This window comes from Bifidobacterium sp. VU/mBH4 (B4), assembly GCF_058199535.1.
Window position 1 is genome coordinate 343873 of sequence record NZ_JBVPQJ010000001.1, and the last position, 57198, is coordinate 401070.

Genomic DNA, 57198 nt, shown 5'->3' on the forward strand with positions numbered 1-57198 from the left:
AAGGGCGGCCGCATCCTTATAGATCACTGTCGGTTTGCCGACTGGGTCGGATGCTGGCGTAATGCCGCAGGCAGTCTGACACGGCTCTGAGCTTCGATGCTGAGCAAATAAAAGACCGTCCAATGCAGAAGGCGATGCGATGGCCAGCACCGGGTCGCCCCCTGCATTGTACGGGTTCATACCCCCCGCGTTCCTAGGGAATGCTCCTGTGGAACACGTTCTATAATATCACTGCCTGAACCTTTAACGCCACCCGCAAAGTTTCGTGAAATCTGCAGTAAGAGATGGTTAGTTTAGTGTGTTTGACGATCGATCTTCATCATGAATCAGGTTTTGCGCACGCATTGGCAGGGTTTGCTCGCATATACGGATGAGGAGACCTGAGAGTGTGATCAGAGCAGCCTGCTGCTGGAGGATCCGTCCCAGACGTCAGCGCTTTGGTGCCTGCAGCAGGGCTGACGAAGTGGCCGGGTAGCCGAGGTTCATGGCCATGGACAAGTGGGCTACGATCATGTCGACCAGGGCCGATGTGGCCTCTTGGCGGCTTTTCGCGTTCTGGCTGGCGTCAGTTCGTATGGTGCCTGAGGAGCCGTTCAACTTCCTCCCAACAGCCAGAAGGGCCCGGGCCGTATCCATCTCGATCAGGGCAGGGGTAGGGGCCTGTATGCCGTTGGCGGGATCGGTGCACTCGTCGGGGTGCGCCAGCAGATCAGTGGTGGGATAGACCCCCTGCCTGGGATCGTGCTTGGTCTGGCCGACCAGGATCTGCGCAGCTGCAGTGTGCGCATCGGCTAGGGTCAGCATCCATGCAGCATCCGTCTTGCGGGCCGCAAGGACCGAGAGTTCGAATCCGGAACGGTCTTCGCCGGTGATGGCCTGATCAGCTAATTCGGCGGGCAGCGCCTTGGCCAGCGGATCCAGCCGCTGTGCAGCCTGGACCAGCCTCAACGTAGCTGTTCGACGATCAGCCTGCCCGCTCTGGGAAGTCGCCAAAGCCTGGGCTGCGTGTACCGTAGCTTCGTCCAGGCGAGCAGGGCACTCGCGAGCCGCTTGAACCCAAGCTTGGGCTCGGCTATCAGGCTGATCCTTTTGAAGCCGTTCCGACTGCCGGGCCCGCGTCCATGCCTGTTCGCAGGCGGTGGGGCGGAGGTTGTCGGGGTCGTGCTGGCTAATTTGCACCGCCGAGGGTGCGCATCCTGAGATGGTGACGGCCAGCAGAAGTACTGCGATGCCGGTCCTCATCCGTCGTGCCAGGATCGCCGGCCGACGACTCGCCCACCCGTGGTATTCAGGAACCGGCTGTGTCTGCATGAAAGGCTAGAATAGTAGGCATTGCAGACTAAAAGAAGCACAGTCTGAATAACTTCATAGGAGGTCTTGACATGGAACTGGACCTGGCTGAAATTCATCAGCTGGCACACGAACAAGGGATTGATGCCGAGACCTTGGATCAAGCACTGAGCGAGGCCCTTCTTCTGGCCTACCAGAAGTCGCCTCACGCAGCCAAGCACGCACGGGTGGAGCTGGACGAACGTGCGGGGACTTTTACCATTTGGGCACAGGACGAGATTGCTCGCGAACCCACGCCAGAAGAGCCTGAACCGGGCTATGATCTGGGCGAGGAATACGACGACACACCGAAGGACTTCGATCGGCTGGCAGCCTCCACGGCCCGCCAGGTCATCCGCCAGCTTTTCCGTCAGGCAGATGACGAGCGTGTCTTCGGAGCTTTCTCGGGCCAGAAAGGCCATCTGATCACTGGAGTCGTGCAGCAGGATGCCAGCGATCCCGGCAATGTGCATGTGGCCGTGGACAATGTCGAGGCCATTCTGCCCCGCCGCGAGCAGGTGCCTGGAGAACATTATCGGCACGGCCAGCGGATCCGCGTTTACGTGGTCAATGTCTCCCGCGGGCTTAAGGGGCCGGAAATCATCGTGTCACGTTCCCACCCGGAGCTGGTTCGCCGCCTCTTTGAGCGGGAGGTGCCTGAGCTGGTCTCCGGCGCAGTCTCCATCATGGCCATTGCTCGTGAGGCCGGGGCCAGAACCAAGATCGCGGTCCGAGCCAACACCAAGGGGGTCAATCCCAAGGGTGCGCTGATCGGTCCGGGCGGCGCGCGCGTGCGTGCCGTCATGGAGAATCTGGGACCTGAGAAGATCGACATTGTGGACTGGTCCAAGGATCCTGCCGAGTTTGTGGCGGCGGCCCTGTCCCCGGCCGTGGTCCGCCAGGTGCAGATCGTCAGCGAGTCCAACCGCACAGCCATTGCCTTTATCAAGGACGCCCAGCTCTCCCTGGCCATCGGCAAAGAGGGACAGAATGCCCGTCTGGCCGCCAAGCTGACTGGATGGAAGATCGGCATCGAGTCCGAGGAGGCCCACCAGCAAAAATTGCGTGAGCTGCAGGCGCAATCGGCTTCGGCTGCTGGTGAAGACGACTGAGAGCAAACATCCGACGACACGAGTATGCTGGATCCGGTATCCCGAGTCCGGTGGTTCATGCCGTCGGCCCCGGCACAGAGACGAGGTAACACGATCATGGTCGCACGATGAGACAGGATATGTTCGCCGTCATCAAAGAGTGATCGCGCCGGTCATATGCGCGGTCCGGTAAGGAGAAAGTAAGTGCCCAAAGCACGCGTGTATGAGCTGGCCAAGGAATTTGGCGTAGACAGCAAGACTGTTCTGGCGAAATTGAAGGACATGGGCGAGTTCGTCAAGTCCGCATCCTCCACTGTCGAGGCCCCTGTGGTTCGTCGACTCAAGAACGCTTTCCCTCAGAAGGGACAGGGCGACGCTGGCCAGGCCGCTGCACGAAATGCACGCCCCGGCAGCCCTAATCATGGAAGCGGCCAGGGGCAACGCAGCCGCTCGCAGTCCGGCGGCACCCAACAGCATTCGACGCCTGGGCCCAAGCCCGGACAGGGCCATCGGCCCTCGGCCGGCGGCGACGCGCCACGGGGTCAGCAGCGTCCCGGTGGCCACTTCCCCAAGCCCGGTGCCCCCCAAGGCAACCACAATGAGCACGAGCAGCGCAACCAGTCCCGTGGGCCCAAGCCCTCAGCCATGGGCAGGCCCGGCCCCCAGGGGTCGCACAACAACGGCCGCCCTGGCGGATCCAACGCTGCGGCAGCGCGTCATGGCGCACGGCCGGGATCATCCACGCCTCGTCCAGGCAACAATCCTTTCAGCCGCAAGCAGGGGATGAAGGCCCCCATGCCTTCAGACATCCCCAGGCCACACCCCATGGCCAGGCCCACCGTCAACGACTCCCGCAGGGGCCGGGGCGGATTCCGCAACGGCCGTGGCGGTCGCTCCGGGCAGGGCGCCCGTCCAGGACAGTGGGGCCATAGCCGCCCCGGCCAGCAGACGCATCAGGGCGGCAGCCGTTTCGGCGGCGCTTCGTCGGCACCCTCAGGCGGCTTCCGCGGCGGTTCAGGTCGCGGCGGTCGTGGTCGCGGCGGCGCTGCCGGAGCCTTTGGCCGCCAGGGAGGCAAGTCCTCCAAGGCCCGCAAGAACCGGATGGCCAAGAGGCATGAATTCCAGGAGATGAAGGCACCCGTCATCGGCGGCGTGCGCATCCCCGCAGGCAATGGACGTACCGTCAAGCTGCGTCAGGGCGCCACCCTGGCCGACCTGGCTGACAAGATCAACGTCAACCCCGCTGCCCTGGTCACGGTGCTCTTCCACCTGGGCGAGATGGCCACAGCCACCCAGTCCCTGGATGAGGCAACCTTCCAGATTCTGGGCGACGAGATCGGATGGAAGATTCGCATCGTCTCCGCCGAGGAGGAGGACAAGGAGCTCCTTCAGCAGTTCGACATCAACCTGGACGAAGAACGCGAGGACCAGGATGACAAGAACCTGCAGCCCAGGCCTCCGGTGGTTACGGTCATGGGCCATGTCGACCACGGCAAGACCCGGTTGCTGGACACCATCCGCAAGACCAACACGACCACCCAGGAGGCTGGCGGCATCACCCAGCGCATCGGAGCCTACCAGGCCACGGTCACCCTGGACGGGGAGGATCGCAAGATCACCTTCCTGGACACCCCTGGTCACGAGGCCTTTACGGCCATGCGTGCCCGTGGTGCCGAGCTGACGGATGTGGCTGTCCTGGTGGTGGCCGCGGACGACGGCGTCATGCCGCAGACCGTGGAGGCCATCAACCACGCCCAGGCCGCCCATGTGCCCATCGTGGTGGCTGTCAACAAGATCGACGTCGAGGGAGCCAATCCTCAGAAGGTGCGCGGTCAGCTGACCGAGTTCGGCCTGGTATCCGAAGAGTATGGCGGCGACACCATGTTCGTCGACATCTCCGCCAAGCTGGGCACCAACGTGGACAAGCTCCTGGAGGCCGTCCTGCTGACTGCCGACGCCGATCTTGACCTTCGGGCCAACCCCGACATGGACGCTCGCGGCGCCACGATCGAGGCCCGCTTGGACAAGGGTCGCGGAGCTGTGGCCACTGTGCTGGTCCAGCAGGGAACCCTGCATGTGGGCGATGCCATTGTGGCCGGATCGGCCTATGGCCGTGTGCGCGCCATGCTGGACGAGAACGGTCGGCAGATGGATGCCGCTGGCCCGTCTACCCCCGTACAGGTGCTGGGTCTTACCTCGGTGCCCACCGCTGGCGACCTCTTCCTGGTTGCGCCTGACGATCGCACCGCTCGACAGATCGCCGAGAAGCGCGAGGCTTCGGCCCGTGCCGCTCAGCTGGCCAAGCGCCGCAAGGTGGTCTCCCTGGAGAGCCTGAAGGAGCAGTTCGCCAAGTCCGAGGTCGACATGCTCAACATCGTCATCAAGGGCGATTCCTCCGGCTCGGTCGAGGCACTGGAAGACTCCCTGATGAAGATCGAGGTCTCCGACGAGGTCGGGATCCAGGTCATCCACCGGGGCGTGGGCGCCATTACCCAGAACGACGTCAACCTGGCCACGGTCGACAAGGCCGTTATCATCGGCTTCAACGTCCGGCCCAACCGGCAGGTCCAGGATCTGGCCGACCGCGAGGGTGTGGAGATCAAGTACTACTCGGTCATCTACAACGCCATCGAGGACATCGAGGCTGCGCTCAAGGGCATGCTCAAGCCGGAGTACGAGGAGGTCACCACCTCCCACTCCGAGATCCGCGAGATCTTCCGTTCCTCCAAGTTCGGCAACATCGCGGGTGTCATGGTCCAGGACGGCACCGTCAAGCGGGGCACCAAGGCGCGCATCGCCCGCAACGGGGTGGTCACCATCAACGACCTGGAGATATCCTCCCTGCGCCGGTTCAAGGACGACGTCAACGAGGTGTCTGAAGGTTACGAGGCTGGCATCAACCTGGGCTCCTTCAACGACATCGAGGTGGGCGACATCATCGAGACCTACGAGATGCAGGAAGTGGAACGCAAGTAGGGCCTGTCGACCATCCGACCACATGTCGGAGGATCTGTGGCGATCCGCCCCGGTCTGGGTACTCCCTGGCCGGGGCGGATGTCCATGAATGCGACGATGAGTCATAGACGCTTCGAGAAAGGAATCATGATGGCTGGAAATCCCCGCGCTGTACGCATAGCGGCCCTGATACAACGGGTCGTGGCTTCTGCGCTGGAGTCCCAGATGCACGATAAGCGCCTGGCAGGGGTCACTGTCACTGAGGTTCGGGTCACCAACGACCTGCAGATAGCCAAGATCTACTGGACCCAGCTGGGTCGGTCCGGTCATGAGGCCGGGGAACGCAAGCGTGCCCAGCAAGCCCTGCGGCAGGCCTCCGGCAGGCTGCGCACCCTGGTCGGCGCCAGGGCCGGTCTGCGGCTGACGCCTACGCTGCGCTTCATCTACGATGAGGTGCCTGCCGAGGCGACCGAGATTGAGGATGTGCTGACTGCGGCCCGTCACCGGGACGAGGCCATGGCCAAGGCTCGGGTCAATGCCAGCTATGCTGGCGACCCCGATCCATACCGGCATGACGACGAGGAAGAGGACGATGGTTCGGACTCTGCCCCTAATGAGCCTGCTGCAGAGGATGCGAATGAAGCCGACCGCTGAGTCGTCGGATGGTGTGGAGTCCGGCACCGCTGAACCGACCTCGGGCATCATCCTCGTTGACAAGCCGAGCGGTGTGACCAGCCATGACGTGGTGGCTGCCGTCCGCTCTGGCCTCGGCATGCGCCGCGTGGGCCATGCCGGGACCCTGGATCCCATGGCCACCGGTCTGCTGGTCGTAGGGTTCGGGCAGGCTACGCGCTTGCTGACGGTCATCGTCGGCCATGACAAAACCTACCGGGCCACCATGCGCCTGGGGCTGGCCACCACCACGGACGATGCGGACGGGGATTTGTTGCCGGTGCGTCCTGGAGCCGCGCAGAGGGTGGACGAGCTGACAGCCCAGGGTCTGCAGGATCTGATTGATCGCTGCTTCACCGGCTGGATCGACCAGGTGCCCGATGCCTTCTCCGCCATCAAGGTCAAGGGCAGGCGGGCCTATGACCTGGCTCGCGCAGGCCAGGAGGTCAAGCTGGAACCCAGACGCATACGGATTGCATCCTTCCGTTTGCTCGACTTTCGCCCTGTGGATCTGCCCGGCCAGGTCACCAGGGCGGTCGATGCGGATGTGGAGGTGACCTGCTCCAGCGGCACCTACATCCGTGCTCTGGCTCGCGATCTGGGCGAGCAGCTGGATCTGGGCGGCTACTTGACTGCCTTGAGACGGATTCGCGTGGGCCCCTTTGACTTGGAGAATCCCGGCCTGGTGTCTAAGGCTGTGGGCGGCCAGGTAGTCCCTCACACCTACCGGAACCGACAAGGTGAGACGGTTGTCCGCAGTCGTATGGTCCTGAACCGCGACCGGCAGGCGATCTTGGATGGCTCGCTTGACCTGGCGCAGGCAGCACGCATGACCATGCCCGCTCTGAACCTGGATGCCGGCCAGGCTGCCAGAGTGGCCAATGGCGGATTCTTGGATCTGCCGGTTGCTGGGCCCACGGCCGCCCTGGCCGGACCTGAGGGCAGGCAGCGTCTGGCTGCTATCCTAGTGCCCAGTACACGAGGCGGGGCCAAACCGGATGTGGTTTTCCATCCAGAGGCCTGAGTGTGCAGGCTCGGGTTGAGCCCCAGGGTCTTGCCAGGGTGCGACGGTGGGCATACAGTGCTTAAGGAATTTTCGGCGCCCGGGTTCGGGGGCCGCCATGACTAAGTGATGGGAAGCGGATGAAGGTCAGCCAGGTCAGCCCGGATGAGTCGGGCATTGTCAGTTGGCCGGGAACCTTGGGGGCCCGGTCCAGTGTGGTCACCATCGGTGTCTTCGATGGCATGCATCGGGGTCATCAGGCCCTCCTGCGCCGGGTGGTCGAGCTCGCGGCCAAGGGCCAGAATCGGCCCATGGCCCTGGTCTTCGACCCCAGTCCCAAACTGATCCACAGCTACGCCGACAGCCATGACATGGTTGAACCGCCCTCGGATCTGATTCGCCTTGACCCTGATCAGATCATGCCAATGGAGGAGCGCTTGCGGCTCATGGCCCAGCTGGGGCTGGAACAGGTTGTGGTGGTGCGATACACACTGGCCTTTGCGGCCAAATCCTATCGGTTCTTCCTCAAGCAGCTTACCGAACGGCTGGCCATGCGAACCCTGGTCTTGGGCCGTGATGCGCGCATGGGCGCAGGGCGAAGCGGCGACATCGGAGCCATCGGCGCCCTGGCAGACACCGGACTGTTCAACCTGGAAGTCGTGGACGACCAGGGCCCCGGTGACTGCACGCTGCCTGACGCTGACGGCCTGGAGCGACATCAGGTCAGGGCTTGGAGCAGTACCCACCTTCGGCAACTGATCCAGGACGGTGACGTGGATACGGCCCTGGATATTCTGGGCCGGCCTCACATGGTTCAAGGTATGGTGATCCATGGGGAGCAGCGGGGACGCCGCTTGGGATTTCCGACTGCCAATCTTGCACCCGACAGCCAGGGGATGATGCCCGCAGATGGGGTCTATGCGGGCTGGCTGGTTGACCTGGGTCTGCCTACGGATCCCATGGCCACGCCGGAGGGCCGTGAGGGTCGGCTGGCTCAGGGATCGCCCTGGCGGATGCCTGCCGCTATCTCCATCGGCACCAAGGAGACTTTCCTGGCCCCGGGTGAGCATATGCCACAAGTCCTGGAGGCCAACGCCGTGCGGCCGGATTGGGTGGATCTGTACGGACACCGGGTCCGCGTGGAGTTTCTCAGCCGTCTGCGCGGTCAGAAGCGGTATGCGGGCGAGGAGCCCCTCAAACAACAGCTGGCCTTGGACGCCGATCGCACCCTGGAGCTGACCAAGGCGGCAGAAAGAGCGTTTTCCGTCAACTGAATACTGTAGGAACCTGGGAACTCACAGCCCTCTGAAATGGCTGAAGAACTCCCTGGTGCGCGGATTCTCGGACTCGTCCATGACCTCTTGGGGCGTCCCGTTCTCGGCGATGACACCGTCCAGCAGCAGGACCACCCGGTTGGCGGCATGATGGGCAAAACTCATTTCGTGGGTGGCCATGAGGATGGTGGTGCCACCAGCGGTCAGCTCCGAGACCATGGCCAGGACCTCGCCCACCAGCATGGGATCCAGGGCTGAGGTGATCTCATCCAGCAGGAGCAGTTCCGGGTCGGTCATCAGCGCTCGGGCGATGGCCACCCGTTGCTGTTGACCGCCGGAGAGCTGGTCGGGGTATGCTCCGGCCTTCTTCCTCATGCCGATGCGGTCCAGCAGTTCCAGGGCCCGCTCCCTGGCTTCTTCCTTGGGCATGCCATGAACCTTGATGGCCCCCAGAGTCACGTTTTTCAGGACGTTCATGTGGGGGAAGAGGTTGAACTGCTGGAAGACCACGCCGATTCTGGCTCGGCAGGCATCCTGGTTGATCCGCGGATCGGTGATGTCGGTGCCGCCCAGCCAGATCCTGCCGTCGTTGACGGTCTCCAGCAGGTTGATGCATTTCATCAGGGTGGACTTGCCCGAGCCGGATGGGCCCAGCAGAGCCACGGTCTCATGGGGCATGATGGTCATGGAGATGCCGCGCAGGACCTGGTTGCCCCCAGGGTAGGTCTTGCGCACATCCTCCAGACGGAGCACCGGTTGGTCCTGATTGGCGCCTGCCTGTTCGCTCATACCATGCCTCCGCTCTGTTCGCGCTTGCGCAACCGGTTGGCATACCAGTCGTTGAGAAGAATGAAGGGGACCGAGGTGGCGATGAAGAGCACTGAGGCCACCACGTAGGGGGTGAAGTTGTATGAGGTGGCCACGATGATCTGGGCCGCTCGGACCGCGTCGACAGCTCCCAGAACCGAAATCAGCCCCACGTCCTTCTGCATGGAGATGAAGTCGTTCATCAGTGCCGGCGCCACCTTGCGCAGGGCCTGGGGGATGACGACCAGACGCATGGTTTGCCCCGAGGTCAGGCCCAGTGAGCGGGCCGACGCCCTCTGGGAGGGGCCGACGTCCTGGAAGCCGGCCCTCAGTACCTCGGCGATGTAGGCCGAATAGGAGAAGATGATCGCCACGGTGCCCAGCAGGGCTGCCGGAATCCGATTGAAGATGGCCAGCCCGGGAATGCCGAAGCCGATCAGGTAGAGGACCACAATCATAGGGATGCCCCTCATGATCGTGGTATAGACCTGGGCCAGCACCCGCAGGGGAAAGAGCAGCGGGTTCCGGCTGGTGCGGATCATGGCCAGCAGGGTGCCCAGCAGGGCTACGCCGATGACTGCGAAGAAGAGCACCTCCAGGTTGAGCCAGAGCCCCTGGAGGACCTTGGGGAAGGCTTGGGCGAAGTAGGCGCCGGAGAAAAACGACTGCTTGACTCGGGGCCAGCCAGGTGAGGCGTGCAGCCCCAGGGCAATCAGCAGGGCCAGTACAAGCGTGCTGGCGATGCTGATCGCCACGGAACGCAGATTCTGTCGACGGCCGTAGCGTTCCCGTTCCCGTTGGATATCGCTGACCGCGTCCTGTGCCGAGGGGGCCATGAACGACAAGGTTTCCTTTCTTCTCTCAGCCCAGGGTAGGCAGGGAGGTGTAGACGTGCAGCCACTGCTTCTGCAGCTTGTCCAAGGTTCCATCCTTCTTCAGGGCGGTGACAGCCTTGGAAGCGGCCGGGGTCAGCTTGGAGCCCTTGGGCAGGACTATGCCCATGCCCTCCGGGTCCTGCGAGCCCTTGATCTGCCCGAGGATCTTGGCGTCCTTGACCTGCTTGGAATCGACCATGGTCACGGCTGAGGGGGTGTCCACGACCAGCGCGTCGATCTGGTTGGCATCCAAGGCTTGGGACGAGGCCACGTCGTCGTTGAAGGTATCGATGTCAGGCTTGACCAGCTTGTGGGCCATCTCGTAGGAGGTGGAGCCGACCATGGCCCCTATCTTGGCGTCCTTGATCTGGGCAAGGGAGGTGGCGGAAGCATATGGAGAGTTTTTTCTGACCACCAGCGACTGGGTGGAGTTGTAATAGCTGGGCGTGAAGTCCACAGCCTGTCGACGTTCCGGGGTGATGGAGAACTGCTGGATGTTCAGATCGTAGTCCTTGCTTCCTGGGGCGATGGCGGCATCAAAGGTGGTCCTGGTCCAAGTGACGTGCGCCTTGTCGAAGCCCATTTTCTCCGCTACGGCATAGGCCACGGCCGCCTCGTAGCCCTTGCCGGATTCGGGCTTGTTGCCCACCACGTAGGGGGCATAAGCCGGGTCTCCAGTGGCAATGGTCAGGGTGCCGGGATGGATGGTCTGCTGGCTGGTGTCCTGCTTGGCTGTTGACTGCCCGCTGTCGTTTGATGAGGAGCCACAGGCCGCGCCGGCCATGAGGGTGACTGTCGTGAGTGCGGCCGCCGTCAGCCTGCGTATGGTTTTCCTGGTGAAGATGGTCATGCTGATCTGCTCCTCGCGATGGTGATGGGTGTCGGTCTTCCGGCGACTCCATCCTAGTCCGGCAGGTTAACGAGTCGGCAGGTGAGCGCCATAGGGTGCGATAGGGGACCAGCGGCCACTGGTTCAGACCAGTCCCAGAGCCTCCAGGGCCTCGGCCAGATAGGTGACCTCGATCACTTCCAGTCCCTGGATGGGCTTGCGGCCTCCTGAATGCCGATCGGGCGGGACCAGCGCTCGCCTAAATCCCAGCCGAGCGGCCTCCTGCAGCCGGTGGTTGAGTTGAGGCACAGGCCTGACCTGTCCGGTCAGCGAAATCTCGCCCATGGCACAGGTCGTGCGCTGGATGGGCCGGGACTTGGCAGCACTGGCCAGGGCGGCCACGATGGCCAGGTCGCATCCGGGTTCCTTGGCCAGCCCGCCGGCGATGGTGGACACATACAGGTCCCTTGTCAGCAGGTTGACCCGGCCGTGACGGTAGAGCACCGCAGCCAGCATGGCCAGGCGGTTGGCATCGATCCCGTTGGTGTTGCGTCTGGGCGTGGGCAGAACCGAGGAGGTGACCAGTGCCTGGATTTCGATGGGCAGGCTGCGGTGGCCGTCCAGGGTGAAGGTCACACAGGTGCCCTCCACCTCCTGCCCGGCCGTGGACAGGAAGAGCCCGGTGGGATCGCTGACCTCCTCGATGCCCTGCTCGCTCATGTCGAAGCAGCCCACCTCGTCGGTGGGGCCGAACCGGTTCTTGACGGCCCTCAGCAGGCGCAGGGCGGTCTGGGAGTCACCCTCGAACTGGCAGACCACATCGACCAGATGCTCCAGGGTCCGCGGTCCGGCTATGGAGCCGTCCTTGGTCACGTGGCCGACCAGGAGGATGGGGATGTCGTGCGACTTGGCCATGTCGATCAGGCTGATGGCCACCTCACGCACCTGTGTGGAGCCTCCGGAAATGCCGTCGACCTGGTTGGAGACGATGGTTTGGGCCGAGTCCACAATGGCCAGCGCCGGCTTCTCACGCTCGATCAGCCCCAGCACTGTGGCCAGGTCGGTTGTGGAAGCCAGGAGCAGCGAGTCCTTGAGGGCCCCCACCCGACTAGCCCGCATCCGTACCTGGGCCTGGGACTCCTCACCCGACAGGTAGAGCACCTTGCCTCCCTGGCCGTCCCGGTCGGCTACGCGGCCGGCGGTCTCCAGCAGGAGAGTGGACTTGCCTATGCCCGGCTCGCCGGCAAGGAGGATGACCGATCCGGGTACGATGCCCCCGCCCAGGACCCGGTCGAACTCCTCGAATCCTGTAGGGATGCGCCTGACCTGGTCCGTGCCCACCCTGGTGATGGGCCGGGCCAGGCCGGTCTTTGGAGGTGTGGGCGCCGTATGGCTGCCTCCTGAGGAGGACAAGCCCCCTCCTGCGCCCACGCGGGCTTCGTGAAACTCCTCGATGGTTCCCCACTGGCCGCATTCCGGGCAGCGTCCGAACCACTTGCCGCCGGTCCATCCGCACTCCGTGCACACGTATTGCGTCGTCGTCTTGGCCATACCTGCACGCTATCGGGATTCAGGGACGAGGACCCGGGCTTTCACGCCATCTTCGCAGTGCCGACACCCTGCCCATGAGAGAATGGAGGCATGGCTGACAATCCTTCTGCACCCCTGTCCTCTTCGCCCGATTCCTCTGTGCATGCCCAGCAACGCCGTCGACGTATAGGCTTGGTCATCGCCTTGGCTGCGGTAGTGGTTCTGGTGCTCCTGTCGGCTTTCGTATGGCCGCACTGGGCGGTGCGCAGCCAACAACCAGACGCACAGGCTCAGACCTCCGCTTCTTCCCGTCCCTCCCAGGCCAGTCCAAAGGCCACGGCGGCGCCCCTGCCGGACTCGGCCTCGGAACTGCTCAAGGCCATGCCTGACACAGTGGGCGGCTTCGCCCGAGTCAAGGCTGATTCCGACAGCGAGTGGAGCACCCGTACGCCTATAGAGGAGTACAGCCTGGTCTACTCCACCGGCAGATCGGGCGGGGACGTGACCCTCCACCTGGCCCAGTGGTCCAGGAGCGAGGATGCCAAGGCCCTCTACGACAGCCAGTCCACAGGCATGTCCGGCAAGGAGCTGGCCTCGGGCAAGGTTCGCAGCGGCGGCACGGTCACCGGATCCTATCTGGAGAAGGCGGATGGTGACGACGAGCACAAGGCACTGGTCATCTGGCAGAACGACACGGTGGTCTTCCGTGCCCAGGGTCAGCGGACAGCGCTGGAGGCTTTCTACAAGGCCTTTCCGCTCTGATCGTCCCCCAAGCGGTGTACGATAAGCAAGTTGGACACTTCCAGGTAACTAAGGATCGGAGGCTCGGATGGGTTCTGTCATCAAGAAGCGCCGCAAGCGGATGAGCAAGAAGAAGCACCGCAAACTGCTGCGCAAGACTCGTCACCAGCGCAAGTAGCTCTTTATGGCTTATGGCCCGCTAGGGCCGACGAAGCCCCCCGCATCGATTGGACGCGGGGGGCTTCATGTATATATCCGTCTATCCTCACTTGTTGGCGTTGGTCATGACCCGGGGACCATTGGGGTCGCCCACGATGACTGTGTCAACCATGTTGAGGAAGAGACCGTGTTCCACGACGCCCACAGTGGTGATCAGGTCCTGGGCCAGATCCTGCGGGTGCTCAATCCGCTCCAGATGCAGGTCGATGATGTGGTTGTGCTCGTCGGTCAGAACCGGCTGCCCCTGGCCGTCCATCCGCAGGACCGGGTTATAGCCGCGCTCCTTGAAGCGGTCCAGGACATGGCGCTCGCCAAAGGGGATGACCTCCACTGGCAGGGGGAAGCGGCCGATGGTGTCGACCACCTTGGACTCGTCCACGATCCAGACGATCTTTCGAGAGTTGGTGGCTACGATCTTCTCCCAGAGCAGGGCTGCGCCGCCGCCCTTGATGCCGTTGAAGTTCTTGTCGACCTCGTCGGCACCGTCGATGGTGACGTCGATGTGGTCCACCTGGTCGATGTCGACGATACGGATTCCGTAGCCTTCAGCCTGTTCCTTGGTACGCCGAGAGGTGGTCACGCCGGTGAACTCCAGGCCCTCTTCCTTGACGCGCCGTCCAAGCTCATCCACGAAGAACCGAACCGTGGATCCGGTGCCCAGCCCGGCGGTCATGCCGTTCTCGACCAGCTTGGCTGCCTCGATGCCGGCGGCCTTCTTCAGTCTGTCCTGCTCGGTCTTGTCCATAGACGCTCCTTCATGCCCGCCATGCTTTTAACAGCTGATATCCGCGGGTCTTGTTCGTTCAGGTTCACTCCAGTGTAGACGATGGCCCTTGACGGTCCATGAACAGCTCAATCCTTGACTTCGATGGCATGCAGACGGAATGGGGCCTCCTGGATGTTCACGTAGCCGTCAGGGTCGATGGCGGCGTCCAGATCAATGCTGCCGACTATATGCAGGTCCTGTCCGGTGAACATGCTGCTGCCAGACGGAGGAGGCGTGATGCGGATCCGGCCGCTGGCTCTCAGCCCTCGAGCGCCGGAATTCTTGGTCTCTTGATCAACCGTGTCAGTGTCCGAAGTATCGTTTAAAGCCGGCGAGGGGTTGTCTTTTTGATCATCGGCTATGTCAGAAGCGGGCGTGTCATTGATGGCTTTAGACGGCACGTCGTCCCGCTCATCTGCTGCTGCGGCCGGCGACCCTGAGAATGTTGCGGCTACGGACTCGGCTTGCTCGGCATCCACGGCCTCGGATTCGACGGCGGTTTCAGCCAGGTCTTTCTGCTCTTCCTGATCCAGGCGAACCTTCTTGCGGCCAAGATCGTCCAGAACCTGGGGTCCTCCGTCCAGCTCCTCCTTGACTGCGGACGGCACCTGCGTGCCCTTGGCATAGGGGGAGGCCAGCAGTGATCGCCAGCCCTCAACGGGCAGACAGCCTTCCCGATCGCCTTTGCCTGCAGCTGTGGCGTAGCCGCGGGCCAGCGTGTCCACTTTCTCGTTGAAGGTGTCGCCGGCGTGGCCCTTGACCCAGACAAACCTGACTGATCCCGGCCGTGCCTGGATCTCCCGATCGATAGCCTCGATCAGAGGACGGTTCTTGACCGGCTTACCCTGGGAGTTCTTCCAGCCCTTCTTCTTCCACCCGGGCACCCAGGTGGTGGAGCAGTTGATGGCGTATTGGGAGTCGGTTTCGATGATCAGCGGGCGCTCGCCTGGGTGGGCGCGCAGCGCCTGCAGCACGGCGCATAGCTCGCCGATCTGATTGGTGCCGTTGCTTGCGCCGCCTGCATCCGCGTCGCCGCCCTCATGATCGGCCCAGGCCCAGCCCATGGGGCCGTTGGGATTGCTCAGTGCGCTGCCGTCGGTGGAGACGACCAGATTCTTGTCGTTGGTCATGATTCCAGTCTAGACAGGGAAACAAAGAACCCTCGTGCCAGCGATGGTCTTGTCTGCAGTTCAGCCCAGGGCCTTGGCTACTACCTGGTCGGCATCGTCCAGAACCTGATCCAGGGCCTCGGGGGAAACGAAGGATTCGGCGTAGACCTTGTAGATGTTCTCGGTGCCGGAGGGGCGGGCGGCGAACCAGTTGTTCCGGGTGGTTACCTTGATGCCGCCGATTTTGGCCCCGTTGCCCGGCGCTTCGGTCAGCTTGGCAGTGATGGGCTCGCCGGCCAGGGTGGAGGCCGTCACATCGTCGCCGTTCAGCCGGGCGAACTTCTGCTTCTGCTCCAATGTGGTCGGGGTGTCCACCCGCTTGTACCAGCTTTGGCCGAAGCGCTCCACCTGCTCCTGGTGGAGCTGGGCCGGGTTCTTTCCGGTCTTGGCTGTGATCTCGGCAGCCAGGAGGTCGGGGATCAGCCCGTCCTTGTCGGTCGTCCAGACGCGGCTGTCCCGACGCAGGAAGCTCATCCCGGAGCTCTCCTCGCCGCCGAAGGCCACCTCTCCCTTGAAGAGGGGGTCGACGAACCACTTGAAGCCCACAGGCACCTCGATCAACCTGGCACCGATGGAGGCAGCCACACGGTCGATCAGGGAGGAGGAGACCAGGGTCTTGCCGATGCCGGCGCCCTGGGGCCATCCGGGACGGTTGCCGGAGAAGAGGTATTCCACGCAGACGGCGATGTAGTGGTTGGGATTCATGACCCCGGTTCCAGGGCAGACAATGCCATGTCTGTCGGCATCCGGATCAGTGCCGCCCACCAGGTCGTAGGAGTCCCAAGCCCCTGCATTCAGGCGATCCACCAGGCCCTTCATGGCATAGGGGGAGCTGGGATCCATGCGGATCTTCCCGTCGTGGTCGATGGTCATGAACCGCCAGGTAGGATCCACCTCGGGGTTGACGACGCCGATGTTCAGCCCGTACTTTTCGTTGATCAGCGGCCAGTAGTTGACCGAGGCCCCGCCTAGCGGATCAATGCCCAGGCGGACCCCAGAGGATCTGATCAGGTCGAAGTCGATGACATTGCCCAGGTCGGCCACGTAATGTTCCCGGTAGTCGAAGCGCTCCACCAAGTCGGATTTGATGGCATCTTCAAAGGGGATCCGCTTGACCTGCCTGTAGTCGCCCAGGAGCTCGTTGGCCCGTTGCGCTATGGCGTTGGTGGTTTCGGCCGGGGCCGGGCCGCCTGTGGGCGGGTCATACTTGAACCCGCCGTCGGTGGGCGGGTTGTGGGAGGGAGTGACCACGATGCCATCGGCCAGGTCCTTGCCGGAGAAGCGCTGGGTGCCGTCGGCCGCCCGGTTGTGTGTCAGGATGGCCTGAGAGACGGTGGGGGTAGGAGTGTAGTCATCATTGGCGTCAATGCGCACTCGTACGTCGTTGGCTGTCAGAACCTCGATAGCGGTCTTCCAGGCGGGCAGGGAGAGGGCGTGGGTATCGCGGCCCAGATAGAGCGGTCCGGTGACTCCATCCTTGGCTCGCTGTTCGGCTATGGCCTGGCTGATGGCCACGATGTGGGCCTCGTTGAAGGAGGTGGTCAGGGCGGAGCCGCGATGCCCGGAGGTGCCGAAGGACACCCGCTGGGAGGGCGTGGAGGGGTCGGGGATGAGATCGTAGTACCTGCCGATCAGATCGTCGACGTTGATCAGATCTTCCGGGCTGGCAGGCTTGCCCGCGTTCTGTGCTGTCATGCCTCCCATCATGCCACCCCGGCATGAGAAAGCATGCAGATGGGGAACAGACTCCTTCGGTCTCAGTCGGACTGGGGGACCCGCACGTTCAGAGCCCGGTGCTCAACACTGAGTGCCAGGTGACAGGTCTCGCCCAGAATGTCGCCGTCCACCTGAGCCAGGGCGGGCTTTTCCAGGCGGATTTCTGCCTTGGTTCCCTGCAGCTGGACGATGGTGGAGTTGGTCGACAGGGGGCTCTGGCTGGCCTTTCGGGTGATGGTCTGATGCATGACGTCTCCGAAGAGGTTGGCCCAGCCGATCAGGCCAGCGGAGGTGTCGATGATCTCGAAGTCCAGGATGCCGTCCTCGTAGGAGGCGTCGGGCATCAGGGAGAATCCTGGGATCTCCCCACAGTTGCCGGCCATGAAGGTGCGGAAGGTCACCGAGGTGTTGGTCTGTGTGACCTGGTCGGGCCGGGTAATGGTGATGTCGGCCGTGTATTTGGGGGCGAACAGATGTTTGGCGCCGCTGATGAAGTAGGCCAGCCAGCTGACCGTCTTCTTCAGATTGGGATCGGTGTCATCAATCATCAGGGCGTCGAAGCCGATGCCTGCGATGATCAGGAAGGCATGACCACGGCCTTGTTCCTGATCATCCTGGTCCAGCAGAGCCATGCGGCCCACGTCGACCTGGGTGGATCCGTACGAGGTGGCCACGGCCAGGGCGGCGTCCAGATCGCCAACGGGAATGCCCATGTTCCTTGCGAAGAGATTCCCGGTTCCTATAGGGATGATGCCCATGACATGGTCGCTGGATGCCATGGCGCTGGCTACGGTGCGTACGGTTCCGTCCCCGCCCACGGCAACGACTACGTTGGCTCCACGCTCCAGTGCCATGCGGGCGCAGGCCTTTCCGTCCCGATCCAGCTGGGTTTCGATGAAGCTGAATTCGCGGATGCCCTTGTCCCGGCAGTATTGCTGGATGCGCTCGCGGGCAGCGGCGGCCTGGGGCTTGGAGGGGTTGATGACGAAAGCGTAGCTGAGCTGGTCGTCATCCCGGGCCAGGATCTGCATGGCGAACCTATGCCGTCTTTGGGCGCGGATGATCAACACCACAGCTGTGACGACAATGGCCGCCACCGCCAGGATGCCGAGGATGACGACCGCTGGAATTGGCATGATTCTATTGTGCGCGCGGTGTCGACCCGAATCCCCCTGGGTGTGTCCGACGTGAACGAACCCTCTACAGCAATCACGCTGACAGTATCAGTTGATTGAGTTATGAAAACCGGAAAGTTATGATGTCATTCGGTCCATGTGGTCCCTTCGGTCTGGAGCTGCAACGGCTTCGTGCGCTGGAAGTCTGGGAAAGCCCGGGGGTATGGGAAGAGGAGGCAGGCATGGATAAGTACAAGAGCGTGTTCGACATCATAGGACCCATCATGATCGGACCCTCCAGCTCGCACACAGCTGGGGCCGTGGCCATCGGTCGGGTTGGCCACATCCTTGCAGGCGGTGTTCCGAGTCGTGCCGACATTCATTATTATGATTCCTTCGCTCGCACGCACAGCGGTCACGGTACCGACTATGCCATCATCAGCGGCCTGTTGGGTTTTGCGCCGGATGACTCCCGGGTGCCCGATGCCATCGGCATCGCCCGCAGGCAGGGCATGGATTTGACCTTCCACGAGGAGGATGAACCCAGTCCCATCGACCACCCGAACACCGCCGTCCTGGACTTGCGGGGCCCAGCCGGCCGGGTGATCTACGCGGCTTGCTCCATCGGGGGCGGAACCATTGAAGTGCGGCGTATCAACTTGGACGGCTGCCTGATCACTCCTCCAGGGCTTTTGCCCATCCTGCTGGTGGAACTGGATGAATCCGACAAGGGCTCCAGTCGTCGGTTGGAGCGCATACGCGATCTGCTCCGGGAAGAGGGCGTGACCAAGCAGACCAGGTATGAGCCCGCGGGTCCGGCCGGCACGGCAGTGTACGAGTTCGATTTGGACAATCCGCTGTCCACGCAGCGGCAGCAGCAGATTGCCGGTCACTCGTCCCGGATGATTTATATCGACTAGGAGGCATGGCGCATGTTCACTTCGATCGCTGAACTCGTGAGTATGGCTCAAGAGCGTGGCTCGTCGATATCGGAAGTGGCCATCGAGGAGGAGGTGCGGCGTTCGCACCAGACGCGCGAGCAGATCTGGGCAAGAATGGCCAAGAACCTGCAGGTCATGCAGGCTGCCGTGGCCAGGGGGTCCCAGGGCAATGGCGTGTTTTCCAAGACCGGGCTGAGCGGAGGACAGGCCGCTCTGCTGGATCATTACCGGAAGACACGAACCAGCCTGAGCGGCGATGCCATGCTGCAGGCTGTCGAGGCCGCCATGGCCACCAATGAGGTCAATGCGGCCATGGGCATCATCTGCGCGACGCCTACGGCCGGTTCCTCCGGGACCCTGCCCGGAGTACTCACCGTGCTCAAGAACCGACTGGGGCTGGATGACGATGGGCTGATCCGCTGCCTGTTCACGGCAGGGGCTTTCGGACTGGTCACGGCCAACAAGGCGATGATTTCCGGAGCTACAGGCGGTTGCCAGGCCGAGGTGGGCAGCGCATCCGGCATGGCTGCCGCTGCTGCGGTTGAGGGTGCAGGGGGCGATCCCGATGCCTGCGCCCAGGCCTTCGCCATAGCCATCAGCAATCTGCTGGGACTGGTCTGCGATCCCGTGGCCGGACTGGTGGAGGTGCCCTGCGTCAATCGCAACGCCATCGGTACCGCCAACGCTTTGATCGCTGCTGACATCGCCTTGTCGGGTGGTGTCAGCAGGATCCCGCCCGATGAGGTCATCGCAGCCATGAAGTCCATCGGCGAAAGCATGCCCTCGTCACTGAGAGAGACCGGCATCGGCGGACTGGCGGGTACCCCCACCGGCAAACGGTTCCGCAAGACTGTATTCGGCCAGTGATGCGTGGCAGACGCGTATAAGGGACGGCTGGTTCGCGTCTGCCTTCCCGCCGCGGCCGGGCCGGTTGCAGCAGAGGCCATGGGACTCGGAAAGAGGTGTGCGGGGCCGGTTTCCGTGTCCTTTGAAAGTCATACAATTCAGATATGTTAGATATCAGGTTCATTCAGGAACATCCGGATGTTGTCCGTGAATCACAGCGCAAACGCGGCGAATCGGTCGAACTCGTCGACGAAGTGCTGAAGGCGGACAGCGAGCGCAGGGCTGCACTCCAGGATTACGAGAGCTGCAGGGCCGAGCAGAAGTCGCTCGGCAAGCGCATGGGTTCGGCGTCTCCTGATGAGAAAGCCGACCTTCTGGCCCGGACCAAGAGCCTGTCCGAGAAGGTGAATGCCTGCAAGTCAGCCTCCGACGAGGCCAATGCCAAGTACACCGATCTCATGTGGAAGTTCAGCAACGTAGTGGAGCCCGAGGCGCCCGAGGGCGGCGAGGACGACTACGTGGTGGTCAAGAAGGTCGGTACCCCGCGCGACTTCACCAAGGAGGGCTTCGAACCCAAGAACCACCTGGACTTGGGCGTGGGTGTGGCTGGCATCGACATGCGCAGGGGCGTCAAGATTTCCGGTTCCCGCTTCTACTTCCTGCGCGGTGACGTGGCCCGGTTGGAGATCGCCATGCTGACCATGGCCGTGGACCAGGCCATGGAGCACGGATTCATTCCCACCATTACACCCACCTTGGTCCGGCCCGAGGTCATGGCCGGCACCGGCTTCCTGAATGCCCATGCCGACGAGATCTACCGTCTGCGTGAGCCTGACGATCAGTATCTGGTGGGCACCTCCGAGGTCTCCCTGGCCGGCATGCACGAGGATGAGATTCTGGATCTGAGCCAAGGCCCGTTGCGCTACTGTGGCTGGTCCAGCTGCTACCGGCGGGAGGCTGGCTCTGCTGGCAAGGACACCATGGGCATCATCCGCGTCCACCAGTTCGACAAGGTGGAGATGTTCGTCTACTGCAAGCAGGAGGACTCCCGTGACCAGCACCAGCAGTTGCTGGCCATGGAGCAGGAGATGCTGGCCAAGGTGGACGTGCCCTACCGGATTATCGACACCGCTGCAGGAGACCTGGGGTCCTCAGCCGCGCGCAAGTTCGACTGCGAGGCCTGGGTGCCCACCCAGGGTCGCTACCGTGAGCTGACGTCAACCTCTAACTGCACCGAGTACCAGGCCCGCCGCCTCAACGAACGCGAGCGGTTGGAGGACGGCTCCACGCGTCCTGTCAGCACCCTGAACGGGACCCTGGCCACCACCCGCTGGCTGGTCGCCATCCTGGAGAATCACCAGAACGCCGACGGTTCCATCGTCATCCCTGAGGCTATGCGCTCCTATGTGGGCGGCAAGGAGGTCATCGAGCCCAAGACCTGGGAGGCCTGAACCGCCTCTGCCGAGGTTGGTCGACATTCCGTTGGTGGTTGGACCAACCTTGATGTCGTATGATGAGTGACGTGCCTGATCGGCACGTCTTATGGACAGGTGTCTGAGCGGCCGAAAGAGACGGTCTTGAAAACCGTTGTGGCGCAAGCCACCGCGGGTTCGAATCCCGCCCTGTCCGCCTGGTGGATGCCCCGGAGCTCATTCCGGGGCATTCTTGTATTCGCTTAAAATCCCGTGTCCGCAGAGCGGTTTGGGCTGGCACCTGGTGCCTACAATGATGGATGGTAGCCATGCGTAATCACGCGAGCCGACCCTTGGGCGCCGACTCTGCAAGGGAAAGGTCGGGTCGTGGAACAATTCATCGCCATTGTCTCTCTGATCGGGGATTGGTTGCTTTTCACATTCCCTCTCTTCCAGGGGCTGATGGAGCTGCAGGAATATCAGGAGCTCCTGGACGACTTTGATCAGCTCAGCAAGAATTGGGATGAGGTCTCGCCCTGGTGGTGGCTGGTGCCCATCGTCAAGATCCGGCTGGAACGTAAACGCGGGCACGAAATTCTCCGTCAGGCTACCAGGACCAGATCAGAACGTCGACGGGCGCTGAGCTTCCTTGACCAGGCAACTGCCTGGTACTTCGTGTCGGTCGCAGGCTGGCTGAAGATGATCTCCTCCTCTTATGAATTGCTTGAGACATACGATGCCGAAGAGAACATATGGCTGCTGGTTCTTCTTGTCTTCCTGCTGACCTCCGGCGGTCTCTTCAACGCATACTATCGCATAGACAGGAAGCGGATAGGCCAGAAGGAGAAGGAGCTGAAGCCCGATTCGGAGGTGGCCAACGACTGACGAGATGACCTTGAGACCAGGCAATGACAGCACTGAATCTGCAGCAGCGGATCTTGGCGTCCTGGACGATATGGGAAAGAATTCGATGGGCTCGGGGAACAGGATGGTTCCCTTGTCCGTGCGAGAGCATTTGGACGGCTTGGGGACGAATTGGCGCCTCGTCCAGCATCCGCCCTTGGACACCATCGATCAGGGCATGGAGCTGGGCATTGCTGACCTGCTGGGGCTCTCTGTGAAAAACCTGTCCAAGTCCCTGCTGCTGGAGGACGCTGGAGGTCTGCTGATACTTCTGGTGGCCCAGGGCATAAGGCGTCCTGATTTGCGCCAGGTGCGGGAAGTGGTCGGATGCCGAAGGCTGCACATGGCCCCGGCTGCCACCCTCCGCCAGTGTCTGGATACGGTGCCGGGGCGGGTCTCGCTGCTGGATCTTGTGGACTATCGCGGCCAGGTGGATACCGTTGTCCTGGACGGTAATCTTGTGGCAACTGATCAACAGACAGCACTACCGCTGGGCTCCGATGAGGTGTCCGTCTGTCTGCCTGGCTCCTGCCTGCCGGATCTTGCACGGAAGCTGGTATCCCAGGTGCTCATACTGCCGGAGAGTTGAAGCCGTCGACTCAGCCATTGCTCCTGGTCTCTGCCCTGAGAGAAGCTGGAAACCGTTGTGCGCGAAGGAGGGAAGGAGCAGACCGGTGAGGCTGAATCCGTCTAGAGGAAAGCCGTCGGCAGATGAGATGGATCAGACCCATCGTTCCGACCAGCTGCAGGCGACCAGATCGGGTCGAGCAAGCCGGTGGCTGGTGGCGTTCAGGGCCGCCTGTTGCGGACTGTTGGTGGGAGTGCTGGTGGTGCTCTACCGGCAGGGCATCGGCTACGGCACACAGTTCGCTCGATGGGCCTACGCACAGATGCGTGACCGGCCCCTGATGATTCTTCCTTGGCTGCTGGCCGCCCTGCTGGTGGGCCTGGCCCTGGCCTGGATGGTCGGCCGTGTTCCCATGGCCTCCGGCTCCGGCATCCCGCAGGTGGAGGGTGTGGTCATCCACGGCATGCGCATGCCTGCCCTGCCTGTGCTGGGCGTACGATTCCTGGGCGGTCTGGCCTGCGGCATGTTCGGCCTGTCTTTGGGGCGCGAGGGGCCTTCGGTGCAGATCGGCGCGGCCGGTTCCCAGCTGGTTTCCCGAGGATTGCGCCGAGACCGTGTGGAGGAGACCTGCCTGGTGACCTCCGGCGCGGCTGCCGGCCTGTCTGCAGCATTCAACGCGCCCTTGTCGGGGATGGTCTTCGCCCTGGAGGAGATCCACCGGTCCTTTTCTCCTATGATTCTTCTGTCAGCAGCCATGGCCTGCCTGAGTGCTGATTTCATTGCCAAAAACCGTTTCGGCCTGCGTCCGGTCCTGGACTTCACAGCTATGCCACAGCTGACCATCGCCCAGTATCTGCTGATGATCCCCCTTGGGCTGGTGGCCGGCCTTGTGGGAGCTGCCATGAACCGTCTGCTGCTGGGAGCGCAGAGCCTTTACAGCCATCTGCCCTCGAAGCTGGGACCGGTGATCTCCCTCTTCCTGGCCCTGCCGGTCGGGTTGTTGCTGCCTGCTGTCCTGGGTGGCGGCGAGGACCTGATTGGCAAGGCGGAAGGTGTTCGTGAGGTGGCTTGGTCGGTGGCCATCAACCTGCTGGTTCTGCTTCTGGTCAAGATGCTCTTTACGGCTACCTCCTTCGGCAGCGGTGCCCCCGGGGGCATCTTCATGCCCATCCTGGCAGTTGGCACGCTGACCGGATCACTGTGCGGGATGGGTGCGGCCGCCCTGGGAATGCCTGTTCGGATCATTCCGGTCTGCGCGGTCTGTGCCATGGCAGGCACCCTGACGGCCTCGGTCAAGGCCCCCATAACCTCCATCCTGCTGACGGTGGAGATGTCCGGCTCTCTGGTCCATATGCTCCCCGTGGCCCTGTGCGCCTTCACAGCCCTGATGGTGTCTGATCTGCTAGGCGTCGAGCCCATTTACGAGGCTCTGTTGGAGCGTTACCGCCAAGGGCATGCTCCCGATGCCCAGGCCCCTGACAGGGTGACTGTCGAGTTCCCCATAGAGCATGGCAGCCCGGCGGCTGGTCGTCTGTTGGGGCAGGTCCCCTGGCCGAACGGATGCGCCGTAGTCGGTCTTCGCCGGGGCGAGCATCGGCTGATTCCCGCAGGAGATTTGCGGCTGCTTGCTGGAGACGGTGTCATCCTGCTCTGTCCGGGCGATCGTCTGGACCAGGCCCGTCAGGTCATGGAAAGCCTCTGCCGCTGACTGGTGGTGTTCTAAAGGATGGTCAGGCACTGCCCGCGTACTGCCACGGCCTGGGTGTTGCTGATGGCCACCATTGGCCCCTCGTCACCGTAGCGGTCCAGAATTTTCCTGGTCACCTCGGCGAAAGGCTCGGAATCAAGGTGGGGGAGGAGACGGAAGTCCACCAGACCCAGCCCGGCGGTGGAGTCCAGATCCGGGGCGGCCGAGCGCGGATCCATGGCATCCAGAAAACCGATATCGGGACCGGTCACCACAGCGCCGGCCGATTCGCCGATATAGGGTTTGCCTTGATCCACCTGCTGCCTGATCAGATCAGCAGCCCCTGAGCGGCACAGCTCCTGCAACAGGAAGAAGGTGTTGCCGCCGGACAGGTAGATCAGGTCGTCCTCCTCCAGGCTGCGACGTATGGTCTCCGGATCGGCTGTTGAGACTTCCAGGTCGTCGATCCGGCAGCCCATGTCGGTGAAAGCCCTGCGAGCCTCCTGGACATAACCATCCGAACGCTGTGGAAGGTTGGCCGTGGGGATGAAAGCCACCGTATGATTCTTGGGCGAGCCTTCCAGAAAGGCGGGCAACCTGTCAGCGGTAGCGGAGAATGAGGATGTAAGCAGCAGCCGACGCATGACGGCTCCTTTCGTACTTGTCGGGACTTCCGCCCCGGGCAGTTTGCAAAACGTAAGATCCGACCATTGCTGGCTTCAATATATCCATTCGGTGGCCTTCACCTAGTGATTGACCACCTTGTAGGCTCAGATGCCTAGTCTGGGGGGCATGGCAAGGCAGCATCAGGAGTTCCAGCAGGGATCAAGCCAAGGCGTATCGGGCGACCTGCCAAGTGAGGATATATTCAGCGATGACCGCCCCGATCCAGCGGCCCCAGGCGGCAGTATCCTCTTCGCCTTGCCCGGAACCCTGGTGGATTGGGACCCGCGCAGAGCCCTGGTCGGGCAGTACCCTGACGGGGTGGTCGATATGGTGCTGGATTCGAATGACCCTTGGGGCTTTGGCTGTGTCAGCAGACAGATCAATCTGGGCGTGGATCCACAGCAGGCACTGGCCGACTATGAAACCACTCACGGGCCTGCGGTCGCCTGGGTGGTCCGCGTCTGTCTGGAAAACTACACCCTGGCGGTGAAGGGCCTGCTTCCCGGAGCATCGGAGCTGCTGGAAGATCTGCAGCGGGCTGGCCTGACCCTTTGGGGCCTGGCGGCAACGACCCGTCAGCTGACCGAGGCGGCATCCGAGGCCCTTTCGCCGCTGTCTGTCCTGGAGGATGTCCTGATCTCGTCAGAGGAGCATCTGGATCTTTCCGATCCGCTCTTCTATCGTCTGGCCTTGCGTCGTTTCGCCATCAGCCCCGGGCATACGATCTTCGTTGATGCAGATCCTGAGCATGTGGCAATTGCTGACAGGCTGGGCATGAAGGGGGTTGTCGTTCATGACATCAGCAGTCTGCGCCAGCTCCTTCATCAGCGCAGACTTGCCTGTTGAGCGGACTATCAGACGATGCGGCGGTCAGCGGCCCAGCGGGTCAGTTCGGTTCGGTTGGATAGCTGGAGTTTGCGCAGAACGTTGGAGACGTGGGTTTCAACAGTTTTGATGGAGATGAACAGCTCGGAGGCCACCTCGCGGTAGGTGTAACCACGGGCGATCAGGCGCATGACCTCCTGCTCGCGTGCGGAGAGCCGATCCAGTTCGTCGTCTTCTGCCAGACCGGCATCTGCAGCCTCGTCCTCCTGGAAGGCGGAGAGCACGAATCCGGCCAGCTTGGGGGAGAAGACCGCGTACCCCTCGTGAACCTGGCGGATTGAGGAGACCAGGTCCTTGGCGGAGATGGTTTTGGTCACGTAACCACGGGCTCCGGCGCGGATGACCGAGCCCACGTCCCTGGGCGAGTCGGATACGGAAAGAGCCAGAAAGACCGACCGGGGGGAGAGGGGATGCGAGCGGCTCAGGATTTCAGCACCTCCACCGCCTTGGCCACCGGGCACGTGCACATCCAGCAAAACCACATCGGGACGTGTCTGCCTGACCATGAGGATGGAGGACTCCACGTCTGCCGCCTGACCCACGACGTGGAAATGCGGCTGCAGGGTGGTGATGACGCCAGTACGAAACATCTCATGGTCGTCGACGACGGCCACGCGGATGTTTGCGGACCCATCCTTGGCTTGATGGGGTTCTGCTGCAGTCGTGGTCATGGGCGTGGTTCAGCCCGCCTTTCCCGACGCGGGTCCTCAAGTGTGGGTGGGATCGGACCGGCATGCGTCTGTGAATGAATGGTTCATCATGCATCCTATCATTGCTGGGCCTCAGTCCCCTTTTCAGTCTGACTAACCTTGCCCTCCTGGTGTTGGCTGGCTTCGGACAGAGGCATATGCATCCTGACCTCGGTGCCCCAACCAGGGCGGGAGACGATCTCGACCCTGCCGCCGCGCCGCCGAATCCGGCCGATGATGGACTCGCGGATTCCCAGACGGTCAGCTGGAATTTCATTCATATCAAAGCCCGAACCGTGGTCGCGCACGTAGACCTCAACCTGATTCCTGCGGGCCTCACAATAGACGGAGATGGGTTCACCGCCGTGGGTTACGGCATTGACCAGGGCCTGTCGGGCCGCGTTGAGCAGGGCATCGGTCTGGGCGCAGGGCATGGCGTCGCCCACGGTGACCACCTCGATCGGCTTGCCGGAATCGTCCTCTACTTGTGCGGCTATCTGGCTCAGCCCAGTGCTGACTGACCGGTCTGAGGGGGTGCGTTCCTGGTAGAGCCAGTTGCGCAGATCACGCTCCTGGGATCGGGCCAGGGTGAAGACGGTATGCGGATCGTCGGCATGCAGCTGGATCAGCGCCAGGGTCTGCAGGACGCCATCGTGCAGGTGGGCTGCCATGTCGGCCCGCTCCTCCTCGCGTTCCTTCATGGCTCGTTCGTCGCCCAGCTGGCTGAGGATCGAGCCTACCCAGGGCACGACCACTGCGGTTACGCCTATAAGAAGTAGGCCGGCCAGGACTATCAGGGTCAGGGCCCAATGCAATTCCTGGGTGGAGAGCAGGAAGATCACCGCAGCAGACAGGATCAGGGCCAGGCTGCCTATCAGGGTCGGCAGGTGGTAGCCGGTTCCTTGGTTTTCCGGCCTCAGCCAGGCCAGAACCAGTCCTGCGCAGAAAAGCAGGCAGGGGACGACAAAGGCGGGGCGCATACCGCTGTTGAGCAGAAAGACCGCAGTCAGCAGGAGAATGATGCCCAGGCCTGCCAGCAGTCTGGTTATCCGCCCGGGACTGATGCTGTGATCCTCCTTCTGATCTGGCTGTTCAGTAAGGATGCTGGGTGCCAGCGGGGCTGACTTCGGGTCATTCGGTTGGACTGCCTGCGTGGGGTCGCCCTGGGGAAGTGTCAGCCAAAGAAAGCAGTAGATTACACAGGTGATCAATTTGGGGGCCATAAGCACCATGACCAGGCGGATCCAGAAGACGGGAATGCCCAGGTGTAGGCTGACGCCCTTGCAGACTCCGCACAGGATCCTGCCCTTGTGTGGCCTCATCAGGGGCATGCGCGCAGGGTGCAGAGGAGGTGGTTCCCTCAACGTTTGTTCTTCCTGCATGGCTGCGTTCATGTCTCCATTATCGGTTTCGGATCGTGCCGATAGGGCAATAAGGGGAAGAAATCAGGGTCGAATCAGGGTGTTCCCCCATGAGATTTGCGCTCGCAGGGTGTTGTAATGAAGATATGAGTAGCGACATGAACGGCAATGGCCCCGATAACGGCTGGCAGTGGAAGTTCGACAGGTTCTTCCGCGCCTGCAGGGAGTCCTATCTGATCCGTGACCAGGGATGGGTAGGCGGTGTTTGCGTAGCCTTGGCCCGTCGCCTGGGTTGGAGCGTGACCCTGGTCAGAGCCTTGATGATTCTGGCGGTCTTTTTCTTCGGCGCCGGTGCCGCCTTCTACGGCTTTGCCTGGTTCGTCCTGCCGGACCGGCGTGGGGTCATTATCGCCCAGGAGTTGATCCACGGGATTTGGCATGCTTCCATGGTGGGCATCATCATTTACTGGCTGCTGGCCATCCTGATTCCTGGAGTCGGAATCTTTTCACTGGCCTTCGGTGCTCTGGTCCTGTATCTGTTCATCCGGTGGAGCCGCAACAAGGCCCTGGAGTACCAAAGAGGGTACTGGACTGGGCCGGATGCCGGCAGACCGGTTTCGGGCGATCCCTGGGTGATGGGACCGCAGTATTCGGAACGGCCGAGTGGTGCAGGCTCGCAATGGTATCCGAATCAGCCTGACTACCCAAGCTTTTCGGGGTATGAGGGGTACCAGGATTACACAGGGACGCGAAGCAATACGCAGACAGACGGCAATGCGAGCACAGAAGGATACAGGAACCAGCCAGGGGATTCCGATTCGTATGGAACTCGGGAACAACAAGGGGATGCGACTGCTTCCGGACATATTTTTGAGACAGCGGATTCGGCAAACGCTGCCAGCGATTCGAACAATACGCAAGGCTTTGAGAATCCTGTCGCTGGTGCAGCTCCCGGAGGTTGGACGGGGGCAGAAGGCCCTGCAGAACCTGTTGGGAACATGAATCAGTCATATGGATTCAGTGACTGGACGGACTATGGCACAGCCGGGTCATTCTCGACAGGGCCGGGAATAGCCCGTAAGACTCCGTCGGTTCCGCCCCGGATACGGCGTCGTCCCGCCGGACCTGCGCTGGTCAGTCTTCTGTCAGGACTGATCCTGGTCTCCGGCGCAGGGGTCTGGTGGATGGCCACGAACCCCTATCGCGGATTGAATGTGGCCTTGACTTTCGCTCTGATCTGGGCTGGAGGCGTTACGCTGATACTTGGCGTGGTCATACTGATCCTGGGCTTGATGGGCCGCAGGTCTGGAGGACTGACCCCCATTGCCCTGTTGGCCTGCTTGGTTGTCCTGATGCTGGCTTCTGGTTCGGCCATACCAGGCATTGAGCAAACCCAGAACCGCAGGATCCTGGCCGAATACGCCACAGTTCAAGTTAACGGCAACAACCATGGACGCTTGTTGGGGGCGGACAGTGCAGACATGAGGCGTTACCGCCGTGGCATCGCGCTGGTCGGAGACCCGCAGGATCAGGGAAGTGCCGTCATTGACCTGACTGGTTATGAGCAGAAACACGGCACTCATCGCGTTCAGATTATGGATGATGCGGAGAGTACAGTCTCAGGCTGCCCGACGGGCACTGTCCGCCTGGCTGTGGCCTATGCTGACGTTCGCCTGCTCATTCCTAAGGGATGCAGTCTGTCCTATAGGGAACACACCGACCTCTATAGGGTCTTGGGATCAGGCGCGGCTGACTGGATAACCGAGACGGAACAGGGAAACCGGATGTGGTGGGGCAATACGTCGCCATCAGCTGAACGACGCAATTGGGAGGAGGCCCTGCGAGCGTCCAAGGAGGATCAGTGGCATATGCCCGACGATCCCGAATTGATCGTCGATGCCAATCTCATGGCCGGTGCGCGGGTCACCGTGCAAGCCCAGGGGAGCGCTACCCAGCCGAAGCGGGCGCAGCTCTACAGCGGATCGATCAATGAATATTGGGATTATAGCTACAATCCATGGCAGTTTGGGGAGGATCAGGAAGATGACTGATATGCAGCAACCAGAAGGAGGCCAGCCGCTGGATCGCCAGGAGCGCACCACCAAGGTCATGCCGGTTGAATCACAGGCACCCCCGATATACCAGGTTCGGATGCAGCCGCCGGAGCCGATCCGTCCTAGCGGCCCCAGCATGCCTACCATCATTTTTGGCATCCTGGTTGGACTTTTGGCTCTGACCATGTTGGCTTTAGGATTGGTCTTTCTGCGTTACGGTACGGATCTGACCCTAGTCATACCCTGGCAGCGGATTATTCCATTGATTTTTGCCGGCCTGGGCGTGGTGCTGATTGTCGCTGCTATATCAACTTGGCTGGCATCAACAAAGCGCACTCGTCATGACTCAAAAGACCAAGATATTCCAGAAGATCAGGCTGCCAAGGATGGCCAGTGACCCCAACAAGGTCAGAGTCAGGGTCAGCCAGTGGCCCGCCCCGGCAACAGCTGGTTTGCCGTCAGGCCGGCTGAAGATGGATGTCAGGGTGCTCGCCAAGAGCAGGATGAGGATTAGGCAGAGACCTGACAGTAGGAACCAGGAGAATGTCATCATCGGGGACAGATGGACCAGGCCGAAGGCCTGGCGGACCACAGTGAGGGCATAGGCCAGCAGGGCCGCTATCAGTCCTGTGGCCAACAGGCCCAATGCCCAAAGCCGTCCGGCCAGACCTTTGCTGAATCCGGACCGTCGCTTGTCATTGCCTCGAGCCCGCAGATGTGAGTTCAAGGCTCCTATCAGGGCAGTTATGAGGGCGGCAGCCAGCAGAATGGGGCCAGTGGCCATCAAGGTCAGCAGGGCGGTCAGCGAGGAAACCAATCCGGAATCAGTGCGATCAGGTACTCGATTGAGCTGGTGGGGCTGGCTGCCGGCAATCATGGGAGTGGACCATTGATCGGCCTGGGTGCCCAAGGCTACAGCGTTGATCCAGTCTTCCAGATTATGGGTATAGCGGGGTTCCAGAGGCAACCCGTCCTTGGCCAGCCGGCTGCCGGTGCGTATCTGATGATTGGTGGGGTAGTAGCGCAGGGTAACATTGTCGTTGCCGCCAGCGTGGGCTCTGCGGATGATCTCTTGTGCCCCCTGTTCGACCGGCATGGAGAAGTCCATGGTGCCGAAGTTGATCATGACCGGCATGCGCAGCTGGTCCAGATAGGGCAGAGAGGGGAAGTCGGCGTACTCCAGGCCCAGCAGGGACAGGTCCATGCCGATGAACCGGGGTATAACGTTGCGAATTCCTTTGGGTGCGCCAATCAGATCCAGGTAGTTGGTGGCTGCCATGGCCATCTGCCGTCGTCCCGGATAGGCGGGGGGAGAGGTCATGATGGAGAAGGCGATTTTGGGATCCTTGGCGGTCATGATGGTCGATATCCAGGTGCCCTCGGACTCGGCGTAGAGCCCGACCTTGGCCGGATTCACGCCTGGCCAGGAGCGTAGTTGGTCAAGCGAGTGCCCGTAGTCGGCGGCTAAGGAATGATAGTCGCGGTGGAAGGCGGTGTAGTTATCCAAACGCTTGTCAGGCACCAGGGTGGTGATGCCGGCCGAGGCCATGGCTGAGGCCAGATCGCCATACACTTCTGAGGATTTGCCGGTTCCGGCGCCGTGGATGAACAAACAGGCTGGCCCCGTGCCCTCTCGATCGCGCGGCTCTCTGACGATGGCCTGGATGCGGACTCCGCTATCCAGAGCAATGCTGATTTTCCGTTCTTTGACCTTATAAGTACCTTCAGGAGTGGTAGTTCCAAGGCGCGAGGCGATGGCTGTGGACCGGGTCGGAACCTGGATGTGGTTTCGATAGGGTTCCACCTGCCAGTCCGGTGTCATGGCTTGGCCCAAAAGGAGCATGACCAGCAGAATGACCACGAAGGAGGCGGCAGTGAAGCCCGCCCGTTTCAGCTTTTGCACCCGTCAACTCTACCTGACCGCTCGACAAGCTGAAAAGACTGAAACTCCTGATTGTGGTTCAGGAGCTCAGTTTTGGGCCTGTTCGGCTTCGTCCAGGGTCTCAAATCCGTTCATTTGCACTGTGGCCAGGATTGTTTCCTCGGTAAGGTTGCCGCCCCGGGCCTCGATCTGGTCCACCATGGACTGGTAAAGATCCAGGGTCCGGGCCGAATAGGTGCCCAGTTCGCCACGCAGATAAGTCTCGAAGGAGGTGGCCTCCGGCGTGTCCTCGCAGGTGCGCAGGACCCGCATCTCCTGGCCTAGACGGGGGTAGCGCTCGCGGAAGTCCTTGGCCCAGGCCACTTGCATGTCGATGATGCACTCCTGCTGCTCCTGGCGTGCCAGACCCAGCCTGGGCAGGTATGGGGCGATGCTGCTGTGGTACTGGTCTGGGGCTGTGGACTCCATCATCCGCCCATACTTCTCGGTCAACAGGTTGCGCCCCTGTTTGTCGGCCTGATCCAGGTCGTCCGCATAGCTGGTCAGCAGGGGATGCGGCCAGGTCAAAAACTGGCTCAGGCGCATCTGGTGGAACATGGGCCAGTTGCCCTGACAGTTGGCCGGACCGCCCTCATTGTTGACCTGTTGGAACTGTTCCCATTCGTGGCGGACGATCCGCTCGCGCAGGGATTCCTCATCCTGACATTGCTCGTCGTTTGCCATCTTTGGCTCCTTTCAGATGCTGTGCAGAACCGGATCGTCGCTGGAAATGTGAGCCTCAACGTAGGGGCGCTGCCATTCCAGGAAGGTTTCCGGGCTGTTGGTCAGGCCTTCTGCTTGCAACTCTTCTACGATTCTTGCGCAGATGGACTCCACAAGTTTGGTGACGCGTTCGGTAGCCGGCCGGGCTCCCTTGCCGCCCTCGCCAAAGCCTTGCCCCCCGTAACAGGCAGCCGAAGCCAGGCGCAGGATGTCCTCCAGCTGCTCGGTCAGGTCGGCCAGCCTGGTGGCCACTCGTCCGCTCAGCCGCCGCAGGGCCGCGAAGGTCCACTTGTAATAGGGCAGATACCCGACGGTCAACGGATTGTTGATCAGGAAGATCAGGGAGGCGCAGGCTTTGATGAACTCGTTGATTGACAGCATGGCTGCAGCCCCGTCGCCCCGCTGCAGACTCCGCGGCAGATTGTATTGGCCCGCCTGGGCGATCATGCCCAGCCGGCGGGAGATCAGGCAGAAGCGCACATCGTCGGGCATGGCCTTGAACCCCTGCCGTGTGGCCAGCATCTGCCCCAGAGGATCCGCGAAAATCTTGCCATTGGTGGCTGCAGCCAGCGTAGCCTCATCCAAGAGTAGCCACTCGTGGGGGTGATCTTCCGGGGGCGCCTGCCGGTAGCCGGTCAGGGATTCGAAGAAGCCGCCGATCTCAAAGACGCCTACACGTCGGTTAGCCCCCCTAGCTCTGACGCTGTCGGTTCGTGAGCCGAACCCCATGAATTCGGTGGGCAGGGCCTCGTAGTCCTTCTGCAGCTGGTCGCCGATGGCCTGGTAATCCTTGCTGGTCAGCCACAGGCAGAAGCCGGGGCCGAAATCATGATCCCGGGAGGTGGCGTCATCAAAGCCGTAGCAGTCCGAGCCATGGCCCATCAATCCCACGGCGATCCGGCTGCGGTACTGGGGGTAGCGTTCCTCCAGCATGGGACGGCCCACTTGCTCCCAGTAAGCCTTGGCCAGGTCCAGTCCTTGAATATCCGTGCGGGGGCCATGCCGACCGCGGTCATCGTTCTGATTCCTGGTCTTCGGTTGGCTGGATGCTGCTTGCTTAGCCTGGTCGGATTGGTCCTTGTCCCCGTTTTTATCAGCAGCGGCCTGGGCCTGGTCCAGATTGGCCTTGGTGATCTGGTAGTAGTCGCTGCCCTTACCGTATCGATCCTCAATGATGGCCAAGGCCTTGCGATAGGTGTCTGCCGATTGACTGAAGCGACCGGTCATATAGCAGACTTGAGCAAAGCCGGCTAAGGCTGAGGCATAGTGTGCGCTGTTTTCCAGGTGGCCGGTTCGATAGATATCCAGGGCTATGCGAGCTTGGTCCCAGGCCTCTTGCAGAGCCTGCGGACTGTCGCTGCGCTGCATGAGCAGAAGGGCCAGATTGGTGTGGGTGGTGGCCAGATCCAGATCCTGGGAAGGATCAGTGCTGGAATTCTCCAGGATGTCCATGGCTTGGCGCAGCTCCTGCTCGGCCTGGTCGGGTCGGTCAGTCTCGCTGTAGAGCATGGACAGGTTGTTGTGCAGGGCCGCCAGGCGCCGATCCTTGGGCCCAAGGGTTTTGGCTGCGGAGGCAAGCGCCTGCCGGTAGAGGTCTTCTGCCTGGTCGTACTTCTTGGCTGCCCGCAGTCCTGTGGCTGCATTGATCAGGGTGGTTGTCCAGGCCTCGGACCCCTCAATGCGCATGCGTGTGGCCAGCTCGATGGCGCGCTGGATCATCCACATATTCTCCTGGTGGCGACCCTGGGACCGGTAGAAGCCCATGATTTCGTTCAGCACGGTCAGCAGTCCGGCATCATTACCCGCATTCTCCGCATCCACCAGCGCCTGCTGCAGATAGGGTTCAGCTTCGTCGCGGGCCTTTCCGGCGCTGAAGATGGCGTCCAGACCGTCCAGGAAGACTTGGGTGTCGAAGCTGCCGTCCGGTTGCAGGTAGGACTGTTGATGCTCTTCCTGCTTGTTGTCTGGGATCGGTGTCTGGTCCTGGCTCATTTGGCTCCCTTGCTGTCAGGGTATCTGTAGGTGCGGGTCCCTCATGGAGCCCTAGCGCCCTGGTCGCTTCTATCTATCAGTCTAGGCTGATGGTCTTTGATGGACTTCAGTCGGCTATGTCGCCTAGGTCACACCTGCCCGGTGCAGCTGTCTGAATGGGTAACGAGGAGCTCGGCCAAACATCGCTCATGGTTTTGGAAGTGATGGTTTCTTCGATACAACTCGATGACACGACAGAGCTCATCCGCGTCGTTCCAATATTGGTGCAAGAAAGCATACTGCTTGATCTTGTGCAGCCCCAGTTTCTCCTTGCAGAATTCGCTGGGTTTCATGTTATTGACGTGCGTCCAGTCCCTATAGGCCCCCTCTTTGATGATGGCCAGGATCTCGATCTCAGGACGAGTAGTCAGTGTAAGTACACGGGCTTTAGACTGGTACAGAGGCGACAAGTGAAAGCGTTCATTTGGTGAGTCAATAATACGGACGATATTCACGCACGAAGAACCATAGGTCACGGAAAGGAACCGTTCCTCGATTTCCCTATCTTTACGGCAGCGGGTATAAAACCGACCAGTCTGCGGATCTTCAATAAGGGAATCTTTAGGGATGATCAGTTTTCCTTCTGTCAGTAGGAGTTCAAAGATGACGCTTTCGGCAGACCCTTCGCAGATAACCAAGGTAGGTTCATTATAAATCGCTTGACTATCCATGAACCGTTTCCTTGACGTAGCTCCGCAAGGCACTGATGGAAGCGGCTGAGGGCGCGGTTCCTTGCAGGGCACCCGACATGAACTGGACGCTCTTCTTCAGTTCACCGCGGGTGACCAGCTTGTTATACCGGATCAGTTGGAATCCAGCGTTCTCATGCCTGACAGCGAACCAAATGTTGTCCTTTCTGGTGAAATGGTCCAGCAGTTCTGGATAGTGCGTAGAAAAAACGAGTACCGCCCCATGCGGGTTAGTAGCAGGAGAGGAGAACAAGTCGATGATAGCGAAGACCAACTGCTTGTTTATGCTGTTTTCGATTTCGTCGAATAGTAAGTAGCCTCCTTGCGCAAGTGTTTCGATAGCATGTTGTGCCAAGGAGGTTCCGCGGAATGTTCCCGCCGATATCATGGCCATAGCTTGCGAGGGATCACAGTCGCGCTCAACCTTTTCATTGCGGAACTTGATATGGAACTGGTGATCGCTTACTTCCAAGTGTTCGATGGTCGGATCGAATAGACGTACCACTTGCGATGGGGGAGTGACAGGAATGGACATTTGCAGCGGATTTTGCAGACAGAGGGTGACCACGGTCTCCTTGGTGCGCAGAATCCCCGTCGTTAGAGAGCGATCGGGGGGCAAAAATCTCTTGACATCCTCGGCCAGCTCCTTTTCGTCGCCCGACTTATTCATTCCTCGAGTCGCTACAGTCCACCAGGATTCTTCGTCGCCATCTATGGTTCTTTTCAAACGAATCTTGCTCAGACTTCTGCCTGCATACTGGCACAGCCGTTCCTTTTCGAAAACTAAGGGGGAGTCGGCGGTGGCCTCGTCCTTGTCGGCGCGACGGAGTGTGGCATTGAGCAGCCAAGCCTCGCCGTTTTCTTCGAAGATAATGCGTGCTGTAATCGTGGGCTCAAGAATGTCCATCAGCGGATCGATGGTAGAGCGTTGAGTTCCCAATGAAGCGCCTCTGGCAATGTTGATGATTAGAGAAAGCAGGCGTAGATCAGTGGTTTTGCCGGAGGCATTGATACCGGAGATGCCAATGGCTGTGACGATGCCAAGCGGTGAGGTGGTGCTCTGAAGGCGATGGGTGAAGCTGCCATCGGTAATCCTATCTTCGGCGAACAGGATCATGCGTAGTGCGCCCTTGTCGTATAAGCGAAGTCCTTTAAGGTCAAAGGCTAAGATCCGCATTATGCTCCTTTGAACAGAATATTTGTTTATATACTACATCTGAATGCTGATAATCTGTCGCTCCGTTCCGAGGAACCTCAATTATTGATGCAGCGGATATTGGTACAGCGGAAGATTTCAGGATCGTTGGGGCTGTGATCCCAAACTGATAAAAATGCGAGAAAAAAAACGAGAATCGCTTTTGCCTTTTAACTTTTGCTTTTAAGAAGAGAAAGAGCATGGCAAGGTTATTGTTCTTGCACATACTGATCTCTAAAAGTTACGAATACAGAAATTCCGGCCCATAAGGACCGGAATGCTTGTCGGGGTAGGGGGATTTGAACCCCCGGCCTCTTCGTCCCGAACGAAGCGCGCTACCAAGCTGCGCTATACCCCGTGACAACGTTCTATATAGTACACGTACCGTCGGCCAAACGCCATTGTCTGCGCGGCGCGACCATTCAACCGCTTGCCTTCATGCGGCAACCGGGACCAAGTACCGGCTCATGCGTAAAATAGCGATTTATGAATGACTCATCGGAAGAAACCCCTCGTCTGACGACGGTCGAGCGTGCTCAGGCACTGCTTGACCAGGATATGGCCATTACGGAGAAGATCGATCAGGGCGCCCAGTTGGATGACGCCATCGATCCTGGCAGCCTAACGGACGGTGCTGAAGGCCATCCTGAACAGGTGCGCATGCGTGTGGCCAAAAGGGCGCTCATGCTCAAGGAGGGTATTGAGCCCTACCCGGTCCATCTGGATGTAACGGATCGCATCGAGGATGTGCGCCGCAAGTATCAGGACCGCCTTGAGCCAGGCCAGGAGACCGAAGATGTGGTTGGCATCGCCGGCAGGGTCCTCTTCCTGCGCAACGGCGGCGGACTCTGCTTCGTCCAGCTGGCGGCTGGCGACGGCACCCGCATTCAGGGCATGATCTCCAAGCGTGAGATCGGCGCCGATTCGCTGAAGCGGTTCAAGCAGCTGGTCGACTTGGGCGATCACCTCTACCTGCGCGGCCGCGTGGTCGCCTCCAAGACCGGCGAGCTCTCCGTCTTCGCCACCGAGTGGAACATCGCGGCCAAGGCCTTGCAGCCCCTGCCCGCCCTTCACAAGGAGCTGACCGAGGAGCAGCGCACCCGCAAGCCCTACCTGGCCATGATCGCCGATGAGGATGTGCGGGCCATGGTGCGCCGCCGTTCGAAGGCCGTCTCCTCACTGAGGCGCACCTTCGAGGACCACGACTTCATGGAGGTAGAGACCCCCATGCTTCAGACCGTGCATGGCGGCGCTGCGGCCCGGCCGTTCACCACGCATATGAATGCCTTCGACATCGACCTCTACCTGCGCATCGCCCCTGAGCTCTTCCTCAAGCGCTGCCTGGTGGGTGGCATCGAGCGGGTCTTTGAGATCAACCGCGACTTCCGCAATGAGGGCGTGGATGCCACGCATGCACCGGAGTTCACCATGCTGGAGGCCTATCAGGCTTACGGCACCTACGACACCATCGGGGAACTGACCAAGGAGCTGATCCAGAAGGCGGCCATGGCCACGTCGGGATCACTGAAGGTGACTCTGCAGGATGGCAGCCAGTACGACTTCGGCGGCGATTGGCGCCAAATCAGCATGTACGATTCCCTTTCCGAGTCCCTGGGCGAAAAGATCACCCCGCAGACCAGCGTGAACCATCTGCGGACCATTGCTGACAAACTGGGCCTGGAGGAGGAGCCTGCCGAGAACCATGGCAAGCTGGTCGAACACCTCTGGGAGCACTTCTGGCAGGACAAGCTCTACGAGCCCACCTTCGTGCGTGATTTCCCGGTCGAGACCTCGCCCTTGGTCAAAGCCCACCGCACCAAGCCAGGCGTGGTCGAGAAGTGGGACCTCTACGTTCGTGGGTTTGAGCTGGCCACGGGATACTCCGAGCTCAATGATCCGGTGGTCCAGCGGCAGCGGTTCGTCGAGCAGGCCAAGATGGCCAGCCGTGGCGATGTCGAGGCCATGGACATTGACGAGGACTTCCTGGAGGCCCTGGGCGTAGGCATGCCTCCCGCTGGCGGCATGGGCATGGGCATCGATCGTCTGTTGATCGCCCTTACCGGTGCATCCATCCGCGAGACCATCACCTTCCCGCTGGTCAAGCCGCTGATCTGAGATGATAACAGGGGAGGGACGGTCATGAACATCAGGCTGTGGATGGATGGCATGCGTCCCCGGACGTTGCCCGCCTCGGTGGCGCCTGTCTGCGTCGGGGCTTCGGCTGCGCTCTTGGAGCGGTCACGGCTTCTGGAACAGTGCACCAGTTCCTGTTCGCCCACGCCTGTCGACCCTGCCCTGAAGGCGACCACGCCGGGAAGGCTGGCCCTAATCGTGGTCCTGCTGGTCCTGCTCGCCCTGTCTATGCAGATTGCAGCCAACTTCGCCAACGACTACGCCGATGGTGTTCGCGGCACTGACTCCGGCCGTGGAGGAGAGGAGGCCGCCTCTGGCAGACCGAGGCGTCTGGTGGCCGCAGGCGTGCCGCCCAAGAAAGTGCTGTACGCCACCATGATCTCAGCAGCCTTCACCTGCCTGATGGGCCTGATTGTCATGGCTCTGACCGGTCATTGGTGGATGATCCTGGTCGGGATCTGCTGTCTGATAGCCGGCTGGTGTTACGTGGGCGGCCCGCATCCATACGGCTACCACGGGCTGGGCGAGGTCAGCGTATTCATCTTCTTTGGTCTGGTGGCCACCCTGGGCACCGAGTACTTCCTCATTAATAGGGTCGATGCCGCCGGCGTCCTGGGTGCTTGCGTCTGTGGACTCAACGCCGTGGGCCTGCTCATGCTCAACAATTACCGGGACTTGGATGACGATCGCCGTGCCGGCAAGCACACATACGCGGTTCTGGTGGGGGCACGCGCAGCGGCTATTTCCATTTACCTGGTCTACATCCTGAGTCTGGTTCTGGGCCTGATCCAGTTCGTTCCGGCTGTCATGCGACGTGGCCTGCCTGGTTTCCCACTTGTGCTGATCCTCCTGCCTGTGGCCGCTGTCTTTCTGCTGATCTGTCGAGCCTTTGCCCGCGGCCAGGTGCCCAAGGCTTTCGGCATGGCAGGCAAGGGTACTCTGGTCTCCGCCCTGTGCTGGTCGGCGGGCCTGCTCCTGCAGCTGTGAAAATCTTGATACGCTCATAAGAGAGCAGTCCGACTTTCAAGCGATTTGGTGGATAATCAGGCAATCATGTTCATCACACTTCAGGAATACAAGGACGCACTGCGACCCTCGGCCTTGCTCTGCTCGCCCACACCGGTTCTGATCGGCACGGCGGTGGCCCTCCGGCAGCTGTTCAGCCAAGGACTTGGGCCGGATGCGCGCTTCTGGCTGATAGCCCTCTTATGCTGTCTGACGGCTGTGTTCATCCACAGCACCTGCAATCTGGCCAACGACTACTTTGACGGCATCAGGGGCACTGACGAAGGCCGGAGCAGCCTTTCGGGAGCTGGCGCTGACGGCTCGGTGCCTGATCTGCCCAGAAGAGGGGTGGCCGGTGGTGTGGAGCCTCGCAAGGTCCTGTTGTCTGCCTATCTCAATATCTTTATGGCCTGCCTGTCCGGCCTGACCCTCTGTTGGGTGACTGGCCACTGGTGGATGATCCTGGTCGGCATTTTCTGTCTGCTGGGAGCCTGGTTCTACACGGGAGGCAAGCACCCTTACGGCTATAGGGCCATGGGCGAGCTGAGCATCATGATCTTCTTTGGCCTGGTGGGCGTGCTGGCCACCCAGTACCTGGAGACTGGCGGCATCGACCGTCACGGGTTCATCGGCGCCCTGGTTGGCGGTCTTATCTGCATTCCTGTTCTGGAGATCAACAACTATCGAGACATTGATGCGGATCCTCTGGCCGGCAAGTACACGCTGTCTTCCTTCATCGGAGCCAGAGGCACGCTGATTCTGATGGGGTCCTGCTATGCCCTGGCTGTGATCCTGGGCGTGGTTGAGTCATGGTCCCTGTCTGACGGCTCTCTTGCGAACGCCTGGCCCCGCCTGCTCTGCCTGCTGCCTGTCCTGGCTCTGGCCATTGCCACCACAGCGGCCAGCTGTCGGAACCGCTTCAGCAGGGCCTTTGCGCTGTCGGGCTATACCGATCTGCTGACAGGGTTCTGCTGGCTGGGTGTCTGCCTGCTTTAAGTGACCGCTCTACGGGGGGGGGGGCTGTAGATCCGCCAAACAGTCCCTCTTAGGTCTTAGAATTTTCACTATGACCTACAAACTAGTATTGCTCAGGCACGGCCAGAGCGCATGGAATAACACCAATCAGTTCACCGGCTGGGTGGACGTCCCGCTGACCGAGCAGGGCGAGCAGGAGGCCCGCAAAGGCGGCAAACTGCTCAAGGATAAGGGTGTGCTGCCGGATATCGTCTTCACTTCACTGCTGCGCCGCGCCATCAACACCGCCAACATCGCCTTGGATGAGGCTGACCGCCTTTGGATCCCCGTCAAGCGCGACTGGAGGCTGAACGAGCGTCACTACGGAGCACTGCAGGGCAAGAACAAGACTGAGATCCGTGAGAAGTACGGTGACGAGAAGTTCATGCTCTGGCGTCGTTCCTATGCCACCCCGCCGCCCGAAATCGACCCTGACGACGAATACTCGCAGTCCCATGATCCCCGGTATGCTGGAGCCCCAGTGCCTCGCGCCGAGGCGTTGGCCAACGTGGTCAAGCGCGTCACCCCCTACTGGGAGAGCGACATTGTTCCTGAGCTCAAGACCGGCAAGACCGTCCTGATTGCTGCCCACGGCAACTCCCTGAGGGCCATCGTCAAGATGCTCGACAACCTGACTGAGGACGAGATTGCCAAGGTCAACATTCCCACGGCCATCCCCCTGGTCTACGAGTTGGATGAGAACTTCAAGCCCATCAAGCCTCGTGGCGAGTACCTGGATCCGGAAGCAGCCGCAGCCGGTGCTGCAGCTGTGGCGGCCCAGGGCCAGAAGTGAGATTCAAATCTATCCGATGATCTCAATCGAACTTTGAATGCAGAGCGTCCAAAGTTATTAAGGTGGTGTCGTCTCCTCTTGTGGAAGGCACCACCTGTTTGTATTCCCGATGCCGGCGGGTGCCTATCTGGTTCTGATGGTCAAAGCGACACTTTGCCCAGGTTCGACTCGCTCTTCCACGCCGACTGCGGAGCCATCGTGCAGATGGACGACGCTGGCTTGATATCGTCTGCTCTGACCGTTGAGCGTGACATCTTCCAGCATGGTGTTCGGTTGCATGGCAATTTGCAAATAGACATGCAGGGGTTCATCGGTTCTATTTGTGAAGAGAAGCGTGTTGTCTTCTTGCTCGAAATCGACCTGGCCGCCGCAGAAGGCCAGGTCCTTCCAGCTAAAGCGGCGCCAGGGCGTGTAAGGAGCGATTCTGATGCTGCGGGTTTCCTGGTCGCGCTCGACTCCCATGATGTCGTGCAGGAAGAAACTGACGAATTCACCCGCGCACCAGCCGCACTTGCCCAGGCCACGTTTGACCTTGGTGGGTTCTTGCTCAGCATGCTCGAAGGGCCACCACCAGAAGGATCCATCCAGATCGGTGGTTCTGCGCAGCTCAAGCAGGGCATCGCTAAGTTCTTCTCGGGTATTCGCCCTGCAGAGGCCATGGATCTGGCCGGGATAGGTAATTCCGTTGCTGTCGTCAAAGTCCCAGAAGTCGATTCCGCCCGTAATCGGGGCATAATACGGGTCTCTGGTGCTGTGGGCCCATCTGGCATGGTTGCGTATGCGCTCGTCGTCACGGCTGGTGAATCCGTAAACGGAGGCCATGGTCAGGTCGCTTTCCTCTCCGTCATGGACGCCGATGATGCTCCCATCCCTGTTGGCCCCTTCCACGTACATGGGGCTGCCATCAATGCTGCGGACGCATTTCTCGTTAAGTGACTGATGAAGTTCCTCGGCTATCTGTTCCAGCTGTTCTGCCTGACCGGTATCCAAGAGATCCGAGAAGTCCTCAGCCATGACCTTGGCGGCCTTCCAGGCCAGTATGTTGGACCCGGTGTGGTAGTCGCCACGTGACGGTCCGTCAGAAATGTAAAGGGTCTCATACAGTTGACCTTGCTCAGGTCGTTCGGCGATAAGATCTGCGGCCAGCCTACGGACGTACTGAGTGAATGTCCTTTGGTCTGCAGTGAACGCCTTGCGGCCATGCCGGTGAACCAACATGGAAGCCAGAACTGCAGCGAGGCAGGAATTGCCCAAGGAATGTTCGAATCCGCTGGCTTCGGGATGCATTCTGGACTCGCGTTCCCAAGCATGGTCGGGAATGCCATACTGCGCGAGGAATTCGATCATGGGATTGGCCAGGTCAGGGTTGCTGTCGACCAGACCCATGGCACAGTAGCCGAAGTCTCTGATCCATACGTCGGGGAGCGGGTTGGCGTTGGATCCCCAGAATGAGCCAGCTGCTTTGCCGTCTGCCAGCAGAAGAAGACTTTGTCGGGCTAGTTCCGCCGACCGGGTGATGAGTTCACCGTACCATGGGTCTTCCGGAATCTGTACCTTGCCCAGGCTGCCCTTACGGGCTTTCAAGGTAACGTTCAGAGCTTTCCGGCATTCCTGAATGGAGTCGAATGTATGCAGGTTATCCTCTTGCTCCGAAAAATCGAAGACACTGGCCACGCTCCGACTTTCTCCTGGAGCAAGCCGGAGCATGGCCTTGCAGGTGTCGTGCGCGACAGGACTGTCCGATTCGCCCAGAAGATTGTATTTCAAGGGTAACAGTTCCGCACCATCCTTGCCCTGCGTTGACGACAGCATAGATACATTTACGTCTAAAGGCGTCGTCCCCCTATTGGTAAGCTGACAAAGCTGAATCAGGCACAAGGGTCTGCTGGCACCTTCCTGGGGCGCGAAGACGATGGTCTGGCTGTGCAGATCACCTATCGAGGCATCGAAGACAGGTATGAGTTCGTCTATGAAGCTAAGCGCCGGCGATAGACATTGACGGTTCATGCAATCGATCTGCATTCCAATGTGCCCTTGGCAGAAGGCCAGCTTCTTGTACACATAGACACCAGGAATGGTCTTGCCTCGCATGTCCTGGCGTCCTACTGCAACAACCGCGCGTCGCACCTGTCCAGTCCTGTCCAGGGCAGCCAGAAGGCGATTGTTGGAGATGTCGACGCTGAAAGGATAATCAGTGTATCTGCCCAGGTCGTATTCCATGACCATGTCGTCAGGCCATTCGAGCCCTGCGGCGGCGAACAAGCTTGCACGATTGCCAGCGGCACCTTTTGTATTGAAACCCATGAAGGTGTTCTCTGTTTTGGTTTCTTGTTGATCCGAGGTTGGCAACGGCATCAACTGCTCCTTTCAGCAAGTCTGTGGGACGCGGGTATCGCTTCATTAGCACGCTCGAGGGCCCATCCATGGTCATGGAGTCCACATGGCTACATCCATGCTTCCAAGCACATGATAACGTATACATCAACAAAGGACAAAGAGATCTTGGCAAGTTCGCCCATTAAGTACTGAAGCTGGCGCCGGATTGCGGGGACTAAATCCTGCCCCTTGGCAAGTTAGCGGAGAGTCAGCGCTCCGGAGGGGCGGTTGTGCTGCGAACAGCCAGAAAGGATGGCTGAATTTGCATGTTCTTTTCAGGGTTCTCGCCTTCCAGCAAATTCAGCAGCGTCTGAGCGGCTGACTTTCCCATCTCGTAGGGATCCTGATGAATAGTGGTGAGCCCGATTTCACGGGCATATGTCGAATCGTCGAAACCTGCAACCGATACGTCTCGGGGAATTGTGTATCCCGAGCGCTGCATGCAGAAAAGCAGAGGAAGGGCATATTCGTCATTCATGCAGATGACAGCTGTCGGGTACTGGTCCAACCTGGCCAACTGGGATAAGGCGAAGTCTGCTCGAGTATCGTCTTTGGGTGCATATACGACTGTCGGACTGACCTGATCCCCTAGTTGGGAGCAGATCGAACGGAATGCTTGCAGACGCGCCCGACCATTCCATTTGAAATGTTCAGTCTCTGGGTCCAAGCAGACGTAGGCGATTTTACGATGCCCGAGGTTGACCAGATGATTGATGATCAATCCCATGCAGCTGGTCTCGTCTATGCCTACGGTTGCCGAAAATTCCGGAATCGGTTCGGTGTTGATCCCGATAAGCGGGATGCCTGTCGTGGCTAATTTGTCGGCCTCAGCGTAGGGTATTTGAAAGGAGACCACAAGCACAGCATCAGCATTGCGTTTGATAGACATGTCCGAAAAGAAGGCATGGCGTTCCTGCTCATCTGAAACAGCGTATAGAGCGATGTCATACCCTGCGTCATGGAGGACGGAATTGAGGCCAGCCAGAACGTGCGAGTCATACCAGGAGTCCAATTCTCCGCCAGTCAGGAAGGCGATTCGTGCCGACTTGCCCGATTTCAATGCTGAAGCAGATCGTGAAATGGTGTAGTCCAAGTCCTGTGCGACTTTGAGGACTTTTTCCCTGGTTTGCGGGAGAACCTTGTCGGGGAGGGTAAAAGTACGGGATACCGTGGCTATTGAAACCCCGGCACGATCTGCTACGTCTTGAATGGATGCGCCCACAATGCCCTCCTGTTTTTCCCTAGGGCTTTTGCCTGCAAAATCTTATCACGGCTGCTCAAATCATGGATACGTATACATCTCATACTTATTCTTTGCAAGAGAGATGTGTTTTTAAACGGGGTTCATAAGTCTGGATTAGCCCTGACATACCGAAAATTGCTGAATAGCTGGGCTACCAAAGAACTTGCAGAGCGATAACCGGCGTGCTAACGTTTACATCAGCTGGTCGGAATGCCAATGATGGTTTCTGTATGTTCCATTTCGACTGGTCTAACCACAGGTCGAGCCGTCTTATGGCAGCGCGGCGGTTCGAACGGGGCAGAGGAGAAACGTCAATGAAGATGACGAAGAACACATTGGTGCGCGTGCTCGCGGCAGCTCTTACTGCCGTGGCTCTGGCACCTCTGTCGGCATGCGGTGGATCCGGAGGCGCCAATGTGACGACGCTCAGCTTCTTCCAAACCAAACCAGAAGCAGTAGAAGACTACACCAGGATTATCGCGGACTTTGAGCGACTGCATCCGAACATCAAAGTGGTGCAGAACCAGGTCTCTTCAGCCGACACAGCCCTGAGGGCTCTTCTAGTCAAGGATCGCACGCCTGATGTTATAGCGCTGAATCCTAATGGAAGCATGGGCAAGATGGCCAAGGCCGGGGTATTTTATGATTTCAGCAACACGTCGATAAGCCATAGGATCCGCCCGGTCATGCAATCCGTGATCAATGGACTGGGTCGAGATGGCCAACAGATCAATATCGTGCCTTATGCCGGCAACGTATGCGGTATCACGTATAACATCGATCTGTTCAAGCAGCATGGCATCAAGGTGCCTAAGACCTGGAAGGATCTTGAGCAGGCAGCTGCCGCTCTGGAAGCCGACGGCGTTGCTCCATTTATCGGAACACTGGGCGACCCCAATCGCGTTTCAACGCCTTTCGACGGTCTGGCTCCCTACTATGACAACGACGGGTTCTGGGACAAAATGCGTACCGAGGGCAAAAAGGTAGGGCCGGATTCGCCCGTTTCCTTCCAGAAAAACTTCAAACCTCTGATGGAACGGCTCTATTGGATTTACCAGCATTCGACCAAAGACGTGAGAACCATGACTTACGAGGACGGAACTTCAGCCTTCGCTCGTGGTGAGGGAGCCATGCTCCTGGCAGGGAACTGGTCAATGGCGCCGGTCCTGCAGATCAATCCGAAGATGCATATAGGCTTCTTCCCTTATCCCACGGACAAGGCCGACAAGGCCATTCTCGTATCAGGCGGAGATGTGGCGATCACCATGGGTGCGCATCCCAAGCATGAGAAGGAATCCATGGCCTTTATCAACTATCTGTACTCGGACGAAGTTCAGCGTCGTTTCGTCAAGTCACAACAGCTTATTCCCTCACTCTCGTCGATCCCCGTGGACGAGAATCCGGCCATGAAGCCGGCCAAATACTGGATAGATTCTGGCAGGATCCAGGGATATGCGGATCACCAGATACCCTCCAGTATCAGCTACAACCCGATATTGAACAAAGCCATGCTGGACGGCGACCTGGATTCGGCCCTCACCACACTCGACAAAGAGTGGGGCAAGGTCGCGGCCAGGACCATCGAGTGATCGGAGGCAAACGCATGACTATGACACAGACGACAGTGGCCACAGACACTCACCGGCATCGTCGATTTGCTGAGGCTACTTATTACTGGATGGTATGGCCTTTTATCATCCTTTTCGCCATCTTCCACACCATCCCCATGCTGGCCGGCATCTTCTTCAGCTTCACCAACTATGCCGGTTACGGAAAATGGCACATGGTAGGCCTGTCGAACTACGTCAATCTCTTTGGGGATGACAGGGTTCTCCACTCGTATTTGTTCACCATTTTCTTTTCACTGGTGGCTACGATCCTGACCAATGTCATTTCCTTGGCGATTGCCCTGGCCCTGAATGCCAGGATCAAGGCTAGAAATCTGTTCAGGGGCATCTTTTTCATTCCCTACGTGCTGTCCATGCTGATCATCGGATATGTCTTCCAATTCTTCTTTTCCAAGTCAGTGCCGAAGATCTTCTCAGCAGTTCCTCTGCTCAGGGATAACATCCTGACCAATGAGCACTGGGCCTGGGTGCCTATCGTTATCGTGACGGTATGGCAGGCTTGCGCTTTTGCGATCATCATCTACCTGGCAGGTCTGCAGACCATTCCTGCCGATATCTATGAGGCGGCTTCGCTCGATGGGGCCACAGGATTTAAGGCGTTCAAGTCCATTACATTGCCTCTGATCATGGGCTACGTGACCATAAATGTGGTGCTCAATATCAAGAACTTCATGCAGGCATTCGATCAGATAGTCGCCTTGACCGATGGAGGACCAGGGATGGCTACTGAATCGGTGACTCTGCAGATTTATCAAGGTGGATTCACAGGCGGCGAATTCGCCTACCAGTCTGCTGATGCAGCCATTCTCTTCCTGATCATCACGGCTCTTTCAGTTATACAGCTTCGTTACCTTAATCCGAAGGAGGATTAAGCGCCATGACCTCAAGTCAAGTTATGAATGCCATTCCGGCAAAGTCTTCAGGCATGAATCCACATACACAACACGGTCATGGACGGCGTCTCCATAGGGTCAATTGGTGGTTGACAGCCCTGGTGGCAGTATGCTCATTGACTGTTCTTGTACCGCTGTATTTTGCAGTGGCGGTCGCGCTGAAGAGTCCTGAACAGCTGGCTAAGGGGACAGGCTTTGAATGGCCCAATCCAGTGCATTGGGGCAATTTTGCAGAGGCCTGGGCACGGACCAATTTCCCCAGAGCGCTTATGAACACGGCCATGATCACGGTGTGTTCAGTTGTGCTGACGCTGCTGACCAGTTCGGTCTTGGCCTATGCACTAGCCCGGAATATGCACAGGCCCTTCTTTAAGATCGCTTACTACTACTTCTTGGCAGCCATGTTCATCCCGTTCCCTATTGTGATGCTCCCGGTCGTCAAGGAAACGGGATTGCTTGGTCTTGATAACCAGGCAGGTCTGATTGTGCTGTATACGCTATACGGGTTCTCGATGAACATCTTTCTGTATACGACTTACCTGCATTCCATTCCCATGGAATTGGAAGAGGCTGCACGGGTTGATGGGGCATCGACCTGGAGGGTGTTCTGGCAGATTATTTTTCCGCTTCTCATGCCGATGAATGCAACCGTGGGAATTCTGACCTGCGTATGGGCATGGAACGACTTCATCATGCCGCTGGTGGTACTTACGGATCCTGGTGCTAGGACCCTGCCATTAGCTCAGTATGTATTTCAGGGGCAATACAACACCAATTACACGGTGGCCTTCGCTTCCTACCTGATGGCTATGGCTCCCTTGCTGATCGTTTATATATTCTCTCAGCGGTGGGTCATCTCCGGAGTGGTGCGCGGCTCTGTAAAATAAACAAGTTTGGGTCCGACACCACTCGAACATACAAAAGGAACGGCCCGCCACCCGATGAACTGACAGGCAGTAGGTCGTTCCTTTGTTGTTCATTCAGTCCAGATCGAGGTCGAGATCCTTGGGATCCTTAGAGGGGTCGAAGCCCGACACGATGTAGACCACACGCCGGGCCGCCGAGACGCCGTGGTCTCCCAGACGTTCCATGAACCGTGCCACCAGGACCAGGTCGATCAGCTGCTGCCTGCTCCCCTTCCAGTCGTCTGAGAGGGCATAGCTGAAAGTTTTCTGATGGAGCTTGTCCATCTGGTCATCGCTGACGATGATCTGCTCGGCTATAGTCGTGTCCCTGTCGGAGAGCATGTCAACCAGACGGTCAGCCATGACGTCAAGGAAATCCTGCATCTGCTTGAACAGGGGAATGACCTCGTCGGGCAGGGTCGGTTCGGGGTAGGAGCGCCTTGCAGTCTCGGCGATGTGCCTGGCCAGGTCTCCCATGCGCTCAAAGGTGGCTGACAGGCTCAGCGTGGAGACCACTACCCGCAGATCAGTGGCCACAGGGCTCTGCTTAGCCAGGAGCCTGATGCATTGATCGATGATGCTGGCCTGCAGGTTGTCTATATCGGCATCCCCGTCGATGACCTCCTGGGCCGTATCCACGTCGCAGTCCATCAGGGATCGCCCGGCTTTTTTGATGGCATCGCGAACCTTGGCAACCATCCGATCGAGATCGTCGGCCACCAGCCCCAGTTCCTCGTTGAAAATCACGCGCATTGTTCTTCCCTTTCGGCCTCGGTCAACGATACGGCTCCAGTCTATGTGACCAGGATGGCAAGAAAAAGCCAGTCCTGAAGAATGTCGGGCCATGGGAGCGGCAATCGAAGTCGGATATGCGAGAATAAAGCCGGAACTGCCGATGAGACTTGGTTGATGTCGCACGTCCGGGGTCGGCGCCGGACTGGAGGGAAGTCCTTATGAGACGGTTCATGGACCGCCTATGCAGCCTTGTGGGCAATCGGAGCAAGGATGGTGAACAGGCCGATGGTGGGGCATTGGAGGGCTCGACCCAGGCTCTGCTGGCGCTCATTCCTGCCGCCACGGTTGTGGTCGATGGCGATGACGAGGTTGTTCGCTCAAGTCCGGATGCCTACAGGCTGGGAATCGTCAGCAACGACGAGATTGCTGATCCGAAGATCATCGAGGCCATTGCGCAGGTACGCCGTTCGGGTGGTCGACGCACCTTCAATCTGACCACGCGAACGCCTACGGAATTCGCTCTGGATGCCGCAGCCGAGAGCCGGGAATCCGATGATTGGGATGTTGACGAGGTTGAGGATCCTGGGGATGCGACCCATGTTCAGGCCCAGGCGGTATCCAGAAGGAACTGGCTCAAGGTCACCCTGGGACGCATCGACAAGTCCCTGGTCGTGGTGCTCATCGATGATGTGAGCGATTCGGTCAGGTTCGTTCGGACCAGGGATGCTTTCATGACCAATGTATCCGAGCAGATGCTCAAGCCGGTCCAGGCCCTTGAGGAGCTTGCGGCGCAACTGAAAACTACCTCGCACTTGGAGGAGGATGACCCGGATCTGCTACGCAGCCACCTGCGCAGCGTCTCCAAGGATGCCTCCTCGGTCCAGCGGTACAGTGCCTATCTGGGGCATGTGCTCAAGGATCTTCTTCTGCTGATTCGGGCTCAGGAGCGGATCAAACCCAGCAGGGAGAACGTGCTTGACGTGGCTGAGCAGATAAGGACAGTGGTGCAGGATGAGCAGGATGGAGCTGATCAGGCCCATGTGACACTACGGTGGCGATGCGACCAACCACTGACGATTCATGGCGACGGGCAGCAGATCAGAGTGGCTTTGGCCAAGCTGGTGGAGAATGCTATATCCTATTCACCTTCGGGCTCGACTGTCTCCTTGGTGGCGCAGGCCTCCAAGGACGGGCACTATGGGATCATCAGGGTGGTCGACCACGGCCAAGGCATATCCAAGGCGGACCAAGGCAGGATTTTCGAACGCTTCTACCGTGCGGACAATCAGAATGAGCAGACTGCAGTGGGCATCGGCCTGGGGCTGGCCATCGTCAAACATGTGGCCCTGACCCACCACGGGTCGGTCACAGTTTGGAGCGCGCCGGGAGAGGGGAGCACATTTACGCTGATGCTTCCTCTGGCTCAGGGTCCGGTTGCTGGGCCAGACGGCGATAATCCCAGCGATTAAAGTGCTCCCAGATCAACAGCAGGATGCCCACGCCAACCCCGGAAAGGCAGACAATAAGGGGCTTAGTGACCGTCATTCCAGTCAGAGCTAGGATGCCGACTACGGCCAGCGCCAGAATCCAGGCTCCTGTGCCGAGCAAGAAGATGCGCCGCAGGTCCACCTGCACGGGACGCGGCGATGGCCTGCGGGCGTCCGGATCGAAAATGGGAGCCAGCTTCATACCCCTCACTGTACCGTTCGCAATGACATGCGGCGACCGCCACGCCTTGCCCAGGCCTTGGCCCTTGTCCTATCATGACGGGGATTGGTGGGTTCGTATGCACCGGCCCATGGAGGGATTTCCCGTGGAAAGGGGAGTGCGTGTATCCGATCCAAGCTGTGGAGAAGCACTACGCCTGGGGCTCGCATGACCGACTGCAGCGCATGTTTCATTTGCATGAGTCAGTCGAAGGCCAGGAGGATACCCTGGCGGAGATGTGGTTCAGCGGGCATACCGAATCCCCCTCGCCCCTGACCCTGCCCGACGGGTCGCTCATGCCGTTGACCGAGGCCATTCGCCGCAATCCCATGGCCATGCTGGGAGAGCGCGACTCTCGCCTCTTCGGTCCTACCCTGCCCTACCTGTTCAAGATCATCTCGGCCCGCATTCCTCTCTCCCTGCAGGTGCATCCCCTGGATTTCGAGGCTCGTGCCGGTTTCAACCGTGAGAATGCCCAGGGGGTGCCTGACGAGGATCCGAGGCGCTCCTTTCACGACAGTCTGGCCAAGAACGAAATGGTGGTGGCCTTGGAGCCTTTCCAGGCCTGTGTAGGCTTCGCGACCATTTCCACTCAGCTGACCCTTTTGCACGCTGTGGACCACCCTCTGGCCGAGCTGATGACCCAGGCGCTGACCGCCCGCACCTTCCACTTGGGCGTTCCGCCGGCCCGTTTCGCTTCGGCTGATGCCATGATGCCGGTCTCCTCTTTAATCTGGCCGGATTCCCGCCGACGTATTTTCCGGGCCTTCCACGCCGCCGTGACTGCCGAGCCAGAGGCGGCCCGAGGTATGGAAGAAGCTTTGGAGGCTGCAGCTGGGCGGCTGCATTCGAAACGAGCGGGTGCCGTACTGAATCATGCCCTGTGTGCCGCGCGGGCTTTCCCGGAGGATCCGGCAGTGCTCTGTCTGCTCATGCTCAACCCTGTGGATCTGGAGGAGGGCGATTCGGTCTATATTCCCGCCGGGACTCCTCACGCATACATCCACGGCACTGCTGCAGAGATCATGACCAACTCCGACAACGTGCTCAGGGCAGGCATGACCCCCAAGCATCGGGACATTCCCAACCTCCTGCATAGTTTGGACTGCCAGCCCTCGGCCCCTATTGACCCATCCAGCTCCATGATCGCCACCCTGATCATGCATAATATGGTGACCTACCGGCCCAAGATCAACGAGTACATGCTGGTCTACGGGCATGTGGAGGAGGGCGGCGCCACCTGGCCCCTGCTCAACAGACTTCAGCAGCGTTACGGGGATCTGATAGAGCGCCTAGGGCCTCGTCACCTGATGATTCCGCGCCGCGGGCCGCGCATCATCGTCTGTACTGACGGGCGAATCCGTTGCGCAACCACCGACCAGTCCTGTGTACTGGATCAAGGACAGGCTCTCTTCATCCCCTCCCAAGACGGCCGTGTCGACATCACCATGCCTGAAGATTCCGACGAAGCTGGCGGGTCCTTCCTCCTGGCTTCGACTCCGGTTTGACCTCGTATGAGCCTGGTTCGCTCAGGGTGGACCAGGCGGGGTTTAAAACCGGGGGACACGCCGTGGCGGATGGCACGCATGCCGGTTTGCTCATGTCCGCCTTATGTCCGTATAATCCTAACGTATTCCGTGGTTGTCGAAGATGAGCGGCCACCGAAGCCATGCTTGAGTACACCAGTGTGGACAATTCAGGCCATTTGGCCTGAGTTCTCGCTTGCGTTATGGTGTTCCCTTGTGATGGTCCGTGATACGGCACGAAAGTCGCGTCGGAACATAAACGGGAGTGATTCTACATGAAGCATGCTGCGCACAAGGCTTCGGCCGCGCGGGGCGCAGGTGGCAGTTCGCCGACCAGCCGATCGACGGGTGCAACCCGGGAGGCCGGCATTCAGGGCGTTGATGATGTCTTGGCGGCCAAGCTCAACGAGGTGGCCCCTCGAACCCGACGCTCTATCCGTTTGGCGGCCAAGGCCTCAGCCCGTCGCTCCCACATCATGACTGGTTCGGCCCTGACTGTCCTTGTCGGTGCGGCCGCTTCCTCAATGGCTGTTAACCAGGCTCGAGGCGACTGGTCCCTGCCTATGGCCGGCAGTGTCGCGATCAACCTTGTCACCCCCTCATCCTCCGCCGGCTACGCTGATGCCAGTGGCAGTTCAAGGGTCTCTCGCTCCGACTACCGCCAGCCTTTGCCGACGGCTTCACAGCGCAACGAGGGCAGTTGGGACCTGGGCGAATCGGCGCTCGATGCCGGGCAGATGTCCAAATCCTCGGCAAACAATCCGGCCGTGGCAGCGCTGATGGATGCCGACCGATCGGTTCTGCCGGCAGGGTTCAACCCCAACCATGCCACGGGCGATGTGGGCAACGCCTACGAGTTCAGCCAGTGCACCTGGTGGGCCTATGTCCGTCGTCACCAGCTGGGTCTGCCGGTGGGCTCCCATATGGGCAATGCCAAGGACTGGTCAGGCTCGGCCCGCGCTTTAGGCTACTGGGTGGATGACACGCCGCGCAACGTCGGCGATATTGTGGTCTTCCAGGCCGGCCAGGAGGGCTCGGACTCCACTTATGGCCATGTGGCCATTGTAGAGAAGATCAATCCCGATGGCTCCATCGTCACCTCCGAGTGCGGCGCCGTAATGAACGGGAAGACTTACTCCCGCACTCTGACGAATGTGCACGCACTGCGCTATATCCATTACTGATCCTTGATTGCGCGGATCGTGTTCCCCAAAGTTCATTGTTGTTCCCTACACGTGATAGAATTGTGCACGATGAAAAAAACACGCAAGTATGTGAGCATGATGGCAGCGGCCACTATCTGTGGCACGCTCTTCATCGGTATACCCGCCGTGGCCCAGGCCAGTGATGGTAGTGAGGCCGTAGCCACTTCGTCGCGTTCATTCACCCCCGGCAGCAAGGTGCGTGCCGACCTGCTGACCGAATCGACAGCGACCACCGTCGAAAAGGACAGCCGCTGGGGCGGTATCGAGTCATTGAACGTCCCTGCCACCAAGTCCCAGGCCGAGAAGGACGCCGAGGCCAGAGCTCAGCAGGCCCAGGCGGCGGCCAGCCAGCGCCAGGCCGCGCAAGTCAGCCGCTCTGCTGCTCGTAGCGGTGCCGCTAGTAGAGTCGCTGACGTACCGGCCACCGGCACGGGTGCAGATGTGGTCAACTATGCCCTTCAGTTCCAGGGGATTCCCTATGTATGGGGAGGAACAGATCCTGCCACAGGCTTTGATTGCTCTGGATTTACCCAGTACGTGTTTGCCCACTTCGGCATTGGCCTGCCCCGCACAGCCGATGCTCAGGGTTCGATGGGTGTGCCGGTTACGGATCCGGCTCCTGGCGACCTGATGGTAGCCCCCGATGGCAGCCATGTTGGCATCTACGTCGGCGGCGGACGCATGATCCACGCTCCGGCTCCCGGCCAGAGTGTCAAGGTTCAGGCGGTCTATCAGACTTTCAACTACCGTCGTCTGGTCTGAGGCATAGGTTTTATGCAGCGTTAACGCCCCTACGGGGGCGTTTTGCATATATCAGAGTCGAGGTTTCTCGCGTGTTGGTCCTGGCAGACTTATTGATCAGACCTGCATGCGATATTCTGACAGAAGGAGCGGTGTCGGTTTGTCATCGCCAAGTGTAAAGGAGGTCGTCGGATGAGCAACGACAAGGCTGTTCTGGTAGGCGTCGATGGCTCGGACGCCAGCTATAAGGCGGCGTGGTGGGCCGCCAACTACGCTAAGCATGCAGGGTTGACCCTGCAAATCGTCTGCGCCTATTCCCTTCCCTCGTACGCGGCCGTCTCTTTCGATGCGACGTATACCACCATGGGTGACGACGTGGCCGCTCACAACGACGCCCAGGAGATCCTCTCCAAGGCCAAGGCCATCGCCGATGAGCAAGGTGTCAGTGCAGCCACGCTGATCGTTACGGGAGATCCCTCCTCGGTCTTCGTGGAGCTGAGCCGCAATTACCGGCTGATCGTCATCGGGAACCGGGGTAAGGGCGGCTTGGCCGAGCGACTGCTGGGAACTACCAGCTCCAGCCTGCCCGCTTATGCTTACTGCCCAATCGTGGTTGTTCCCTACACCGACGACGACGGCAATCTGATGCATCTGAGCAACGATATCAAGCGGGTCGCCGTGGGTTCCGACGAGTCCAAGTGGGGCCTCAAGGCCCTTCAGATAGCCGCCTCCTTCGCCGACAGCTGGGATGCCGAGCTGGATGTCATGTCTGCAGTGCCCAACATTTCCGGACTGACCGGTACGGGTTCGGCCGAGGAGCGCAGCGTCATGGATTCCTACCTGGATGACCTCAATACCCGAATCGCACCGCTTATGAAGACCTATCCGAATCTGCGCATCAACAAGACGGTGGTGCCGGGGTCTGCTGTGGAAGCGCTGACCCAGGCCAGCAAGACCCATGATGTGGTTGTGGTTGGCTCGCGTGGTCGCGGCGGCTTCACAGGGCTTCTGCTGGGGTCGACCAGCCAGGGGCTCCTGCAGCATGCAGTCAGCCCGGTCTACGTGGTGCCGCGCAAGTACGTGGAGGCCGAGGAGTCCGGGCTCAAGGCCGCAGCAGAGGCGGCTGAAAGCACGGATGTGGCCGAGATTACCGGCGTGGAGCGCATCTCCGTGGATTCAGCCAAGCCCGAGCAGCTGGCTGACCTGGAATCGACCATCGATCCCGAACACAAGGAGTAAGGGCAACGACAAGAGCGGGGATTCCCGAAGTTCCATGAACTCGGGGATCCCCGCTCATCTATTGTTGCCGGATCAGTGGCGAACCTTGACGGAGATCCTGACTGGTGTCTCCCGCTGATAGGTATGTGCCACGGTGCAGGACTTGGCTATATGGCGGCGGACCCGCTCCTCCAGCTTGTCGGCATCATCTTGGGCCAGCCTGGCAGAAGTGGCATCGACGTCAACCTGCTCGTCGAAGCTCAGGTAGGCGTCATCGTCGGTGTCATAGGTGCCGTCCACCACGATTTTCGCCCCCTTGCCCTTGCCCAGGGCGCTCTCCACGGCGAATTGGCTGGACAGGGCTCCGCAGGCAGCCAGAGCGATCTTCATCAGATCGCCGGGGTTGAACTGATCCTCGCCCTTGCCGAAGGTGATGTGAGCCCCATTGTCGCCATAGGCGTTCCAGGTGCCGTCCTTGTCGCGTTCGACCCAAAGTCTCTTGCCCATCTGTTCCTCCTTGTCCGGCACCCCCCCCCCCCGGGTGCGTCATCCGGATCCGACCCTGTGGCCGGACCTGCTCCTCCAATCTAACCCGGACAGCGCAATTCGTCACCGGGGCGCGCTCAGCTGACCGAGGACTTGATAGTATGGCCGCATGGCCTTGACTCCTGAAGAACTGCAACGTATTCGCACACGCATCCCCGAGCGTCCCGACTCGGACATTCCCACCCCCTATGAGGACCTGGTGCGCACCATCCTGCGCGAGGGCACCCTGAAGTCCGACAGGACGGGCACCGGGACCATATCGCTGTTCGGGAAGCAGATGCGCTTCGATCTGTCGCATTCCTTCCCGTTGATCACCACCAAGAAGGTCTACTTCCGGGGCATCGCCTACGAGCTGCTTTGGTTCCTCAAGGGGTCGCAGAATGTGCGTTGGCTGCAGGAAAACCGCGTGCACATCTGGGACGAGTGGGCCGACCCGGAAACCGGGGATCTGGGTCCGGTCTATGGAGTTCAGTGGCGCAGCTGGCCCGCTCCGACCCCCGAGGACCCCGATCGTACCATTGATCAGATCGCCAAGGTGCTGGATCTGATACGCACCCACCCGGACTCCCGTCGAATGATCGTCACTGCTTGGAACCCAGCCCAGGTTGACAGCATGGCCCTGCCGCCCTGCCATGCGCTCTTCCAGTTCTATGTGGCCGACGGCAAGCTAAGCTGCCAGCTCTATCAGCGTTCCTGCGACATGTTCCTGGGGGTGCCCTTTAACATTGCCTCCTACGCCCTACTGACCCTGATGATGGCCCAGCAGGCCGATCTTGAGCCTGGGGAGTTCGTCTGGACCGGCGGCGACTGCCACATCTACGACAACCATGTGGAGCAGGTTCTGGAGCAGCTGTCACGCAAGCCCTAT

51 protein-coding genes and 2 tRNA genes (1 of these 53 only partly in view) are annotated in these 57198 nt (G+C 60.2%); 30 read left to right on the top strand and 23 right to left on the bottom strand.

Features of this window, described 5'->3' with window-relative positions:
• Positions 1-429 precede the first annotated feature (429 nt).
• Complete coding sequence (locus AC0AII_RS01480; protein WP_490445831.1) at positions 430-1311, bottom strand: hypothetical protein; 882 nt, start codon at positions 1309-1311, stop codon at positions 430-432.
• A 71-nt stretch (positions 1312-1382) separates the two neighbouring features.
• Between AC0AII_RS01480 and nusA the strand changes: the two genes are divergently transcribed.
• The 5 genes from nusA to ribF all read left to right on the top strand — a co-directional run bounded on the left by nusA (position 1383) and on the right by ribF (position 8324).
• Positions 1383-2441 (top strand): transcription termination factor NusA, encoded by a 1059-nt coding sequence (gene nusA, locus AC0AII_RS01485; RefSeq protein WP_490445832.1) that lies wholly within the window; start codon positions 1383-1385, stop codon positions 2439-2441.
• A gap of 183 nt (positions 2442-2624) precedes the next feature.
• Positions 2625-5396 carry a translation initiation factor IF-2 gene (infB, locus tag AC0AII_RS01490; RefSeq protein WP_101432767.1) on the top strand — a complete coding sequence of 924 codons (2772 nt, stop codon included), beginning with the start codon at positions 2625-2627 and terminating at the stop codon, positions 5394-5396.
• A 129-nt stretch (positions 5397-5525) separates the two neighbouring features.
• Positions 5526-6029: a 30S ribosome-binding factor RbfA gene (rbfA, locus tag AC0AII_RS01495; RefSeq protein WP_463427857.1), complete on the top strand. Its 504-nt coding sequence runs from the start codon at positions 5526-5528 to the stop codon at positions 6027-6029.
• Positions 6013-7071: a tRNA pseudouridine(55) synthase TruB gene (truB, locus tag AC0AII_RS01500; RefSeq protein WP_490445833.1), complete on the top strand. Its 1059-nt coding sequence runs from the start codon at positions 6013-6015 to the stop codon at positions 7069-7071. The genes rbfA and truB overlap by 17 nt, the downstream gene beginning before the upstream one ends.
• 119 nt (positions 7072-7190) lie before the next feature.
• Positions 7191-8324 carry a bifunctional riboflavin kinase/FMN adenylyltransferase gene (gene ribF, locus AC0AII_RS01505; protein ID WP_490445834.1) on the top strand — a complete coding sequence of 378 codons (1134 nt, stop codon included), beginning with the start codon at positions 7191-7193 and terminating at the stop codon, positions 8322-8324.
• A 21-nt stretch (positions 8325-8345) separates the two neighbouring features.
• Here ribF and AC0AII_RS01510 read toward each other — a convergent pair whose 3' ends face one another.
• The 4 genes from AC0AII_RS01510 to radA form a co-directional block, all read right to left on the bottom strand.
• Positions 8346-9113, bottom strand: coding sequence for an amino acid ABC transporter ATP-binding protein (locus tag AC0AII_RS01510; RefSeq protein WP_313838266.1), 768 nt, complete (start codon positions 9111-9113; stop codon positions 8346-8348).
• A complete protein-coding gene (locus AC0AII_RS01515) occupies positions 9110-9967 on the bottom strand; it encodes an amino acid ABC transporter permease (protein ID WP_490445835.1) in 858 nt (285 codons plus the stop codon). The genes AC0AII_RS01510 and AC0AII_RS01515 overlap by 4 nt, the downstream gene beginning before the upstream one ends.
• 25 nt (positions 9968-9992) lie before the next feature.
• A complete protein-coding gene (locus AC0AII_RS01520; RefSeq protein ID WP_101432761.1) occupies positions 9993-10856 on the bottom strand; it encodes an ABC transporter substrate-binding protein in 864 nt (287 codons plus the stop codon).
• A 123-nt stretch (positions 10857-10979) separates the two neighbouring features.
• A complete protein-coding gene (gene radA / locus AC0AII_RS01525) occupies positions 10980-12386 on the bottom strand; it encodes a DNA repair protein RadA (protein WP_144085065.1) in 1407 nt (468 codons plus the stop codon).
• A gap of 90 nt (positions 12387-12476) precedes the next feature.
• On the opposite strand from radA, the gene AC0AII_RS01530 reads away from it, so the two are divergent.
• On the top strand, positions 12477-13127 hold the full coding sequence (locus AC0AII_RS01530) for a hypothetical protein (RefSeq protein ID WP_490445836.1): 651 nt from the start codon (positions 12477-12479) through the stop codon (positions 13125-13127).
• A gap of 67 nt (positions 13128-13194) precedes the next feature.
• Positions 13195-13284 carry a 30S ribosomal protein bS22 gene (locus tag AC0AII_RS01535; protein ID WP_004268639.1) on the top strand — a complete coding sequence of 30 codons (90 nt, stop codon included), beginning with the start codon at positions 13195-13197 and terminating at the stop codon, positions 13282-13284.
• A gap of 87 nt (positions 13285-13371) precedes the next feature.
• Here AC0AII_RS01535 and rpiA read toward each other — a convergent pair whose 3' ends face one another.
• The 4 genes from rpiA to AC0AII_RS01555 all read right to left on the bottom strand — a co-directional run bounded on the left by rpiA (position 13372) and on the right by AC0AII_RS01555 (position 18112).
• On the bottom strand, positions 13372-14070 hold the full coding sequence (gene rpiA, locus AC0AII_RS01540; RefSeq protein WP_144085067.1) for a ribose-5-phosphate isomerase RpiA: 699 nt from the start codon (positions 14068-14070) through the stop codon (positions 13372-13374).
• A gap of 107 nt (positions 14071-14177) precedes the next feature.
• Positions 14178-15221, bottom strand: coding sequence for a ribonuclease H family protein (locus AC0AII_RS01545; protein ID WP_490445837.1), 1044 nt, complete (start codon positions 15219-15221; stop codon positions 14178-14180).
• A 60-nt stretch (positions 15222-15281) separates the two neighbouring features.
• Positions 15282-16955: a phosphoglucomutase (alpha-D-glucose-1,6-bisphosphate-dependent) gene (pgm, locus tag AC0AII_RS01550; protein ID WP_490445838.1), complete on the bottom strand. Its 1674-nt coding sequence runs from the start codon at positions 16953-16955 to the stop codon at positions 15282-15284.
• A gap of 62 nt (positions 16956-17017) precedes the next feature.
• Positions 17018-18112: a diacylglycerol/lipid kinase family protein gene (locus AC0AII_RS01555; protein WP_101432755.1), complete on the bottom strand. Its 1095-nt coding sequence runs from the start codon at positions 18110-18112 to the stop codon at positions 17018-17020.
• Positions 18113-18333: 221 nt separating this feature from the next.
• Here AC0AII_RS01555 and AC0AII_RS01560 point away from each other — a divergent pair, with 221 nt between their 5' ends.
• The 7 genes from AC0AII_RS01560 to AC0AII_RS01590 all read left to right on the top strand — a co-directional run bounded on the left by AC0AII_RS01560 (position 18334) and on the right by AC0AII_RS01590 (position 24469).
• Positions 18334-19011 carry a serine dehydratase beta chain gene (locus AC0AII_RS01560; RefSeq protein WP_198189330.1) on the top strand — a complete coding sequence of 226 codons (678 nt, stop codon included), beginning with the start codon at positions 18334-18336 and terminating at the stop codon, positions 19009-19011.
• 12 nt (positions 19012-19023) lie between these two features.
• On the top strand, positions 19024-19899 hold the full coding sequence (gene sdaAA, locus AC0AII_RS01565) for an L-serine ammonia-lyase, iron-sulfur-dependent, subunit alpha (RefSeq protein ID WP_490445839.1): 876 nt from the start codon (positions 19024-19026) through the stop codon (positions 19897-19899).
• A gap of 143 nt (positions 19900-20042) precedes the next feature.
• Positions 20043-21329: a serine--tRNA ligase gene (gene serS, locus AC0AII_RS01570; protein WP_313838249.1), complete on the top strand. Its 1287-nt coding sequence runs from the start codon at positions 20043-20045 to the stop codon at positions 21327-21329.
• A 93-nt stretch (positions 21330-21422) separates the two neighbouring features.
• A tRNA-Ser gene (locus AC0AII_RS01575) sits at positions 21423-21507 on the top strand.
• Between the two features lie 170 nt (positions 21508-21677).
• Positions 21678-22175, top strand: a complete 498-nt coding sequence (locus tag AC0AII_RS01580; RefSeq protein WP_490445840.1) for a hypothetical protein — start codon at positions 21678-21680, stop codon at positions 22173-22175.
• Positions 22176-22245: 70 nt separating this feature from the next.
• Positions 22246-22782 (top strand): YbaK/EbsC family protein, encoded by a 537-nt coding sequence (locus AC0AII_RS01585; RefSeq protein ID WP_490445841.1) that lies wholly within the window; start codon positions 22246-22248, stop codon positions 22780-22782.
• A gap of 127 nt (positions 22783-22909) precedes the next feature.
• The gene (locus AC0AII_RS01590; protein ID WP_490446087.1) at positions 22910-24469 is read left to right on the top strand and encodes a ClC family H(+)/Cl(-) exchange transporter; all 1560 of its coding nucleotides are present in this window, start codon (positions 22910-22912) and stop codon (positions 24467-24469) included.
• An 11-nt stretch (positions 24470-24480) separates the two neighbouring features.
• Here AC0AII_RS01590 and AC0AII_RS01595 read toward each other — a convergent pair whose 3' ends face one another.
• Positions 24481-25092 carry a Type 1 glutamine amidotransferase-like domain-containing protein gene (locus AC0AII_RS01595; RefSeq protein ID WP_490445842.1) on the bottom strand — a complete coding sequence of 204 codons (612 nt, stop codon included), beginning with the start codon at positions 25090-25092 and terminating at the stop codon, positions 24481-24483.
• Positions 25093-25240: 148 nt separating this feature from the next.
• On the opposite strand from AC0AII_RS01595, the gene AC0AII_RS01600 reads away from it, so the two are divergent.
• Positions 25241-25960, top strand: a complete 720-nt coding sequence (locus AC0AII_RS01600) for an HAD family hydrolase (RefSeq protein ID WP_490445843.1) — start codon at positions 25241-25243, stop codon at positions 25958-25960.
• A gap of 8 nt (positions 25961-25968) precedes the next feature.
• Here the strand turns inward: AC0AII_RS01600 and AC0AII_RS01605 are convergent, their stop codons facing one another.
• Both AC0AII_RS01605 and AC0AII_RS01610 read right to left on the bottom strand, forming a co-directional pair.
• Positions 25969-26670, bottom strand: a complete 702-nt coding sequence (locus AC0AII_RS01605) for a LuxR C-terminal-related transcriptional regulator (RefSeq protein WP_490445844.1) — start codon at positions 26668-26670, stop codon at positions 25969-25971.
• A gap of 98 nt (positions 26671-26768) precedes the next feature.
• Positions 26769-28082 (bottom strand): PspC domain-containing protein, encoded by a 1314-nt coding sequence (locus tag AC0AII_RS01610; protein ID WP_490445845.1) that lies wholly within the window; start codon positions 28080-28082, stop codon positions 26769-26771.
• Positions 28083-28195: 113 nt separating this feature from the next.
• Between AC0AII_RS01610 and AC0AII_RS01615 the strand changes: the two genes are divergently transcribed.
• Together AC0AII_RS01615 and AC0AII_RS01620 are read left to right on the top strand one after the other, a co-directional pair.
• The gene (locus AC0AII_RS01615) at positions 28196-30100 is read left to right on the top strand and encodes a PspC domain-containing protein (protein WP_490445846.1); all 1905 of its coding nucleotides are present in this window, start codon (positions 28196-28198) and stop codon (positions 30098-30100) included.
• 139 nt (positions 30101-30239) lie between these two features.
• Entirely contained in the window at positions 30240-30500 is a 261-nt protein-coding gene (locus AC0AII_RS01620; protein WP_490445847.1) for a hypothetical protein, read from the top strand.
• Here the strand turns inward: AC0AII_RS01620 and AC0AII_RS01625 are convergent.
• The 6 genes from AC0AII_RS01625 to AC0AII_RS01650 all read right to left on the bottom strand — a co-directional run bounded on the left by AC0AII_RS01625 (position 30450) and on the right by AC0AII_RS01650 (position 37020).
• A complete protein-coding gene (locus tag AC0AII_RS01625; protein WP_490445848.1) occupies positions 30450-32006 on the bottom strand; it encodes an alpha/beta hydrolase family protein in 1557 nt (518 codons plus the stop codon). The genes AC0AII_RS01620 and AC0AII_RS01625 overlap by 51 nt on opposite strands.
• A gap of 66 nt (positions 32007-32072) precedes the next feature.
• Positions 32073-32708 carry a DUF4125 family protein gene (locus AC0AII_RS01630; protein WP_490445849.1) on the bottom strand — a complete coding sequence of 212 codons (636 nt, stop codon included), beginning with the start codon at positions 32706-32708 and terminating at the stop codon, positions 32073-32075.
• A gap of 12 nt (positions 32709-32720) precedes the next feature.
• Positions 32721-34739: a DUF4037 domain-containing protein gene (locus AC0AII_RS01635; protein ID WP_490445850.1), complete on the bottom strand. Its 2019-nt coding sequence runs from the start codon at positions 34737-34739 to the stop codon at positions 32721-32723.
• Positions 34740-34867: 128 nt separating this feature from the next.
• On the bottom strand, positions 34868-35449 hold the full coding sequence (locus AC0AII_RS01640) for a hypothetical protein (RefSeq protein WP_490445851.1): 582 nt from the start codon (positions 35447-35449) through the stop codon (positions 34868-34870).
• Positions 35442-36644, bottom strand: a complete 1203-nt coding sequence (locus tag AC0AII_RS01645) for an ATP-binding protein (RefSeq protein ID WP_144085086.1) — start codon at positions 36642-36644, stop codon at positions 35442-35444. Before AC0AII_RS01645 ends, AC0AII_RS01640 begins: the two co-directional genes overlap by 8 nt.
• 302 nt (positions 36645-36946) lie before the next feature.
• Positions 36947-37020 (bottom strand) — tRNA-Pro (locus AC0AII_RS01650).
• A 128-nt stretch (positions 37021-37148) separates the two neighbouring features.
• Between AC0AII_RS01650 and lysS the strand changes: the two genes are divergently transcribed.
• From lysS to AC0AII_RS01670, 4 genes are all read left to right on the top strand, one after another.
• Complete coding sequence (lysS, locus tag AC0AII_RS01655) at positions 37149-38777, top strand: lysine--tRNA ligase (RefSeq protein ID WP_490445852.1); 1629 nt, start codon at positions 37149-37151, stop codon at positions 38775-38777.
• 24 nt (positions 38778-38801) lie between these two features.
• Complete coding sequence (menA, locus tag AC0AII_RS01660; protein WP_490445853.1) at positions 38802-39782, top strand: 1,4-dihydroxy-2-naphthoate octaprenyltransferase; 981 nt, start codon at positions 38802-38804, stop codon at positions 39780-39782.
• A gap of 66 nt (positions 39783-39848) precedes the next feature.
• A complete protein-coding gene (gene menA, locus AC0AII_RS01665) occupies positions 39849-40796 on the top strand; it encodes a 1,4-dihydroxy-2-naphthoate octaprenyltransferase (RefSeq protein ID WP_490445854.1) in 948 nt (315 codons plus the stop codon).
• 70 nt (positions 40797-40866) lie between these two features.
• Entirely contained in the window at positions 40867-41607 is a 741-nt protein-coding gene (locus tag AC0AII_RS01670; protein WP_024626731.1) for a phosphoglyceromutase, read from the top strand.
• Positions 41608-41730: 123 nt separating this feature from the next.
• Here AC0AII_RS01670 and AC0AII_RS01675 read toward each other — a convergent pair whose 3' ends face one another.
• Together AC0AII_RS01675 and AC0AII_RS01680 are read right to left on the bottom strand one after the other, a co-directional pair.
• On the bottom strand, positions 41731-43911 hold the full coding sequence (locus AC0AII_RS01675) for a hypothetical protein (protein WP_490445855.1): 2181 nt from the start codon (positions 43909-43911) through the stop codon (positions 41731-41733).
• Positions 43912-44191: 280 nt separating this feature from the next.
• Complete coding sequence (locus tag AC0AII_RS01680; RefSeq protein WP_490445856.1) at positions 44192-45205, bottom strand: LacI family DNA-binding transcriptional regulator; 1014 nt, start codon at positions 45203-45205, stop codon at positions 44192-44194.
• Positions 45206-45456: 251 nt separating this feature from the next.
• Here AC0AII_RS01680 and AC0AII_RS01685 point away from each other — a divergent pair, with 251 nt between their 5' ends.
• Genes AC0AII_RS01685 through AC0AII_RS01695 form a run of 3 tightly spaced genes read left to right on the top strand, consistent with a single transcriptional unit; the run spans position 45457 to position 48634 of the window.
• On the top strand, positions 45457-46815 hold the full coding sequence (locus AC0AII_RS01685; RefSeq protein WP_101432734.1) for an ABC transporter substrate-binding protein: 1359 nt from the start codon (positions 45457-45459) through the stop codon (positions 46813-46815).
• Between the two features lie 20 nt (positions 46816-46835).
• A complete protein-coding gene (locus AC0AII_RS01690; protein ID WP_144085092.1) occupies positions 46836-47726 on the top strand; it encodes a carbohydrate ABC transporter permease in 891 nt (296 codons plus the stop codon).
• Between the two features lie 53 nt (positions 47727-47779).
• The gene (locus AC0AII_RS01695; RefSeq protein WP_373924680.1) at positions 47780-48634 is read left to right on the top strand and encodes a carbohydrate ABC transporter permease; all 855 of its coding nucleotides are present in this window, start codon (positions 47780-47782) and stop codon (positions 48632-48634) included.
• 93 nt (positions 48635-48727) lie between these two features.
• Here AC0AII_RS01695 and phoU read toward each other — a convergent pair whose 3' ends face one another.
• Positions 48728-49405 carry a phosphate signaling complex protein PhoU gene (phoU, locus tag AC0AII_RS01700; RefSeq protein ID WP_101432733.1) on the bottom strand — a complete coding sequence of 226 codons (678 nt, stop codon included), beginning with the start codon at positions 49403-49405 and terminating at the stop codon, positions 48728-48730.
• A gap of 200 nt (positions 49406-49605) precedes the next feature.
• On the opposite strand from phoU, the gene AC0AII_RS01705 reads away from it, so the two are divergent.
• On the top strand, positions 49606-50856 hold the full coding sequence (locus tag AC0AII_RS01705) for a sensor histidine kinase (protein ID WP_490445857.1): 1251 nt from the start codon (positions 49606-49608) through the stop codon (positions 50854-50856).
• Here AC0AII_RS01705 and AC0AII_RS01710 read toward each other — a convergent pair.
• Positions 50789-51076, bottom strand: a complete 288-nt coding sequence (locus tag AC0AII_RS01710) for a hypothetical protein (RefSeq protein ID WP_046323256.1) — start codon at positions 51074-51076, stop codon at positions 50789-50791. The two genes, AC0AII_RS01705 and AC0AII_RS01710, sit on opposite strands and share 68 nt — an antisense overlap.
• A gap of 140 nt (positions 51077-51216) precedes the next feature.
• Between AC0AII_RS01710 and manA the strand changes: the two genes are divergently transcribed.
• The 4 genes from manA (at position 51217) to AC0AII_RS01730 (ending at position 55805) form a co-directional block, all read left to right on the top strand.
• On the top strand, positions 51217-52602 hold the full coding sequence (gene manA / locus AC0AII_RS01715; protein ID WP_490445858.1) for a mannose-6-phosphate isomerase, class I: 1386 nt from the start codon (positions 51217-51219) through the stop codon (positions 52600-52602).
• 293 nt (positions 52603-52895) lie between these two features.
• On the top strand, positions 52896-53804 hold the full coding sequence (locus AC0AII_RS01720; RefSeq protein WP_490445859.1) for a CHAP domain-containing protein: 909 nt from the start codon (positions 52896-52898) through the stop codon (positions 53802-53804).
• A 69-nt stretch (positions 53805-53873) separates the two neighbouring features.
• On the top strand, positions 53874-54587 hold the full coding sequence (locus AC0AII_RS01725) for a C40 family peptidase (RefSeq protein ID WP_232341825.1): 714 nt from the start codon (positions 53874-53876) through the stop codon (positions 54585-54587).
• A gap of 171 nt (positions 54588-54758) precedes the next feature.
• Positions 54759-55805: a universal stress protein gene (locus AC0AII_RS01730; protein WP_101432730.1), complete on the top strand. Its 1047-nt coding sequence runs from the start codon at positions 54759-54761 to the stop codon at positions 55803-55805.
• Positions 55806-55877: 72 nt separating this feature from the next.
• Here the strand turns inward: AC0AII_RS01730 and AC0AII_RS01735 are convergent, their stop codons facing one another.
• Positions 55878-56291: an OsmC family protein gene (locus AC0AII_RS01735; protein ID WP_490445860.1), complete on the bottom strand. Its 414-nt coding sequence runs from the start codon at positions 56289-56291 to the stop codon at positions 55878-55880.
• Between the two features lie 148 nt (positions 56292-56439).
• On the opposite strand from AC0AII_RS01735, the gene AC0AII_RS01740 reads away from it, so the two are divergent.
• Positions 56440-57198: the 5' portion of a thymidylate synthase gene (locus AC0AII_RS01740; RefSeq protein ID WP_490445861.1), read on the top strand. The gene runs 117 nt beyond the window's last position; 759 of the gene's 876 nt are visible here — the first part of the coding sequence; its start codon is at positions 56440-56442; its stop codon lies beyond the right edge, outside the window.

Excerpts from the sequence above, each read along its gene's own strand:
- AC0AII_RS01480 (WP_490445831.1), bottom strand. The coding sequence starts at position 1,311 with ATGCAGACACAGCCGGTTCCTGAATACCACGGGTGGGCGAGTCGTCGG.
- nusA (WP_490445832.1), top strand. The coding sequence starts at position 1,383 with ATGGAACTGGACCTGGCTGAAATTCATCAGCTGGCACACGAACAAGGG.
- rbfA (WP_463427857.1), top strand. The coding sequence starts at position 5,526 with ATGGCTGGAAATCCCCGCGCTGTACGCATAGCGGCCCTGATACAACGG.
- truB (WP_490445833.1), top strand. The coding sequence starts at position 6,013 with ATGAAGCCGACCGCTGAGTCGTCGGATGGTGTGGAGTCCGGCACCGCT.
- ribF (WP_490445834.1), top strand. The coding sequence starts at position 7,191 with ATGAAGGTCAGCCAGGTCAGCCCGGATGAGTCGGGCATTGTCAGTTGG.
- AC0AII_RS01510 (WP_313838266.1), bottom strand. The coding sequence starts at position 9,113 with ATGAGCGAACAGGCAGGCGCCAATCAGGACCAACCGGTGCTCCGTCTG.
- AC0AII_RS01515 (WP_490445835.1), bottom strand. The coding sequence starts at position 9,967 with ATGGCCCCCTCGGCACAGGACGCGGTCAGCGATATCCAACGGGAACGG.
- AC0AII_RS01520 (WP_101432761.1), bottom strand. The coding sequence starts at position 10,856 with ATGACCATCTTCACCAGGAAAACCATACGCAGGCTGACGGCGGCCGCA.
- radA (WP_144085065.1), bottom strand. The coding sequence starts at position 12,386 with ATGGCCAAGACGACGACGCAATACGTGTGCACGGAGTGCGGATGGACC.
- AC0AII_RS01530 (WP_490445836.1), top strand. The coding sequence starts at position 12,477 with ATGGCTGACAATCCTTCTGCACCCCTGTCCTCTTCGCCCGATTCCTCT.
- AC0AII_RS01535 (WP_004268639.1), top strand. The coding sequence starts at position 13,195 with ATGGGTTCTGTCATCAAGAAGCGCCGCAAGCGGATGAGCAAGAAGAAG.
- rpiA (WP_144085067.1), bottom strand. The coding sequence starts at position 14,070 with ATGGACAAGACCGAGCAGGACAGACTGAAGAAGGCCGCCGGCATCGAG.
- AC0AII_RS01545 (WP_490445837.1), bottom strand. The coding sequence starts at position 15,221 with ATGACCAACGACAAGAATCTGGTCGTCTCCACCGACGGCAGCGCACTG.
- pgm (WP_490445838.1), bottom strand. The coding sequence starts at position 16,955 with ATGACAGCACAGAACGCGGGCAAGCCTGCCAGCCCGGAAGATCTGATC.
- AC0AII_RS01555 (WP_101432755.1), bottom strand. The coding sequence starts at position 18,112 with ATGCCAATTCCAGCGGTCGTCATCCTCGGCATCCTGGCGGTGGCGGCC.
- AC0AII_RS01560 (WP_198189330.1), top strand. The coding sequence starts at position 18,334 with ATGGATAAGTACAAGAGCGTGTTCGACATCATAGGACCCATCATGATC.
- sdaAA (WP_490445839.1), top strand. The coding sequence starts at position 19,024 with ATGTTCACTTCGATCGCTGAACTCGTGAGTATGGCTCAAGAGCGTGGC.
- serS (WP_313838249.1), top strand. The coding sequence starts at position 20,043 with ATGTTAGATATCAGGTTCATTCAGGAACATCCGGATGTTGTCCGTGAA.
- AC0AII_RS01585 (WP_490445841.1), top strand. The coding sequence starts at position 22,246 with ATGGGAAAGAATTCGATGGGCTCGGGGAACAGGATGGTTCCCTTGTCC.
- AC0AII_RS01590 (WP_490446087.1), top strand. The coding sequence starts at position 22,910 with ATGGATCAGACCCATCGTTCCGACCAGCTGCAGGCGACCAGATCGGGT.
- AC0AII_RS01595 (WP_490445842.1), bottom strand. The coding sequence starts at position 25,092 with ATGCGTCGGCTGCTGCTTACATCCTCATTCTCCGCTACCGCTGACAGG.
- AC0AII_RS01600 (WP_490445843.1), top strand. The coding sequence starts at position 25,241 with ATGGCAAGGCAGCATCAGGAGTTCCAGCAGGGATCAAGCCAAGGCGTA.
- AC0AII_RS01605 (WP_490445844.1), bottom strand. The coding sequence starts at position 26,670 with ATGACCACGACTGCAGCAGAACCCCATCAAGCCAAGGATGGGTCCGCA.
- AC0AII_RS01610 (WP_490445845.1), bottom strand. The coding sequence starts at position 28,082 with ATGAACGCAGCCATGCAGGAAGAACAAACGTTGAGGGAACCACCTCCT.
- AC0AII_RS01615 (WP_490445846.1), top strand. The coding sequence starts at position 28,196 with ATGAGTAGCGACATGAACGGCAATGGCCCCGATAACGGCTGGCAGTGG.
- AC0AII_RS01620 (WP_490445847.1), top strand. The coding sequence starts at position 30,240 with ATGCCTACCATCATTTTTGGCATCCTGGTTGGACTTTTGGCTCTGACC.
- AC0AII_RS01630 (WP_490445849.1), bottom strand. The coding sequence starts at position 32,708 with ATGGCAAACGACGAGCAATGTCAGGATGAGGAATCCCTGCGCGAGCGG.
- AC0AII_RS01635 (WP_490445850.1), bottom strand. The coding sequence starts at position 34,739 with ATGAGCCAGGACCAGACACCGATCCCAGACAACAAGCAGGAAGAGCAT.
- AC0AII_RS01640 (WP_490445851.1), bottom strand. The coding sequence starts at position 35,449 with ATGGATAGTCAAGCGATTTATAATGAACCTACCTTGGTTATCTGCGAA.
- AC0AII_RS01645 (WP_144085086.1), bottom strand. The coding sequence starts at position 36,644 with ATGCGGATCTTAGCCTTTGACCTTAAAGGACTTCGCTTATACGACAAG.
- lysS (WP_490445852.1), top strand. The coding sequence starts at position 37,149 with ATGAATGACTCATCGGAAGAAACCCCTCGTCTGACGACGGTCGAGCGT.
- menA (WP_490445853.1), top strand. The coding sequence starts at position 38,802 with ATGAACATCAGGCTGTGGATGGATGGCATGCGTCCCCGGACGTTGCCC.
- menA (WP_490445854.1), top strand. The coding sequence starts at position 39,849 with ATGTTCATCACACTTCAGGAATACAAGGACGCACTGCGACCCTCGGCC.
- AC0AII_RS01670 (WP_024626731.1), top strand. The coding sequence starts at position 40,867 with ATGACCTACAAACTAGTATTGCTCAGGCACGGCCAGAGCGCATGGAAT.
- AC0AII_RS01675 (WP_490445855.1), bottom strand. The coding sequence starts at position 43,911 with ATGGGTTTCAATACAAAAGGTGCCGCTGGCAATCGTGCAAGCTTGTTC.
- AC0AII_RS01685 (WP_101432734.1), top strand. The coding sequence starts at position 45,457 with ATGTTCCATTTCGACTGGTCTAACCACAGGTCGAGCCGTCTTATGGCA.
- AC0AII_RS01690 (WP_144085092.1), top strand. The coding sequence starts at position 46,836 with ATGACACAGACGACAGTGGCCACAGACACTCACCGGCATCGTCGATTT.
- AC0AII_RS01695 (WP_373924680.1), top strand. The coding sequence starts at position 47,780 with ATGAATCCACATACACAACACGGTCATGGACGGCGTCTCCATAGGGTC.
- phoU (WP_101432733.1), bottom strand. The coding sequence starts at position 49,405 with ATGCGCGTGATTTTCAACGAGGAACTGGGGCTGGTGGCCGACGATCTC.
- AC0AII_RS01705 (WP_490445857.1), top strand. The coding sequence starts at position 49,606 with ATGAGACGGTTCATGGACCGCCTATGCAGCCTTGTGGGCAATCGGAGC.
- AC0AII_RS01710 (WP_046323256.1), bottom strand. The coding sequence starts at position 51,076 with ATGAAGCTGGCTCCCATTTTCGATCCGGACGCCCGCAGGCCATCGCCG.
- AC0AII_RS01720 (WP_490445859.1), top strand. The coding sequence starts at position 52,896 with ATGAAGCATGCTGCGCACAAGGCTTCGGCCGCGCGGGGCGCAGGTGGC.
- AC0AII_RS01725 (WP_232341825.1), top strand. The coding sequence starts at position 53,874 with ATGAAAAAAACACGCAAGTATGTGAGCATGATGGCAGCGGCCACTATC.
- AC0AII_RS01730 (WP_101432730.1), top strand. The coding sequence starts at position 54,759 with ATGAGCAACGACAAGGCTGTTCTGGTAGGCGTCGATGGCTCGGACGCC.
- AC0AII_RS01735 (WP_490445860.1), bottom strand. The coding sequence starts at position 56,291 with ATGGGCAAGAGACTTTGGGTCGAACGCGACAAGGACGGCACCTGGAAC.